The following is a 42,905-nucleotide window of genomic DNA, read 5'->3' as shown; positions in this document are numbered from 1 at the left end:
GGGCGGACAGTTTAGTTGACGGGATCCAAGTCCGACGCACCCGTACGTCCTACCCTGGCTACTGATATAATAGGTCCTATACAAAAAAGGGCAACCAGTAATAACTGGTTGACCTTATAATACGAACGCCCCCGTTAAGTTGGGTTAATAGACCAGAAAACTCATTAATGAATACATAATGAGTGTCAGAGTTACTATCACCCAAATTGTATTTCTTGCGGTATCTTCTTCTCCTTTCTTTATTTTTCTGGCTAAACTTACACAATTCAAAACAAAGCCAGCACAAAAGAAGGGGATAAGAATCAAAGCGAATTGCTGTATTACTATCAGTATCGTAGGCATTTTTTCTCCTCTTAAAATAAGTTGTCGTTCCGTAAAATATTACCAAATAACATATAATTTTATCACTAACCTACCCGTTAGTTCAAGAAGACGTATGATAAAAATTCCCTCGTGCTTTCCTTCGAACTGAAAGAACGCCCCAGGCTTTAAAGGTCCGAGGCGTTCTCAATACAACATAATAGCATTTATGTGGTATTCATTTATTTGTGATTTCTAATAAAAAGATCTTCGCCTTCATCCACCAAACTTAACACATAAGTAAAAACATACTTGAAAACCTTTTTGAAACTTGTCACATACCTTCAGAGACAGTTAGGTTAAATTTCTTTCTCATACACATACCTTAAAAATTATCTCAAAAACATTGGAATACAGGATGCAATTTAATCTCAAGAAATGTGTTATCTTTCTTAAACTTAATTTCTTAACAAGGAAATCTGATCGCAAAGCTACGCGAGAGTTGTCACATAGGTTAAGAATTCAACTAATTTTAAAAGGGTCTGGTCTATTATGTACATTAACTTTAAACTACATTGTAATAATTGGTTTCCTGTGTGACTTCACAATTTTGGATAATGAAATCTTCTTGTTCTTCGGTTAAGGATGTACACTGGTCGCCCTTACCATTAGCCAGCATAAAATTTCCCACAATTCTTTTAGAACAATTTTCCAATTTCAAACGATATACTGGTTGGTTTTTGCCATGATTAGACGTTATAGCAAAGATTCCTTTACCTAGGTAAGTAGATTTTGTATGCTGCTTTGATTCGCGTTCGATTATTGAATAATCTACTGTACGCTCCGTAACTTCTACAAATCTCAACATAGCATTCTTTACTATTACTACTGTATTCATGAATACTCCTTCCAGAAATATAATTTATGTAAATTCAGATTATATTATATAATAATCTGTCGAAAAAATAATGCCAATTTTGGTAAATATGTCTATTTAACTATTTATTTTAGTATAAAAATGTTCTAAACTTAAAAATCCGAGATGAAGGTCATTGTTTTTAATCTAGAAGCCTTTTTTTATTAATCAATCACAACAGACTGAAACGTGAATTTCATGATGCAATTTTAATTTTTTCAATGTTAACAATACTTTATCCTTATAATCTTCTAAGAAATCAAAAACACCTGTTTGTTTTGTCTACTGAGGAAGATATGTCATCAAGACGTATCTTCCCAGAAGATCACACAACACTTAAAAGGTTATCATATAGGATGGATAAAATATTTATAGAAGTATTGAATGATGTATTAAAATATACTCAATCGAAGAAATTTACTGTAGAGTTATATAATAAGTATGAGAGACATAGAAGTCTTATTAAAACTCATAATCTGCACGAGTACCGAATGAGGTAAATGATTTTATAATGAAATATGCAAAAAAAGCTATATTCCCGCTAAACACTTATTGTCGGCAATGATTCAAGACTATGTGAAAAGTGTAAAATAATAAAAAAGGCAAGCTCGTCTATTTTTATTAAATAAAGGAGTGGATTTAGAATGCCGATAAACTATAAAAATCCTGTCTTGAATTTGATTGTTGCCATTGTGATGGTTACGCTGTTTTTCATTAATCCCTCATATTTTTTGACGGGGATTCTTATGATTTTTATCCTGGGTGTTATATGGAAATCGAATTTTTTGAGATCATGGACTATTACAATCGGTATATTTCTATTAATTCTAGCTGCACTTCTAATTCCCAATCTCTAACGATTAGATATAAAATATTTATTACTCAACAAACAATCTTCTAAGCAGTTAAAACAGAAGGTTGTTTTATTTTTTTTCCTTCTCTGGTAGCTCTGCAATTCTAAATAACTCACTATCGAAGAACTCGGCCAAACTAATCCCGCAGCCATTACAATATTGTTGAATTGTATTTATCTTAGGATGCTGTGATCTTCCTTGCATGATTTCAGACACTGTTGATTGTCTTAAACCCCCAGCCTTACCGATCTCCGTTACAGTTTTATTTCTTTCATCTGCAAGTTCCTTCATTCTTTCTGCTAAAGCATTGTGAATCCGCATATTATTACCATCCTTTATCCTTTTGTATATCATGTACAATTCTCTCTATTTCTCTCTATTATAAATTATAAAGCTGCACAACCATAATTTATTTTTATTTCAAGATAAATTCATTATTTAATATCTTAATAAAATTATTAAAAAATCCTATCTCTACAATATCATTAAATTTTAATGTAATAATTTCACAATCTCATGAAAGGTTGATATAAAGCCTTTTACAGAATAATTTAACAGAACTTTGTTGACTTTTAACAGAGTTTTGTTTAATATTAGGATAACCAATAAATATTAGAAATTTTAATATCATTCAAAATATTCCTTCAACTTACTGAAAGGGGGGTTATATTTGGAGCTAGGGAATTGGATTAAACAAGAACGTGAGAAACGAGACCTGACACAAGCATCTGTTTCAGACGGAATAGGCTTATCACAAGGTACAATAAGTCTTTGGGAAAACAACAAGTCGATTCCCTCAATCGTTGATCTATACAAAATAGCCGCCTGTTTCGGTATGAAATCTCTGCAAGAAATTCCTTTCGATAAATTAGAAATTAAGAAAGGTGATGGTCTTATAATGGAAAGTCTAAGTTTATATGAGTTACCGACTTGCGATTCCGTCAAGACGTTCGAAGGTAAGACATATAAATTGAAAGGTTTTATGGGGATAGAACAATCATCGGGTGAAGTTGAGCATGTTTCTGAATTGTACTATCGTACTCGTACCGTTGTAACTAACAACTGTGTGGTAGCCAAGAGGAAAAATGTAAATGATGAATTGCAAAAGATCAAAGGTAAAAAATTGAAAGCAAAGTAATGAACACTTTTAACAAAACTTTGTTAAATCGTGCTGCAACATACTCAATAAAGACAGTTTAAAAACTCTATGACAATTGAATATCGTTGTGTCTAGTGCTTAATAGCCGAGTAGCTGGATATACAAAACGATATGGTTCGACAAGATTCTCCTAAAACTTGTTGCTAGAAAAAAGGCTATAAAATAGTTCTTGGTTATCTTAAAACCTTGTGCATTGAAGCTATATTGCTTCATAGAGTTTGCGAATGAACAGCTAAAAATTCGCCATTTAAACTGTCTTTATTGAGTGTGTTGCATGACGCACTTTTCATTAAGCGAAGGATTTTCAAACAGAAAGTAGGTGAACACTTGGCTACTAAAGAACAGAAAAACCGAAAACAATTTGCTGAAAAATTATTGCGTGTTAAGGGTTTGAATTATGATGAATGGCTAGATTCAAAACACCAAGAAGTTATACAAGATAATCAAGATGTAGTCATGCAAGCGTTGGAAATGGCATTGGGTACAAACGTTGATAATCCAAGCAATACTTCTGTTGATGAAGATAATTCTTCTGATAATACGGACTCTGAGGAAACAGAGATTGAAGTTTCTTCTAATAATAAAGGCTCTGATTCATTTGCAAAAGTAAATAACTAAGTGGGGGTGTTCATAAATGGAAAGTTTAATCGCTTCGGCTACTGCCATACTTGAATGGTTACAAATGCCTGCTATCGTTGGTGCTGCAATTGCATTTTGTATCGGTGGTTACTACCTAATGTTTGGAGGGGACCAGGGGCGGGGCAAGGCTATTAAGTGGTTTGTTGGCGGGGCAGTCGGTCTCGTAATTATTCTTGGTGCTTTAAGTCTTGCGAATAGCGTAAGTACCAATATTACGTTCTAATCAATCAAATAAACTTTAAAAAGCCACTTATTCATTAGGTGGCTTTTTTCTATGAAAAGGAAGGAGACTTTTATATGCAAGTGATTTTTTATAATGTATCAAGTTCTCTCATTAATAATTTCGAAAAAATGCCATTTGCAGATGCTGTGAAGGTAAGCCAAGAAGTAGAGCAGATTTGCAGGGATGAAAAAAAGACTTTGACCGGTGATTTCCAAGTAATTGGCGAAGATAAAAAAGTCTTTTATAGAGGGGTATTCAATTTTGGTTCTTATGATTATCCCAACATCTATCACAAAATAAAAGATATGGTTAAACACATTAAGGTCGATAAGAAAGATCAAGCCGATAAAATTTATTTACTTGAACAGATTGAATTGCTAACACCAGATGAATACAAACAGGCTGAAATGGTCGATAAAACACTGATTAATCTAGATAAATCGAGAGTATCTAAATTGAAATCTTGGCAGCGTAAAACGGCTTATGCAGTTGGTGGTGTATCACTTGCCGGTTTTTTAATGACAGGCTTTTTGTTTTTTACTCAACAAACAAGCTATGAAAGAGCCTTAGATGATGGGCGCAATCAGTTAAAGGAAACCGCTGCTTTAGCAGAAACGTATGGGGAAGCTATTCTGGGTGACGATTCAAAAATGGTTCATGCTCTTGAAGATTCAAGTGAACTAACGGAACAACAACAGCAAATATTAGTTGATAAATATGTATCCAAAAATGAATTTGAAAAAGCAGTTAAATTGTTAGACGGAGATCCAGTTAAAGCAGAATCACTTATTTTAACATCGAAATTGCCAAGCAAAGAAAAAACAGAAAAAATAAAAGCCTTTCACGAAATGTACCCAACGAATGAAGCTCGGTTTGATCTAGCCTATTTACAAGGTGATTATGAATTAATGCTAAACCTCAAAAACATTAATATGTCGGTGAAACGCTCTGAAATGAAAACACACGCATTGCTTAAGCTTGGTCGGGTGGATGAAGCTAAGGTAGAGCTAAACAATAATTCAAATGAAGAATTAAGTGAAAAAATTATTCAGTATGAAATTATCACAGCTGAGATCAAAACACTAAAAGATCGTCATGATCTGTTAGTACGTGAAGAAAATAAGAGTGAAGCCCAGAAATTAAGAAAAGAAATTGAAGATAAGCGAAACCAAATAAAGAAATTGTAAGGGGATGTGATGATGGAAAATGAAAAAGCATGGAAAAGACATTCGAAAAAATTAGCTTTGCCGGTGACAGTTTTTCTAATAACGTTTGTCTTTACCTTATTAGCTCTAAATACAGTCGTGAACCTATTCTATGGGTTTTATGACAGCTACTTTGTATCTGGAACCTTCTTTAAGCCGAAAGAGTTGAGCTTCGATAGTGGAATGATAACAGGCTTTAGTATATTGATCGGCAATTTAATAATACTTGGCCTGGTCGGTTTATTCAGTGCAGCTGCAAGCTCATTTGTAACGTATAAGTTCATTACAAACTTCGGTAAGATCGGCAAAGATCAAAAAGGAAGCAGTCGATTTACTACTTTAAAAGAGATAAAAGAACAATATAAAGCAATTCCGGAAATTGCTGAACGTTATTCTGGTGGTGGTGGCGTACCGGTTTCAAGGAATAAAGATAAAATTTTTATTGATGATTCGGCTGTAAACAATCTAATCATTGGTACAACTCGCTCTGGTAAAGGTGAGACATTTATCTTCCCGACAATTGATATTTATACTCGTGCCGAAAAGCAACCGTCCATGATCTTTAATGACCCAAAAGGTGAACTGTATGCTGCTTCTAAAAAAACGCTTGAAGATTTCGGTTACCATGTGGAAGTTCTAAATTTAATGAATCCATTGCAATCTATGAGTTATAACCTTTTGCAGTTAACAAAAGAAGAATTTTTTGCTGAGAACTATTCTTTGGCTCAACAATACGCTCGTTCAGTCGCTTTCATGCTGTATAACGATGCAACGGCAAAGGATAAATTTTGGCAAAACTCTAGCATTGATTTGTGTACGGCTTTAATTCTTGGGCTGTGTGAGCATTGCAGAAATGCACCCGAAAAAATTAATATGTACAATGTCGCTTTGATGATGTCGGATTTAGCAACAAAAAATGTTAAAGATGAAGATGGAAATGAGATCAGCGCCTTAGACAACTTTTTTAACCAGTTTCCAGAGAATCATCCTGCAAAAATGCAATACGCTACGATTAACTTTTCTGGTGGTCAAACAAGAGCAAGTATCCTGGCTAATACAAATGCAAAACTTGGTGTATTTACCCTTGATGGGACAGCAAAACTGACTTCTGATAATACCTTAGATATGACGAAATTCGGCTTTAATCATTGGTTAAGAGGAAAATCACAACCACTCACTAGATTAACAATTGAATTTGAGAACGGAAAGAAAGAAACAATCATGACCGATTCAAACGGTGGATTTAACTTATATCATAATCATCATGTAGATATAGGTGAGAAAATCAAAATTTCATTCGAAAATACTGTCACTGACTTTACAGTTAGCGATTGGGATAAGGAAAGTGGAAGACTACATGTAGTCGCTGATAATGAGAAAACAAAATTAAATTCGGTTATGCAGTTTGAAAAACCGATAGCGCTATTCATGATCGTACCTGACTATGATGCAACTTTTAACGTGATTGCTTCATTGTATGTCAAACAAGTCTATACGACTTTGGCAAGAACAGCTTCTAATGTTAATTCTGGAAAATGCTTTAGAGAAGTAATTTTCTTGTTAGACGAATTTGGTAACATGCCTGCAATTGACGATTTAGCAAGTATCTTAACAGTCTGTCTAGGTCGTAACATCCGGTTTAATTTAGTCGTTCAAGCGTACTCTCAAATAGAAAAACTGTATGGTGACGATTGGAAAACAATTGATGGGAATACGAACAATACATTTTATATTTTGACGGACGATCACTCGACTGCAGAAATGATCTCTAAAAAAATCGGTGATAAAACCATCGTTACAAAATCACGATCTGGTGAGGCCATTTCTTTGAAAAAATCGAAAACAGAAAATGTGGATGCAAGACCACTCAAAAATGCTGACGAGCTTATGAGGCTGCGCGAAGGAGAAATGGTGGTTATTCGGACGATTAAGCGACAAGACACAAGCAGAAATAGAATACAGCAATTCCCTATTTTCAACACTGGCCAAACAGCCATGAAATACAGATGGGAATATCTATCGGATTATTACGATACGGCAAAATCAATTAATGATATTGATATTCCATGTACACATGTTGCTTTGGATTTGGACGAAATAAGAGTTTCATTTGATGAACAGCCCGTAAATGCAGAGAATCATGAAGAAGACCATGGAGTAATAAACGAGGTTGTTGAGAAAGAAGTTATTGAAAATAAAGTAATTGAAACAGAAAAAGCTAAACCGAAAGTAAGAGAATTAGTCTTTTCAAATGGAGAGGTTGAATCGTCATTCGATAGCAAGCCGCCAAAACCAAAAACGGTTCTTGATCGAGAGGAACCAAGTGAGGATTTCCCAATGTTCAAAGAATCGAAAGAAGATTTGCTGGTAGAAAAAGAATCAAATGAGTATTTTCCAATGTTTGAAGAATCAAATGAAGATGTTCCGGTAGAGGATGAACCAAGTGAGATAAAAGCTCAAAACACATTAAATGAAGTGATGTTCCGTAATCTGATCGGTGACAAACAGTTTGACGAAATGTTTGGTCAAAACTTTATATCCTTAGATTTATGGGCTGTAAAGGACTTGCTACTTGCACATCAAAACGACTTATCGGAAAAGAATTTCTTGAAGCTCCAACAATTCGTAGACACTGAATTAAGAAAGGGTGGCAACTAATGACGAATCCATTACATCAATTTATAAATGATAATAAAGACTTGCTAGAAAAAGGAGAGGTCTTGACCATTCTTCTATTAGATGGTTATGTTACCATTTACAATGAGGTCGATCAAAAGACCAATATGCAGAAAACAATAACCCTCGTCGATCCTTGCGACACACAATTTGATTGCGAAATTGCTCACTTAATTCCGACCGGAGGTTAAAAAATGAAAAAAATGATCTTTGCTCTTTTTCTAATAATAGCTTTAGCAGCTTGTGGAAGTAACGAAACAGGGCTTAAACAAGTCGATAATGAAACAGTTCAAAAACTTGTTGAAGGTGAAGAAAACGGCTTTTTCTTAGCTGTTTCCAATAAAGATGAAGATTTCATACCATATTTGGAAGATGCCCTAGAAGAAAAAAAAGTAAAGGTTAATTATTACGTTACTTTCCAGCCAGACGGAGAAGAAGGCGAGATTGTAGACACGCCAGTATACGATTTCGATGATTTAGATAAAAAAAATCATCTGTATTATATTGAAGATGGAAAGGTTTCAGACCCTTTAAGATTAACCTCTTATGACGAAGGAACGGAACTATCCTTACGAATACAGGAATTTATTGAAGTTCATCAAAAGTAATTGAGGTGTGAAGCAAATGAACGATGAACAGGTTATTGAAATACTGCATAAATTCAGCGAATACCTGCATACTGCGGGTATTTTTTATGACCCTTTTCGGATAATTGCATGGATATTTGTTTCCGGTATCGCTTGGTTTCTTGATGCCTTAGAGAATGTAGCGAATGAAATGCTGCTCGTAAAAGAATTTTTTCAAAATGAATCAGTGGTCGAATTTGTAAATAGTTTTAGACCGTTGTTCTATGTCTTACTGGCATTTAGCCTTTTATATACGGGATACTTGCTGATCTTCCAACGAAAATTACAGGCTGAGACAGTAGCGATAAATTTTGTCATAGCATTAGCGATAGTCACACTTCTATCTAGTGGGATGGATAGGGTGAATGGTTTTACTGATGAAGCTGTACAGACCGTTAATAGTGGTGCTTTATTTGGTTCAGAAGAAGGTACGGTTTCCGAAAATATTTTAGCTGAGAATATAAGTGATTTATACCAGTTTGACCAAACAGACTGGGCAGATGTTGAACAGGAAAATTCTATTCCAGTGGATATGGTTAGCAAACTCAAAATTACTGAAAGATTTGATGCTGAGGAATTAGAACTTAAAAATGAAGATGTTGCAAAAAAGTATTTATCATGGAATGGTGAGGAAGCAGAACCAAAAGATTTTGACCAGGGCGGATTAGCTGATTGGAACAACGAGTATTATTACCGTTATTCACTTGATTGGTTTACTATTATAATGACCATGTTAGTTATGGCATTTACCCTATTCTCTATCGCTTATAAATTATCTCGTTTGGCTTTTGAGTTGGTGTTTAATCACATTTTAGTCATGATTGTTGCACCGGCTGATTTACATGATGGTCAGAAAACGAAAAAAATAATACAGTCTATCCTTAACACATTTCTAGTAATTGTTTTAATCTTTATGTCGATGAAGCTATATATTATCGGCACAGCTTACTTGGCCGACAGCTTCGATGGGCTGGTTTACCTTATTGCTCTGATTGGCTTTAGTGTAGCTTTACTGGATGGTCCGAATATCGTTGAAAGACTATTTGGCATAGATGCTGGTCTTAAAGGTGGATGGAGCTTACTTGCTGGTACATATGCAGCTGGAAAGATGGCTACCAACTTTGCCAATGGGGTTGGTAAGTTGACGAGTAAAGATAATGGAAATGACAAGGGCAATGGTAAGGGCGATTCGGAAGGTTCAAGTTCTGATAATGGTGATGTGAAAAATCAAAATCAGTCTCCTTTACAAAATGCAGAAGCAAAATCGCCATTCGATGAAAAAGGTAAAGGAAAAGGAAAAGAAAGTCCTTTAAAACCAAGCCTAGATGGATCTGATAAAGGAGAATCGGAACAGATAGATAAGAGTGATATTGAAGCAAATGGTGATGAAAAAGGAAAAGCTTCTGTTTCAAAATCGGGTGAAACAAAAGGCGATAGTGCAAATTCCGATTTAGAAGGCGCAATCGGTGGAAATGGTGGAAGTCAATCACTCGAAACTACATCTGAACGAGAGCAGGAAGTGAAGCAGAACCAAGATATTCAACAAAAATCAACTGGTGGTCAAGCTACCCTAAAAGGAACAGGCGCATTGGATGGAGCAACACCGGATTTAGAACAGCAAATGAACGGTGACAACGCAAATCAAGGCAATGGAATCAGTATAAGCCGACAAGGGCTGACAGAACAGCCAGTCAATATAACGGATATGCAAAATGGCACTCAAACAGCGACTACAAGTAGTCAAGGTGGCAGCATACAACAAGCAACAGCACCAGACCAATCTTTAGAGCAACAGGCTCAACCAAATAAAACAGAAGGCTCAACTGTTCAAATTGGTCAAAATGATGTGCAGAGACAAAGCAATATAGAACAGCCGGTCAATATAACCGATGTTCAAAATGGTACTCAAACAGTGACCACAAGTGGTCAATCAACTACAAGTGGTCAAGGTGGTTCAGAATCAACTGGCAGTATGCCAAGCAGCACTGGCACACCAAAAGTCTTTAATCAAGAACGAGTGGTATCAGAATCGTCTACGAGTGCTTCCACAAGCCAAACAACGGTTCAACAAGAGAATGTGAATCAAGTCAATGAAGAAGTGAAAGTTGAAGAAAATAACCGTACTGTAACGGGAAGTCAAAGTGTACATCGGGTAGAAAATGCTGAATCGGGTGGCGGTGCAGCCGTAGCCGTAGCTCCTGCCGGTTTTCCAAAAATCTCTAGTGAAGAAAAGGTTGTTGAAAGTGAAGGACAGGACAGACAGCATGTGATTAATCGAAAGAGCAAGAAAGATCGGTTCAACCGAATGAAAAATCAAACTAAAAAGTAATTTGAGAAAGTAGCGTTGGTAACATTTCAACGCTGCTTTTTCTTTTTAAAAGGAGTGGGAAAATGCGAACGTACCGTATACCGAATGAAGTAGCAAGCGAGCTTAAAATTTCAAGAAGCATTTACCTTTTCGACTTATTTCTAATAATGTCTTTGATCTTGATTCGCTACATCACGATTCCTTTAGTGCATAGCGATTTTCACATGCTGTACACGTTGTTTTTGATTGCTTTTGGTGTGTTTATGATTATCAGACCGAAAACGAACCCTAAAAAGAGAATGTATCAAGCTATGTATTTTTCTATCGTCCGAAAAAAAGACACGTACAGTTCAATAGATTACAGTGAAAGCGAGTGATGAACGTGATATTAATTGATGAAATTAAGCTAAAGAAGAATAAGCACATCATGCCTGGGGCTGCTGTATTGGATGAATCAAACCTCATTCTTGAAAAAGAACGAAAAGAGAAAAAGGCTGCTGTAAAGTCATCTTTTGCGCAAATTAGCCCAATCGTAGATGTAACCAATAATGATTTCTTTGAAATGCGTTCCGGTGAGTATATGGAGATTATCCAAATTGAAAGTAAAGATATTTACTCATTAAATGACGCAGATTTAAGCAACGATATTCAAAATTTATCAACATTTTTAACCACCTATATGGAAGACATTAAGATTGTTCCTTTAAATATCCCTTTGAATTTAGAAAAACAGAAACGCTTCATTCATAAGCGTTTAAGACAAAACAAAAATATCGCTTATCGGTCATTCTTAGAGAGCCGATTAAGAGAATTTGATAACTTGGAAAAGCACCGGACTAATCGGGAATATTTTATCTTCATGTATTCAGAAGAAGAAAAGAAGTTACTAGAAAAACTGCACCACATCAAAAACTTACTGGTTCGTAGTAATCCGGTGACGGAGCTTTCAATTGAAAAGAAAATCAATATCCTGTTCCAGATGTTTAACCCAAATACCAAGCCATTGAGTGAGACTGAATAAAACTAGAAGGGAAGATAGCAGATGAACATGATCGAAAAGTTAAAAGATATGTTTGGTAAAGGGCTAACCGATGAAGAAGTAAAAAGGGAAAAAGGCTATAATCCAATGGTTGTTTCATCCATTCAACCTAATGGCGGAGTTAAGTTTGCACCTAACTTTATAAGATTAGGTGATGGTTATATGACTTCACTGCACGTTTATAAATACCAGAATATCGTAAATGATTACTGGCTGGAACCGATCATCAACATGCCGAATGTTTTGTGTACGGTTGATATTTCAAATGCGAATAAGCGTGAAGTGGTGGACCAGATCAACAAGGCTTTGGCCGAGCAAAATATTCGTTTTGAAAATGCAAAAGACAACATCGAAAGAATTGACGCTCGTAAACAGTATTCAGAGCTGAGTGAGCTGTATGAAAACCTAACTGTTGGTGAAATTTTAAAATATGTACACCTACGTTTATACGTGAAGGGAAAAACGCTTGAAGAACTTGAAGTGAACACACAAAAGGTTATCGAAGAACTTGAAGCAATGAACTTTCGGGCTGCTGTGCTGCTAAATGAACAGGAGTGGGAATGGGACGGAATGTTCCAAAGTTATAAGGCACAAACCAAGTACACAAATAAGCGAAAAGGCAAGGAAATACAGGCTTCAACATTAGCCGGTGGTTATCCTTTTCACTATACTTCTTTGAATGATGCAACGGGTACTTTTCTAGGAACAACTTATACGGGTGGAACCATTGTACTTGATCTTTTTCATAAAGATAAACAGAGAAAACACTACAATGCTTTGATGGTTGGACAGATGGGTTCTGGTAAATCGACACTCTTGAAAAAGACGGTACTTGAACAAGCAATCAAAGGAAACAAGGTGCGTATTTTAGACGTTACCGGTGAGTTTTCCGGATTGGTTGAAGCGCTTGGTGGAAAGCAGATCGCCTTAGATGGCAGTGAGGGAATCATTAACCCTTTGCACGTTTATAAAACAGCCGTAAAGGAAGATGGCTCAACAAACGAAGAATTATCGTTTATGCAGCACTTGTCTAAACTGAAAGTTTTTTATAACTTTTTAAAGCCGACTGCCGGTGATGATGAAAAGTCTCTTTATTCATCATTGTTAAGACAGCTTTATATTGAAAAAGGTTTGTGGTCAGAAGACAAGGAAAAAGAGATTGCCGTTACTTCCTTTGAGCCAAACGAGTACCCTACCTTCTCGAATTTTTTAGAATTGATTCGTAAAGAGCTTTATAGTGATATTTCCAATGAAAAGATTAATGAAAACCTGGCTAGTAATACAGTATTACTTCTAAGCAGTATTGAACTGGCTGTGCAAAGTATCGTTGATATTTATGGACAAATTTTCAATGGTCATTCATCCATTCAGTCATTCGATGAAGAACAAGTTGTATCCTTTCCGATACGCTCACTTCTATCCATGCAGGGTGAAGTATTCCAAGCTCAATTATTTAACATCATGAATATGCTTTGGGATGGAATGATCGTGAACGGTTCTTATCAATTTAGAAAGTTTAATCGTGGAGAGTTAGAAGCCACTGAAGCTATTAAGTATTTGATCGTCATAGATGAAGCGCACAACATTATTAATACGAAAGATATTTCAAAACCTGCTGTACAGTACATTGAACGGTTTATGCGTGAAGCACGTAAATATTTTGGCGGCATTTTCTTTGTATCACATTCTATCAGTGACTTTGTTCCGAACTATGGTAGTGGTCAAAATAATGAAAATGCAGAGAATATAAAGAAGCTATTCCAGTTAACGCAATACAAATTTATTGCTCAACAAGACAGCATTACGATTCCAATTTTAAAGATGATTTTCGAAGGACAGATTACAGACAGTGAGCTGGCGGCGATTCCAAGATTTGAAACCGGTCATTTAGTTTTATCCATTTCGGGTGTGAAAAACATTACCTTTAAAGTAGAAATTCCAAGCAATGAGATGAAAATGTTTGGTGGTGGCGCTTAATGATAAATAAAAGTGCTGCACCCAAAAATGCAGCCAATGAGCTTGCCAAACAAGCGGTCAAAAAAGCGATCAAAGCTAAGTTAGATTTACTTAGCTTGAAAGCTAAGTTGTATATAGGAGCAGGTTTGTTGGCTGCTTTTCTATTAATCGTCATGATTGCCGGTACTGTTTCTGTGATAACAAACATCATTGCAAATGACTCTGAAAATACATCGTCTGGTTCTGGTGGCGCACTAGTTGGATACGGGACGGCTCAAGTATCTGCAACTGTTTTACAACACCAAGATGCAATTCAGAGTGAACTAAATAAGTATGGCAAAGGCGAGTATACAAATTTGTTACTCGCCTTAATGATGCAAGAAAGTGGTGGTCGGGGCAATGATCCGATGCAAGCGAGTGAATCTAAATGCGGTTATATCGGCTGTATAACAAATCCATCAGAAAGTATCCAATATGGTGTTAAACACTTTTTAGGTGTCCTCGCAAGCGCAAATAACGATATTAAATTGACGCTTCAAAGTTATAACTTTGGTGGGGGATTTATTGGATATGTGAATCAAAGAGGTGGAGCTTACACGTATGAATTAGCTATCTCGTTCTCTCAAATGATGTACCAGAAGTTAGCTCATACTGGCATTTATAAATGTCATAGACCGGAAGCAATTCAGCACAACGCCTGTTACGGAGATATAAAATACGTAGACGCTGTGTTGAGGTATTTACCGGCAATAGCAGTAGGTGGCGGTGGTGGAACAGTAGTAAATGCTTCGGGTGCTGCAAAAACAGCGATTGAGACTGGACAGACAGCGTTAGGTCGTCCGTACTTTTGGGGTGGTGGCAGAAGCGAATCGTCGATAGCCAGAAAAGAATTTGATTGTTCTTCATTTGTTTGGTGGGCTTACAGGGAAGCTGGTGTGAATTTGGGACCGATGGGAGCAACTACGGAAACATTAAAACATCTAGGAAAAAGAGTGCCTGCAAGCGATATACAAGTAGGAGATTTAATCTTTTGGGACACCTATAAAGTAGATGGTCATGTTGCCATTTATATTGGAAACGATCAATTTATTGGGGCTCAAAGTTCGAATGGAGTTTCCATTTCTAATTTTTTATCCAATTCGTACTGGGGTGGATCAAAACAATGGAAAGGGCATGTGAGAAGGGTTGTTCAATAATGGATCTTCCTATCTTACATTATAAAAGGAGATGGAAAAATGAAGAAAGGTTTATCCGTTACATTGATTATGGTATTAGTCATTTCATTTGCTGCCAATTTCTTTTCTTTCAACAAATTGACCTCGGCCAAAGAAGAAATGAACAAACAAACGAACCTGTTACTAGAAGAAAAAGAGCAGGAGATTGTGAAGCTAAACGATCAAATTTCTTCTTTAGAAACGGAAAACAAGAGTGCAGCGAGTAACAAAAATACTGAAACAACCGAAGGAGAAGTGAAAGGAACAGCAACGGAAAAAGAAGTTGAAAAATCTGGTGAACAGAAAGATTTATTAAATTCAGCAAAGCATTTTATTGATTATATCTACAATGTAACTCCCGATAATTTTGCAACGGCAAAGCAAAATACAGATCATTACATGACCGATGAACTGGCTAAAACGTTGTTCCCTTCTGATGGAATAGATGAAAAAGGAAGTGATTTAAAAACGAGTGCAGATAACATTAAAGTGTTCGTGGAAAGTGAAGGAGACAGACAAGCGATTGTGTCTTATGAATATGAATTAGAGATTCTAAGTAGTGGATACAAGGAACAAGATTCAGCTTATATTTTGCTCAATTTTATTGATGATGGTGGGACATATAAAGTATCAAGTATCAAACCAATTAATAGCATAAAAGGAGAATTATCAAGTATTGATGCAGTTAGTTACATCAAAGGAGGAGGCATTTTACCATGAAAAAAAACAAACGAAAAAAGTTGGCCACCCAATGGTCAAATGTTTACGTAGCAGTCACATTGATTTTTATGTTAGGATTCGTTTTTTTCTTATCTAGTAAAGTGTTCCTAGCTGATAAAGTCGATGTTTTAAGTACAGAAATCAATAAAGAATTTAACTTGAATGGCAGAGGTAAATTCACGATTAAAGAATGGATATATGATGAAAAGGATAATGAAATGCAAGTTACGCTTATTACTGCTGGCATGACGAATTATCTGTCTGATCTGGATTTTAAAGCAGTGCCGAGAGTGAATGTGAAAGACGAGCTGCCGACTAAAATTGTTTATTCATCGAATGATATTTATATTGTAAAGATCAGTAAAGTACCGAAGGATTTTGGTCAGGTGGCATTACGATTAGTGAAGGACAAAATGAATTTTGAAGAAGAAGTATTTGATGAAGCTGAATTAAAAAAGAGAGAAAAAGATGCGATCATTACAAGTATTTATGCTGACCAAACTGTGGTAGATCGTAATGAGATTTCTGAAAAAGATGTTGAAGAATATGCGGTTAAAGTCACCGATGAAATGATTCAAAATACGGAAAAAGAGATCAAAGATCGGCAAGAAGAAATCGAGGAAAATAATTTAATTGCGAAGAAAATCAATGAAGAAATTAATGAACAGAAAGGAGAATTAATTTATCAGACTGTCGATGAACAGACCGTAACCAATAATCAAATTTACTCGATGGAAAAAGAAATTGAATCCTATAATACAGAAAATGAAACGATAAAAATAGATATAAAATCTTTGAAAACTAAAATCGAACGACTAAATCAGCGCAAAAGTGATTTGCAATTTTAAAAAAGAAGTTTACTGAATAGGTGTTTTTTAAGGTGTCACACTGTGTGACAAACAGGCTTTTTTTAGTGTCACACCGTGTGACAAAATTAAAATTTCGTGATATCACGAAAACACTAGGCTCTGCCTAGTCTAACACTGAAAGTGATAGCACGTTTTCCTTATGCTCTTCTCTCTCTTTCCCCCTAAGTATTCGTTTTTAACAAAACTTTGTTGTATAATGAAGATGTATTATTTAACAAAACTTTGTTAGGTGGAAAGGGGGGAAAGGAATGGATTTACTTTTGAGAAATGTTGAGCCAGCGGCAATAAAAAAAATCGACGAGCTTGCTAGAAAAAAGGGGCTTTCCAGAAACGAGTACCTTAAAAACGTGTTAGAGGATTTTTCAATTTTAGAAATGAAAGACAATCATGTTGATCGTATGGAAAAGCAGCTTATCGCTAATTCGCTGTTAATGGAAAAAACCTCAAACACTTTAGACGAATTAGTATCAATTTTGAAAGAGCTGATTGACGATGAGTAATCCTGTGAGACCTGCCGTAGTGATTAAATCCAAGTTTATTTTATCGTCCGGTTCGAAAAGTAATTTCAATAATTATTTGAATTACATGGACAGAAAAAAAACTCACTCGAACGAAAATGATTTTCAAAATTATCAAGATTATATGAGCAACGAAGAAAAATCCACTGGCTTGTTTACTTCAAGCAATGACGAATTAAATGCAGAAGAAAAAGAAGATTTAAAATCCCTTTTTGAACAATCACAACAAAAAGGAAGTATTCTTTGGCAGGATGTAATTTCTTTTGATAATGAATGGTTGAAAGAAAATGGAGTGTTAAAAGATGGCTTCATGGATGAACAAAAAATGAAGCAAGCGACACGAAAAGCAGTGAATGAAATGATTAAAAAAGAAGGGTTGTCGGACAGTGCGATTTGGTCTGCTGCCATTCATTACAATACGGATAACATTCATGTTCATGTGGCTACTGTTCAAACGAAAAACTTTCGAGAGCGTGGAAAACGCAAGCAGAAATCTATTGATAGTATGAAATCAAAAGTAGCGAGTACGATTCTTGATCGTAGCAAAGAAAATAAAAAATTGAATGAATTTATTCGAGAAAAAGTTGTAAAAACAAAACGTGATGATGATTTGTTGTCTTTAAAAAATCGTGTAGTCAATCGGGATATGGTGAAGCAGTTTAAAAAAATTCATAGCATGTTGCCCGAAGATAAAAGGCTCTGGGCGTATAGCATGAATGGCATTAAAAATGTAAGACCGGAAATTGATAAGTTGACGGATATGTACATTCAAAAGCATTTTAAAAACGAGTTTAAAGAATTTGAAAAACAATTGAATAAAGAAGTTGAGTTATATAAAAGAACGTATGGTGATACTGCAAAAGCGGATCAGTATAAAGAAACTAAAATGAATGATCTTCATAAAAGAATGGGAAACACCATTTTAAAAGAAGTGAAAAAATACGACTACGAATTAAAGAGTGCTGCCAGAGCTGAACCAAAGAATAAATTCGAGAAAATTAAACGTGAAAGGGCGATTAATAATTTTATTTACACCATTGATCGTGGCATGAATGATAATTTACAGCACTTGAAAAATCAGCGTGAATTTGAAAGGTTGCAGCAAGAAAAAGAGTACGAAAGGGAGTGAGCAATTTGGCTTTAAATGCTAGTCAGAACGAGACAATTGTTAAGAGGTATCGTTTAGAGGAAGAATGGATTAGTTACATTGAAGAATATAAAGATATTAATAGTAGTCACAATTTAAGCAGCGCTCTTAAAAGTATTTTAATTGAACACAAAGAGTTGTCGAATAGATTGTTTGATCTCCGTTTTATTACTAATCAAATTAAACGTGAATTGTTGCAAGAAATTGATAACGGCATCAAGAAAAATGTTGAAACAGAAATGAAGCGTATTCGATTAGGGACGAATAATACTGATCGTAATACACAAGTTCTAATCGAATTATTGCAGGGATTCATGGTGGCTTCCAATAAAGATACAATCGCTACAACTGATATTTATAAGCCGGATTTTTTAGTTGAAGCTGAAAATGTAGTGCAAGAAAGAATCGCAAATTTGAAGCAAAAAAAACACTCTAAAGGAGAGAAAAACGAATGAGTACATTTAAAAATTTAAGCTACGGTTTGATTAAAGAAGTGGGTGAGGATGATGTATTAATTAATCTAAACGGTGAAGATTTTGAGGTTAAACTTACACCAGAAAATCGCCAACCGATTTTTGATTCTGTTGAAGCAGGAAACTATCTTGTGCCTGTTGATTCTGAAACAAAAGAGCTGCTTATGACCGTAGACACACAAACCTTTTATGAAGTTTTCCCTGAGAGTGAGCTTGCGGAATTAGAAGGCGCGGCAGACTATGAACCGAATGAATCAGAAGAAAAGTAATCGGTATTCCCTTTTCTAAAAATTAGTTATTAAAAAATAATGGTGGTGTTTAAAAGTGGGTGATAGAGTGTCGAAAGCCGAAATTGACCAAGCAAGCGAGATACATGTTTTGGATTATTTACAGACAAAAGGCGAACCACTCCTTCAACAGGGAGACAACTATTATCGTCACGCTGAACATGATTCATTGGTTTTTAACACGAATGGAAAATGGTACTGGAACAGTCGAAACACTGGCGGCATGGGTGCAATTAGTTTAGCAAGAGAATTGTATGGAATGAAATTTCAAGAAGCTGTTCGGGATGTAAACGGGTTGAAAATTACTAAGACAATGGACTTCTCAAAAGATACAAATAAAGAATTTATTTATCCGAATCATTATGAGGTTTCTTCTATTGAAAACGCCAAAAATTATTTAGTTAATGAACGCTGCATTGATGAAAAAGTAGTTCTGGCATTGCGAAAGCATGATTTGATTGCAGAAGACAAATTGAAGAATATTGTTTTCAAATGGAAAGATAAAGTTGGAAAGATAGTCGGTGCTGATCGTCAAGGCACAACCAAAATGGAGAATAAACGGGGCTCATTCAAACAAATTATGGCTGGCAGTAAATCAGATGGCGGATTCACGTTAGATATAGGTCGGCCAAATAAAATTGCATTTTTTGAAAGTCCGATAGATCTCGTTTCTTATTATGACATGATCCGTCCCGATCATATCCGACTTCTATCTATGTCGGGTTTAAAAGACCACACGTTCACGACAGGCATTAAAGAAACGATTGTAGAGTGCAATGAGCGTAATGATACTTTCGAAAAAGTCATTATTGCAGTAGATAACGATGCAGCCGGTGAAAAGTTTTCGCAAAAGTGGGAGCAGATACTTGGTGATGAAATGTTGCAAATAGACGTCCCGAAGAATAAGGATTGGAACGATGACTTAAAGCAGCAACGAGCTTTGGAACGTCAAAAACAAAATCAGATCGTTCCTCCTTTTTCTAAAAATAAAGAAGCGGAATATGAAAGGTGATCGATAGGCAGTAACTTAAAAGAAAAATAAAGGTGGTATAGAAGATGGCGTACAAAAGAAAAACACAAGAAGAAAAACAAAAAGAAATTGAGGAACTAACAGCTTCAATGGATTCCCAACTACAAGGGTATTTTGAAAGTGAAGAAAAGATAAAAGAACATTTAGCTTTCATGGCAAATTTTCATAGATATTCGGCTCGCAACATGGCGTTAATAGATCAACAATTTATGGGGGCAAGGGCAGTCGGTTCATTTAATTTCTGGAAATCAAAAGGGGCTAGTGTTAATAAAGGCGAAAAAGGCATTAAAATATTAGTCCCGTCTCCGGTAGAATATTTTAAACGGGGTGTTGATTCAGAAGGTAAGGATGTATGGGCGAAAGTAACAAGTGCTAACCCAAAGGAAAAACAGTTACTAGAAAAAGGGGCATTGCAAAAGCGCAAGATCATGTTCTTTAAAATCGGTTATGTATTTGAATATACTCAAACAAATGCGCGTGAAAAGGGTATTAAAGTCTCTGATATTTTTGGACGCTATCATCGTGAGGGAACAGTTGAAAATGATAAAGAATTTATGAAGGCTTTTGAAAAACTGGCTGATAAAGTAGGTGTGCAGCTGCTAGATAAACCTCCTGCCGGTGTTGAACTTGGTACAGCTAAAGGCGCTTTTTTTCCAGACTTAAATGTAATCGCTTTGAATCCACGTAATACAATGGCTGACAATGTTCCTGTCATGATTCATGAATTGGCACATGCTGAATTGCATAATCGTGAGCGTCAAAAGGAACGTGGGCGTGATTTAACTACCAACGAAAAAGAATTTCAAGCTGAAATGGTCGCTTATGTTGTGGCTACCCATTATGGCATCAAAATGTATAACTTTTCTTTACCTTATCTAGCAAACTGGACAAGGGACGCTGAATTGAGGGATAAAGAGCAGTTATTAAATGAAGTCCGTCAAACTTCGAGTGAATTTATCGGGGTGATCGACAGCCATTTAGAATATTCAAAAGAGCTTTCAAATATTATGTTGGTCGAGTACGGTTCTTTATCACAAGCAAGTATCAATGAGGTATCTTTGGATGAATTAAAACAAGCTGTCACAAATCGAATTGAATCGTATCCAGAAGATCGGCATGAGGAATTAAAACAGAAATTAGAACCTTTATACTCGGCTGAAGTGCTAACCGATAAAGAAGTTGGGCTGTTAGAAAAAGAAATGGGCAACGCTTTTAAGGTCTTTGATAAGTCTGAAATTGAGCAACCAACCGTTTTAATTCAATGGTCCGAAAGCGAAAAGCTGAAAAATAATGAGTTACTGCGATTTAGTGAAGCAAATGAAAAATTTACGGAGATCGGAAAAGAACAGGGTGAAGAATCCGGTTATTATAAAACCCGTTACCATGTGATTTTTCCGAATACTGATAAGCTCGAAATGATTAGTCCAGATCGTCACGACATAGGGGATGGCTATTATAATAGCGCATATCAGCAAATGGTTTCTGAATTGAACTTAAAACCAGAACACCACAACACTCTTTTAAATGACATAGCTTTATATGCTCATGAAAAGGCTCATGGCGGTGCGGTAAATATTGTAGAGCCTTCCATGATGATACATGGCTCTATGACCGATTTTAAAGAGTTTGGCTTAGTAAATAACGCTGATTTCAGAGAATTAAAAGCCAATGAAATAAAGTATACGGTGGTTATTCCAGATGGTGATAATTTGAATGTTTTTAGTGACAGTTATAAGAAGGATGACTATTTGCATCCACTTCATCAGATGGAGAAGAAAGGTATTGATAAAAGTATTTACGATAAACTTCAAACAGCTTGGGACAATGAATTACTGAGGGAAGAAGAAGCCTACATTGATTCGATTGCACCACGTATTAGAAAAGAATTAAGTGTCGAAGCAGTAAGACCAGCTCCCGCAATAGAACACTCAAACCGGAAAAGTAAGCAACTGGCAGGAGAATTGGAACGTTAAAATTTTTTAGCTTTCTTTAACAAAACTTTGTTAAAAAGACGAACGATCTGAAAAGATGAAGAAGGGCAGGGGTTATGATTGAAAACAATTATCTTGGCTGAAAAGCCTTCACAAGCTAAAGCATATATTGAAAATTTACTACATGTAGTCAAAACAAATGTTGATTTATTAAGGTTTTTATAATTTTTATCTTCTGAATTCTTCTTCTATGCTGACCTTTTTCTAGTAATGGTTTTGTGTCTTTTCTTTCATGTCGTGATAAAATAAAAACAGGTAAGAAGGCGGCTACCTCCTTACCTGTTGCAGATGCTATCTGCTACTATACTGCTTACGGCGCTTCGAGGATTTCTTTTTCCTCGGAGCTTTTTTCTTGTTGTTTTGATATGTCTTGAATGCGAAGAATGTTGTGAAAACCATCGACAAGATCGTAACAACTTCCTTTGTCATTAGCACGATTTCTTTTACTATCTCCATGTGAACACCTCCCTTCTTCGTAGAAGACGCAGCAAGAAGGGCAGGCAAAAATCAAGGAGGAGTCCGAAGACTTTCAAAAAATTTTTTGGTGCTGTTCCAATAAAATTTTTGAAATCGAAGGAAGCTCCTTGATTTTTCGTCTGACCGGATTGCTACAATGGAGAGAAGAAGGGAAAACCCATGACGGGTGAGCACCAGTTTTTTAGAGTTGGCTCGATGCCTACTCTAAAAAAAGGATGGAGTAAGGCGAAGCGAGCGACACGGTTGATTCACCTCCAGGTTTTCAGCCTGTTGACATTTCGTTTGAGTCCCATTTTTTCAAGATCTGTTTCTAAGAATGTATCGGATAAACCGCTTAATGTGATGTTCTTTCAAAGGTGTGCGGGGAGTTTCATAAGGTTTCCACGTATGTTTTTCACCTGGGTGTTACGTTCGGTGAATAAAAGCGAATGCCCCTGCACTGCATGGCCGTTTGGTTGTGCGTTTCAGAACGAAAAAGCAAGAAACAAGAAGAAACGCCTGCCGTTTTGAAATGTAGGCGTTTTTACATAGTTAAAAATTGGATGCAGGCATTTGCTCCGGCACATACATATTGTGTGTAGCAAGCTTCAGCCAGCAGCTGGGCAGACATATGGACGTAAACAAAGAGAATTCGAATGAATGTCTTACACCGTTAAGCGAATTCTCTGATCTGGATTGCGTGCACTCATTCAGCAAACCTGTGTGCAAAGCTTACTTTAAACACAAAGCTTTTGGGCTACTTTACAGCTTGTCGTTTCCAAACCAGTTGAAAAACCGTTTCTTTTTGACTTCCGCTTTCTTCGCTTCCTGTGAAGCTTTCAGCGACTCCAGCAGCAGCTGATCCCGCTTATTAAGCGATTCCTTAATATAGTGCTGCTGCTCTTCTAACTTCATCACCAACGCCTGGTTAAACTGATCCTGCCGTTCCAGCCGCTCCATAATAGCCGATAAATTTTTTTGAATTTCATCAGATGCTTCATCCTTCATCGGTTCTGGTTTAACCGGTATTTCTCCCGTTGCGAAGTAATAGTCAATCTGCTTGATCGAATAGTTCTAGTCCCGGTTCAGTTGGCGGATCAGCATGAGCCTTTCCAACGCCCGCTGATCAAAATAGTGGTAGCCGTTGTCTCCCTGCATGGTGGGGATGTAGGATTTTAACTCTCTCAGCCAGTTGCGCACAACACCCGGGCTTTCATTCACATATTTCGCCGCTTCCTTCACCGTTAAGCGCAGATCCTCCAGGTTTTCAGGTATGTTTTCAAATAAGTTTCCAGCACCTTGACCTTTCGTTTGAGTCATGATTTTCCTCATCCTTTCAAGGTATGTTTCAACGTATGTGTCTGATAAGCAGCCTAATGCGGCCTGCTTTCAAAGGTGTGCAGCCGGTTTTAATAAGGTTTCCACATATGTTTTTCAGTTATGTGTTAAGTTCGGTGGATGCAGGGGAATGTCCTTTGACTAAATTTGTTGTCTATTTATGACTTTTAACTGGCGCAAGAGTTAGTATAGAAAGAACAGCCACTGTATTAAGCAGCTTTCTTCTACCAATATTGTGTATTGGTACACTTTTACGAACAGTTTTGGCATAATAAAAGAATAATAAAAGAAACTAACCTTTGCTCAACGAGAGCAAAGGTTTTTTTAAGAAGTACTATATACTTTGCTGTTTTTTGTTTTTCTACATCTATTATGTAAAGATAATTTGATACTCTTCAATATGGCCTAGAATATAAGGAGAGGCTTTTTTATTAAATTCATAATATCTTTGTGCTTTGGGAGAGAAAAATCGTTTTGTTGAGTTTGAGATAAGAAATACATATTCTCTTGCTCGTGTAAGAGCTATGTAATGAAGATTTGCATCTTCTTGCTCTTTTACAGGATTACCTATAGAACGGAAATCAGGGAATGTATCTTCGTACAAATCTAAGTGTAGTACCACATCAAATTCTAATCCCTTGGAACTGTGAATGGTTAATAATTGTATCTCCTCATCTTTAAATGGTTTAAAATTTTCAAGTAATACTGGATTATCAATCAATTGCTTACAGGCTTCTTTCGTAAAGTTATTTAATTCGTAATCAGGATAAATGTTTTTAATAATCTTATTAAGTATACTAATGAGACGTTCTCCTCTTTTATAATCTGTTACAGTTTCTTGACATTCACATTTAAATTCTTTTATCAAATTTTTAATAGTATCTATATTTTTTCCTATTCCGCGTGTACGTTTATCAAAATAACTCTCGATGAAATCATTAGTAGTATACTCCCTAGGATTAAACGAGAGTGTCAATAATAAGCGTAGCATATTACCACCAATACTTCGGTCATCATCTATTAGTGATTTGTGATGTAGTCGATGTGGAACCGTCAATACTTCAGATATCATTTCCAACGTTTCGTGTGTCCTCCCCAACATTGCAATATTAGAGTTCTTTTTGACACCGGACATTTCAATAATTTTGTCTAAAGTTTCATTTACCCATGTTCCGATTCGATACTGTGTGCCTGTCAATGAAACTCTTGCAATTCTTCTGTCGCCTTCTGGAACAGAAGAAATATGTTCTCCTTTTTGAAGACGTAAAAATAACTCTGCATATGCTTGAATAAAGGGATGACAGCGATGATTAATATCCATATCAAACCTCTTAAAGGACTCCATAGCTGTTAACTGCTCCATATATTCAGGACTTCCTGATTTAAAGGAGTAGATAGATTGATTAAAATCACCTACTGCCCAACTGATTATTCCTAACTCTGAAAATCTTTTAAATAAGCTATATTGCTCAAAATCTGAATCCTGAAATTCGTCAATAAATGCATATCGATATTTTGCTTTTAAATAGTTGGCACAATTTTTTGAACTCATAAGTATTAAATTTGCCATGCCACTGATTAAATGCAAATCAAAATATCCGCCCAAGAAACGTTCTTGCAAATATGTTCTATATGAAGAATCTAACTCTTCATAAACACAAATGCCTTGGTCATATATTTGTTGAATGGAGTATTGTGAGTATTTCTGTATAATTGCTTTTATTGCTTTTTTGATCCTTTTTATAAGTTGTAACTGTTCTTCTTCTTGAACTTTTTCTACTAAAACTTGCACAGATGGTATACCCATCAACCTCTTTCCGAATGACAATACGATTTCTGAGCTGCAAAAACTATCGATTGTACTAAAAAAGGAATGTTTTGTTTCAGGACACAGGAATTTCGCCCTTTTTTCTAACTCTTTACTTGATTTATTAGTATAAGAAATTGCTATAACTCCTTGATAGCTCCTACACTCTTTCATAACATGTTGGATCTTTTTAGATAATGTCCATGTTTTTCCACTTCCTGGTCCAGCAACAATTACTGCATTCCCATTCCATGCAAGAATATCATCTTGTTGATTAGTAGTTTCAAACTCCATTCTGATTACCCACCCTCATCTGTTGAACAACAATTTGACAGGCATATAGAGGTGCAGCTAATGGATCATCTTTTAAAGAATTTAAGCACTCCTTATTACTTTCTAAAAAATGATACATAAATGTGGATTTTTTACTTTTCATTTCTTCTACCTTATCTTCGATGATTAAAATTTCATCATTATCTTGATTAGGAACAAAATACTGATTTATAGCTTGTTTAACATTCGCATTTGAATGATAAATATCTTCTTCTAATCCTTGTTTCGCTAAAAACAAACCGTAATTGCTGAGTGGTTGATAAAATATAGTGTACATCTCTTGTCTGCGAGTACCACATGCTGTTGGATTTTCTGTAAGTTTTTGTTCATTTTCTGAAATCAAATCCGTAAGATTTACGAGCTGTTCACCAACTGGCACCTTGTCTGAACATTTTGTTGAATAGATTTTATTTAACCTTCTAATTCCCGTTAAATAGTACGCTTCTTTTAACTCTTGCTTTGGTCGATTGTATTTTTGATAATCATTATCTGTTCTCATTACCCATGGAATGCCTAAAGCGTTTAATAAATCAATATATCTTGTAAATCCAACTCCTTCTACGGATAACACACTGATGTTTAGCTTGTCCAAATCCACACCTAACTGATGAGCTAGGTTTTTATAAAATACAATCTCGGACGTTCCTTCTACTAGAAGAACACAATCACTAAAATATACTTCTGCAATAAGCGGATCTAATCGATATTCCATGTCTCTAATTTGCTTACCCAATTCTTCCGATACACCATTTTGATTACAAACTGTAGCAGGGCATCCTTGTTTGGTATGTAACCTCATAATCGAATTAGGATGAAATTCACTCGCGATATATGGAGAATGTGAAGTTAGTATGACCTGAGTTGGTAATATGTTAATTAAATATTCAGCTAATTTTCTTTGTTGATGTGGATGAAGATGCGACTCAGGTTCTTCGATACAGAAAATAGAAACTTCATTTGGTTGTCCATCTTGAACAGAAATTTGATTTAAAGCAGACCATAGGGCAATAAAAGCCTGATTCTTTCTGCCTTCGCCACCTAATTGAATAGTGTTTTCTCCAATACTAGATAAGAGGTTGACCTTGCGAAACAAATCATCGTTGGATGGTAAATCCACTCCTAACTTTAATGTCTGTTCTTGATGATGCTCAGATAAATTTCTTAACTGTGTATTAAGAGTTCCACCAGCCTTTCCAATAAAGGATAGTTTATTTAATTCATCTTCAATAACTTTTATTTGCCCGCTTAATTCTTCGAACCTTTGATTATCCGAGAGCTCCTCTTCTTCTGTTCTTGCATCTTGTAAATATTCAATAAGCTTATTTTTTTGGTTTTTTAAATACTGATCAATTTGACGAGTAGCACTCACGTACCTCATGTTTAATGCTCTTAAATAAAAGCGACTCGACACTAATTGCATTTCTTCTAGAGAAGCTCCTACATATAGCTTATAGTCCTTCGTTCCGCCTATTTTGCTCCTTGTAGCAACATACCGAACGTAAACATCGTTGTTATCACTAATAAGTTCTTTAAAACTTGATAGAATACACTCTTCAACAGCTTCTACAAAGTGCATGGTTATGGAAAATTCATTTACTCCTGCTCCTGAATAAATACAAAAATCCTCATCTTGCGGCTGTAAGTCATTTTCAGATAAAGATTTATCTAATAGAAGTCGTAAAGCACATAATATATTTGTTTTACCTATATCATTTGCTCCGATAACAAGTGTCTTTTCATCAAAGTGCAATTTAGTATTGATAAAATTCCGGTAGTTTTTTAACTCTATATAATTTAACTTCATATAAGTCCTCCGCCCTTGAATTAACACTATGCATTTTCTTATTTATCATTTTACCAAATTACGAAAATTTTAGGATAACTATTGCTAAGTGTATAAAATTTACCCAAAAACACTCGTTATTGTTTATGAAAAGAAATCGCTAATTTTATTCCTTACCTGTTCTCATATTATCAAGATGAATATCACTCCATACACAGCATGGGCAACTACTCATTACTAAATATACTCAGTTCCAACATCAATGTGTTTCGTAAATTAAGACAAATATATAATGTGGCATGCTGTGGAACATAAAAGATGCATTAGTCTCGGCGCCGGAAATTATATATTCAGTGTCATAAAAAAGATATGATGGAATTCAATAGGTTTATCATCATCAAGTATAGTTGACATCTCAAAAAAGGCAGCTGGTCTCTAACCGGATACGGAGCTTAAAGCGTGCCATGTTGCGATAGCCGTAAGCCCGTAGTTTAAGGAGCATGATTTTGTTGTTAGTTCCCTCCACTTTTCCATTAGATTCGTTGTAAATGGCAGCTGCAAAGAAAGCGTCTTTTCGAGCAAGCATTATCTTCGCTATTTTTTTAATCACACCTGATTCATAAAAGGTCTAGCCATCAAACTAGCCCTCCACCCTCAGATAAGCTGTTTTTTCGTAGCACATAATGAAGATGCTGGAATTTGCTTGATACAGCGCGCTGATCCGCACCAGCCTGATACTTCCTGTCGTTCTGATTCTGAAAGCTTTTCAGGTATTTGGCAAAGCAGGCGGACGGCTCGCCGGACAAAACTATGTTTTTGGTTGCTAAGCGACATGTATTTTCTTCACCAGTTCAGCTCATCTGCAAAAAATTAGAACATTCTCCAGCACATGTCCGGAATCGAGATCCAGGAACGCAACACCGCAGGAATGATCCTTGCGCATCGCAAAGTCATCTACTTCACCAGTACGGGAGATCGATCCGGTAACTGTGCGGGGGCCTCTTCATAGAACAAACAGCCACTACCGAAGGAATGATGTTGTGACCAAGAAAAGCGCGGTCGGACAGCGGAATCGGCGTGAAAGGCGTTATAACGTCTGTAAATAAAAATGGGGAAATTGAAGTGCGTAGTTTCGATTACAGTAAAGGGCGAATAACTCGATCTTGGATGATTTGATTCTATGGAAGAAAATACAGCTATATCATGGGCCATAATTGAAAAGAGTAGGTGGGAGATAAGCATTTTCGATAGTGCTTGTAATAGAGTATTTTTTGACTTGTTTGAACGTGATTTTCGGGTCTGTAAAAATAAAAAAGCTTCCCGTTATCTTGCTGATAGCGGGGAGATTTTTTATTTTATAGTATTAGGATTCTTGAATATTAAACTAAATGTATTTGTAATATTATTTTTTACATGTAAATATTATAGCTTTTAAAACTTTACAAAACTTAAATTTAGTACTATATTTAACAAATATAATAAAATAGAGGTGGGTTAATATGGACTCTAAATTAGAAAAATTTGAACGTTTAGCCGAAAAAAGAACAGTAGAGGCTATAAAAAAAATAAGACTTTTAAGCAATTTATCTAATAAAAACAACTATAATTACACAAATAAACATGTAGAAAAAATGATTGGTGCACTCGAAAAAGAAATTAGAGATCTAAAAAGAAAGTTTCAGGATGACAGTGAAAGCAAAAGCAATGTTATTTTTAAGTTTGATAAAAATTGAATTGTAGAGAGGAGAAAGGCCAATGTATAACTGGGACTTTCCATTAAATGCAGGCCGCGGCATGTCTGAGGGATTAAATAATGCTGGTATAGAAGAATTTAAAAAAGCTCCGTGGAAATATCTCACTCGTGAAGCGATTCAAAACTCACTGGATGCTTCAGATAAAAGCGGCAAGCCGGTTCTCGTAGAATTTGAAAAACTGACGGTCTCAAAAGATGATCTAAATCAGATAGAACTGGATCACTTAAGAAAAATATTTGAAGCCTGTAGCAAGTATAAAAACCCACCTGAAAAAGCTGAGAAGTTCTTTAATAGAGGTGTAGATATTTTAGGCCAAGACGAAATTTCGATATTTAGAATCAGTGATTATAATACAACAGGACTGACAGGCATCAATCTTCCGGAGGGCGGAAACTGGAATGGGTTAATTAATGAGGACGGCAACAGTAAAAAGGGAAACGGCGCAGGGGGATCATTTGGTGTTGGAAAGAACGCACCATTTGCTGCTTCGAGATTAAGAACAGTCTTTTACGGCACGAGTACAACTGATGAAGGAGAGGCATTCCAAGGGGTGTCCAGGATTGCATCGCATGATTTGGGAGAAGGAGAGACCAGAGGAATCGGATTCTTTCGTCAATTAAAAACATACGAACCGATCATTGATAAGAAAGACGTACCTGCTATTTTCCACCGAAAAAAAGAGGTTCCAGGAACAGATGTATTCATTTTAGGAGTTATTGATGATAATGGATGGAAGACTAAATTAATTCAGGCTGTTGTTGAAAATTTCTTTGTTGCTATCAGCCAAGGAAAATTAGAAGTAAAAATCGCTGACGAACCGGTTATTTCTCAAGAAAATCTTCCATCAGTCATTGAGGACCATATAAGAGGAGAGAAGCGTTTATTTTCAGACCAGTATTATGAAGCGCTTGTTTCAGAAGACTCGATGCATATCGTGATTGAAGACTATATTGATAAGGATCTCGGAAGCATGGGGTCAGTAGATATCTATATAAAAGAAGGCAATAAATACTGTAAAAAACTTGCGATGGTTCGAAGTACTGGAATGAAAATTATGCCTTATGAAAACTTTCAGGGAGGGTTTAATTTTGCGGGTACAGTCGTAATCGGACCTGGAAAATTAGATGATTTTTTGCGGAAAATCGAGCCGGCTGCTCATGACACTTGGAATCCGCAACTTCATGAAGATGATCCTGAGCTAGCTAAAAAAGTGTATAACCGCTTTAAAAATACAATACGTGCAAAAATCAGAGAGTTAAATGAGCAGGATACATCAGATGTAAGCGACTTAAGCGGGCTCGGCTCGTTTCTTCCAGACCCGGATAAAGAGGGATCACCTTTTGAAACGGCTGATGAATTAAATGATGAAGAAAACGATTCAGCCGTACCGAAAGCAGCTAATATCAAGGATAGTCTGTCTAAACGCAAGAAAGGCCCTAGTGTTAAAGTAATTGATTCGTCTCCAGGAAAGCCAAAAGATAAAAAGAAAGAAAAAAGCAAGAAGAAAAAGACGGCGAAAACAGACACAACAAATCCAGTGGACAAAAAAGCTAGACTTGCAGGAATAGAAAGAGTACGTGCTTACTGTACAGATGCAGAAAAAGGCTTATACACATTAAAAGTAGTACCAAATTCTACAGGCGAAGGGACTGTGCAAATTTATGTAGTGGGAGAAGATTCGGGGCTGCATGTAGAGCCGCTGGAAAAAATCTCAATATCAGGAGAGCCCGATACACATGTACCGCTTATTGATAATGGAACATTCGGTCCGGTTCAATTTAAAAAAGGCATTACAAAAACGTTTCTGATTAATTTTAAGGATTCATTCAGATGGTCTCTAGAGGTGAAAATTAATGAAAATTAACTTCCGTCATTTTCCGCATCCTGTTTTGATGGACCAGTCTGACGACTATGTAAATTCATACTTTGCTGTTAAGCAGTTTGAGTGCACACCTGGTACCGATACATTTGACTTTAATGTGGATTTTGATTTGAATGACTGCGGCTTGCAAGAGTTGATTCAAAGCCATAAAGCCGAGTATGCGGTACATTTGGAATGTGTCCCTACAAATTATCGGGTTATCGAACGATCTTTTAAGCCAAATATGACTTTTTCTATTTCTGCTGATCTGGTAGAAAGAGAGATCATAGTCAGCACACTTATTATTGCAACAGACAAAATCAACGATTATTCTAACCCGAACTTCCATGAGGATTTTGCTGGGGAGGCTTTTGAAATTCAGAAAAAAGATATTCTTGCAGCGGGTCCAAGGAAAACGATTGAGCTGGAAAAAGAGCCGCCGCAAAGAGTGGGTTCAATTTTTCAGCTGAAGCGGAATAATTCCCCTGATGCCCCTGCATTAGCCGCTATATTTGAACATAATAAAATCATCGTTGAGCTTTCAAATGAGAACTATAAGAATTATAACTTTATGAAAAAAGATAAAAGTCTTGAACCGATGTTTCATTCATTAATAGCGCTTCCTGTACTGGTGTCAGCTATTGAATATCTCAAGAAAGATGGAAATACAGAACAAGCTGAAAACTATCCTTGGTTTAGAACGGTGAAAAAAAAGCTTGAGATTCTTGGCGAGGACATTTACGATCCTGGAAGTTTCGATTCTTTGCTGACGGCACAAAGATTGCTTGATGAACCTTTAACAAAGGTATTAAAAAATCTGACGGAAGAAGCTGATGAAGGAGATGGAGGGGAAGACGAATGATTAAGTTAAAAGATGAGATTCTTGGAAGTTTAAAAGCCGATATTAGCCAAAATCTTTTTCGCTATAGACAAGACCAAATTTGGCTTCCGGAATATCTAGGACATGAACTTCCAGGTGGGGTAGAAAAAATCGAACTGCTTATTCAGGATGAAAATAATGAAAAATTAGATTACGAGAATACAGTACTGCTTTTCAATACTCTTGACAGACTAACACCTGCCGAAGCAAGCAAGGAAAATTTGTGGGCGTTTTTAACTCATATTTCATGCTGGGAGTATATGAGAAAGCGATGGCCTTTAGATGAGGGGGAGAATGTGGGAAAATCCAATAATTTTGTGAAAACCCGCTATTTCTTTGGTCAAAAGCCATACAGCCGGAATGGTCTAGCGAGGCTATGGTGGTTCGGGTATATAACGCATGATCCAGATCTTGAAGATCCTTATGAATTAACGAAGATTATGCTCCATAACCAAGATCAGGATGTATCCAGAATGATCGCGGAATCACCTAATATTTTGAGAAACAAAAATGCTGTAAGGATTGTTTTGAGAACACTTCAGAAAATGCAGGAAACAGAAGAGAATTTTTCAAAGAGGAATTTTATACGATATGCAGCAGTCTACTTAAATTATCGCGGTGGTGTCACGGTTTTAACTGCACTAAATGATGAAGAAATGAAGCAGGTTGTAGATGAATTAATCAAAAATTGGCCATCTTATCTAGAAAAGGAACGAAGAGCAAAAGAAGAAAAGACGGCTCTTGAAAAGAAAACTATAAACCCCTAAAACATTATATAACATGGCCCATATGAAAACTATAATTCAAATGCAATTAAATTTTTTGGTGAAAATTAAAAAGCCTGGGAATACTTCCAGGCTTTTTTAATTTTTAAACCATCTAAATGCAGTAGTTTCAGAAGTATTTATTAAAATAACTCTATTTCCATTTCTGTGGGACTGGTAAATAAAATTCTGACCTGGTCGCCAATTTGTGCATTTACATGTCTGAACCACTGTCCAAGAAGCTGCAGGTTTCCATTCCCTTGAAATTGTTTAGCGTAAATATCGCCTGCTGTGCTACAACCGGAGGCTTTCAAAGATACATTTTGCAAAAATCCGTCCACCGAATTGCATGTATAAGTAATATTGGCGCCTGGACAGTTGCTGTTGTAGATATCTAATGCTGTTGCTACTTGTCTTGGAATATGCAAATAGCCTTCTCCATACACAGTTCCCCTTGTATTCGTGTGTCTGTGCGATCCCCATTCTAAATGAGCTTGTTTTAATGTAGTAGTGAAAGTATCTCCGGTTCTTGGCATGAAAAATCCTCCCTTTTTAGAATAAGTCTATTCTTAAGCTGATTTTTTGCAGTCCGATTATTTCCTGTTTAAAAATGCTGCGAGATCACTGAATCCTTTGTTTTGAATCCTCGTTAAAAACAGCTCAACCCGCTCTTTTTTCGGAAGTTCATTCTCTACACAGTAATCCAGGAAGCCGATCAGCACCTCGCGCGTCATCATAATGCCCTCGATTTCTTTCTGAACCAGTTTGCTGCTTAAAGCAGTGATCGACTTGAGTTTTTTGTCACCTGACAGTTTGCCGGATGTTACGTATCCATAAAAAGAAAGCTCTCTGCCCTCATACTGCAGGTAGTTTGGAATATATTCCGACGCCATGTAATTGGCCAGGTTCTGCGACAGCGCAAACCCGTTTGGATAATGTTTCGTATCGATGATGCCGCATTTATCTTCGTATTTAAGCAGAATTTCAATTTCCGTCTGTTTTCCATTTACTTTTGGCTGGTAAACAGCTTCAAAACCGATCGCTTCAAAGATCTTCAGTGTTTCTTTTTCAAACTCTGCCGGCGTCAGCTCACCCAGGTACTTTTCGACAAATGCTTCCGGTATGCTCGCCATTTCGCGCGCTTCAAAACGGAGTGCATCTACGGCTTTCTGGGCATCCCGCGGTCCGAATGACGGAAGAAAATACGGAAGAAGCTCTTCGCGTGTCATTTCAGACGCGTTTGGAATACTGTTTAAAACGGCTTCGATTTTCCCCTGCATCTTTCCCTGATTGCTGGCGGGTTTTACCTCACCGAAATCACTTGCTTTGTAGCTGTCTACATCAAGCCCGCTGTTTTGAGCCATGCGCTCTACTGAGATCAAGTAGCGTGCATTAAACGGATAGCGGCTGTCGTAATAGCTGAGCACGTTCTGAGCTTCTTCCACTAAAGCCGGATCGGTCTTTAACACCGCTGCGCCGCGCTGATATTCAACAAGTGCTGTGTACTCGCACAGAAGCATAAACGTATGGGCTACATCCGAATGAGCCTGGTAATAATCACGCGCTGCTTTGTCATTCCGGGCGCGGTGGTCATATTCGACTGCAATTTCCTGCTTCATCAGATCCTGCTCGTCCTGCTGGGCATTGCGGTAGGCAATAATCTGTGCAGCCACCTCATCCAGCTGGCTGTCCTGCTGGGCCGTCAGAACAAAGTAGGTGATTTCTTCTTTTGTCAGCCGGTATTCTAAATCCGCACGCTGCACCAGCTTGATCAGGAATCGGGCCGGACGGATGCGGAATCCTGCTTCGAATTTTGGACGGAATCCAGATTCCATGAAGTAGGCATTCGGGATCTGGAGCGTTAAAATTTGCTTTTTAACGTTCTCGTATTCTTTTACGCCGTTGATCAGCGCCTGTCCCGACTTCGTCGGTTTAACCAGTCCTTCGCTGTCTATGTAGCAGTAGGCAAATGTCTTCAGCATGGCGCACCAGGTGCGTCCGCCTGATCCGTCATTGCTTATGTTATTCCGCTTTAATCCTTTTGAAGCTAAAACTGCTTCATACTGTTTATGCGCTTCCCGATTTCCTTGCCACTTTACGGTGAAATTCTCTGTTGCTTCTGACAGCGCTTTTATCGCATCTGCATGAAAGCGTGGATCCCGCTCTGGTCTCGTAATAAACCATACTTTCCGTTCAGTCAATTTTAGTCATCCTTCCCATTCTTTCCAGGATCAGAGCGTCTTGAATATCCTTTCTTGCTTTTAATATTTCTAACATTTCGCGCTTTGCTGTTTTATCAGCCGGCAGTGGGTTTTTTTCATAGAATATGATGATCTCAACAATGAGCGGAAAATAGCTGTTTATCGCGCCTTCCAAATCTTTAGCATCTTCAACCGATGAAATGGCCTCAATGCTGTTTTTATATTTTTCGATTAGATCTTCAATACTTGGAATGCTGCTTTTATTCAGTCCGTTTTCCTCAATGATTTCAAGCAGCGCTTTCCAATATCGAAGGAACATCACTGCGTTGAAAGCTACTCCAGTGTTTTTGTCACGGTATATAGAGTTGAGCCCTTTGCCTGTCTTTTCCGAAAGAAGCTTGTTTATTTCGCTTTCTTTCATTGTCTTTTTTAATGGACCGAATATTTCCTCAAAAAGAAGCTTTGAACTCAAATGCATTTCAAATAAGCCTTTTAAGTTCTTCAAATGGTCATTTGTTCTTTCTAAGTCCATACAATTTTTTCACCGCCTGTAAAGCACTGTTCTTTCTAAAACTAACTTTACAGAATAAATCAACGGAAAAATAATTCGGATCCGAATTATTTTTCCATTGATTTAAATTATATAATTTTCTGTAAATACATAATATAGCAGTAGGGATAAATATTGGATTTTATAACAAATGAAACCATTCGCTATTGTTATGACTTTGCGGTGTATGCCTGGGAAAACAGCAGTCAAAGCAAAAAACAATATGGCACTGAAGAAATTCGGGCCAGAAATGAATTTGTTGCTGACCAGCTTACAGACAAACTCGCCGAATGCTTGTTTAAAGCGATTATAGAAGAGCATTATTCAAACATTCAAGTACAGCTGGACTTCAGCCATTATACGGATCCGCTTCATACAGACAATGGCGACGTGAATATGTACATTGACAGAAACCTTCTGCCTGTCCGTATTGATATTAAAGGATCATCCCACCGGGCTCAGTGGCTTCTGGTTGAAGAGCATAAGTTCAAAGATCTAAAAACCGGGGCTCCCATGGCAGACTGCTACATTATGGTTCGCTTTTCAGAAAACATGCCTGTCAGCCGTATCTTAAGAAATAATCCGGAACGGATTTTAAGCATTCCGGCAATTTCAGGGGAAATCACAGGATGGGCTTATCATCATGACTTCTTTTCATCAAAAGATAACCAGGAATGGTTCGTATATAACAAGGGAGACCGTCCGTTAAAGAGAAAAGTGTTGCCTTATGCCAGTAACCGTGTCAACGATTTAAATCATTTGCACAATTATATCAATAAACGCATTAGGACACAGGGCTTTACTGAAGCAGATATTTATTTAAGTGTACCGCTCGATGCGAAAAAGAATATGGGTCTGCCTATAAACTGGCTGAAGACAGACTTGAACGTATTGTTTCATCAGGCACCGAGCAGAGTGTAAAGAATACAAAATCACATAATGATGAAGAGACTGGCTCCTTGCTGCGGGAGCCGGCTTATTGGATAGAGCCGGCTGCTCTGAATATATTTTTCATGTGATAGTCCATATATGCACCAATCGTGCTGTCCATTTCGATGCGGATTTCATCATTAACCGCAAATTTATCCAGATGAGCTGCGGATAACAAAGGTGAGATTTTAATTCTCCCGGAAGCATCGAACGAGATTAAACCCTGATCGAACAGGTAATCATGATTGGGACACAGAAGCAGGCCGTTATAGACATCGAGCCGTTCATAGTCACTGCTGGCAGACCAGGGCTTTATATGGCTTGCTTTTGTATAGGTAGCGGATATTCCGCATACAGCGCAGGAATCATATTTTAATAGAAGCAGATGGCGAAACTTCTGCTGTCCTCTGCGGCGTTTTATTTCCTGCAGAACCTCTGTGAAAAGCTCTATATTATTCTCAATTTCATTTGTTTCAAAAACGAGAGCAGCTTCCTGCTCTTCAGAAGGCGGCAAATCTTTTTTCAAAGTGTATGGTTTTACAATAAAAACGCCCTGCTCATTTTCTTCAACAATTTTCCCCAATCCTAAAACGGCATTAACGCCTTTTTCAACTTTATGAAGAATTCCAATAGGTATCCCATTCTGTAAATTATAGCGTGCAGCCGCTATATCTCCGGCTTTCCTATTATCTTTCAGACCGGATGGAGGGCGCATTTCAATCATCTCAAATTCCGCTTTGCTTTGATCTTTCCATATAATCTGCCGGCCATAATTTTCATTTGATTCAGTTGCTTGATATGAAAGCAGATAAGGCATGTCCTTCGGCTTGTAAAAACCTCGGATTAAATCATGCAGAATATGCTTTTCTGGGACAAATTGATCTGCAGGAACCCGGTTTTCTTTGTTGAGACCTTTAATTGGCCCTTTTCCAACCAGCGTTTCTCCCTTTAAAGCTTCAAACTTTTTCAAAATACCTGTATGTACACTTTCGCTCAGCATTCAAATAACTCCTTAGCACTAAAGATGATTACTAGGTTGATTAATAAATACATGTTAGAATACATCATACTACTTACTTGGAAAAGATTCTCCAAAATATATGTCATATTGGCAAAATGAAAGGCGACAATGATGATTCAAGCATATATGCTGTATTTTGATACAGACACAACCAAATTGAAGGCTGAAGTTATTAAGATGCGCAATGAAACCAGTGATGAGCTGGACCGGGAACTGAAACATCATTTAGTTTCAGACGGCTATGAATTTCTCGACTACAGTAGCGAAATAGCCGTCATTGTCGATGACAGGGGCTTTGAAAAAACGCTGAATCCTGTATTTGAACTAACATGTGAATACGGAGACACTCACCGTCTGGCAGGAAGGCTGATCTTTGTGCGGAACATCGAAAATGAGGACAGCGTGGACGTTGGCAGCATCACTTACGAGGATATTTTTCATTTCCGCACGGGCATGGTCATTAAACTGCTGGGTGTAACAAAAGAAAAATAGTCATTTTGCATCAAAAATTGATAATTTTAAAAAAAAGCAGCCATTAAAGCAGCTTTTTTTTTTGAAAACATGTAAAATGAATAGCGTACGAGTATGCAAGAACGTATTTTCGTTAAAATAGAGGTAATAAGGAGAGGTTTATATATGATCTTTAAAAAAGGAGAGCTGTTTAACGGTCCTGGGGGGCTGAGTCTTGGTGCTAAAATGGCTGGCTTTGTGCATCCTGAAACAGGAAAAGAATGGCGGATAGAGCATGCCTGGGCAAATGACTATGATCCGAATGCATGCAGTACGTTCCGCTATAATATCTGCGGTGATATAGAAGATCCGTCCGTTCACTGCGGACCAGTTGAACAGCTGCCGATAGGCGACAAAACAGTGCTTGAAGAAATTGACTGCTTTGCGTTTGGCTTCCCATGCAATGACTACAGCAATGTCGGTGAAAAGCACGGTTTGAATGGTACATACGGTCCTCTTTATTCATACGGGGTAAAAGTACTAAAGGAATACCAGCCAAAGTTTTTTGTAGCGGAGAATGTCGGCGGCCTGCAGAGCGCCAATGAAGGAAAAGCGTTCATTCAAATCTTAACAGAGCTGGAAGAGTGCGGATACAAGTTAACGCCTCACTTGTATAAATTTGAACAGTATGGAATTCCGCAGGCGCGGCACCGCATTATCATTGTTGGAATCAGAAATGACTGGGCAGCAAAAGGTATAGAGTTCAGAGTACCGGCGCCGACAACCCTGTCATCCACTGACTATGTAACATCTGCCCAGGCGATTACCGAGCCGCCTATCCCAGAAGATGCACCAAACCATGAAATGCCTAAACATACACAGAAAGTGAAGGAAATGCTGAGCTATATTCCGCCCGGTGAAAATGCCTGGTATGCAGGAATTCCTGAAGAACTCCAGCTGAATGTAAAGGGAGCGCGTCTAAGCTCGATCTACAAGCGTCTTGATCCTGAGCGCCCAGCATATACTGTAACCGGCAGCGGCGGCGGCGGGACTCACATGTATCACTGGGAAGAGCTCCGTGCACTGACAAACCGCGAGAGAGCCCGCCTGCAGACATTCCCGGATGATTTTGTTTTCCAGGGAAGCAAAGAAGCCGTCAGAAAGCAGATCGGCATGGCAGTGCCTGTTAAAGGGGCGCAGATCGTATTTGAAGCCATCTTGAAGTCTTTTGCGGGCATAGAGTACGAATGGGTAGAGCCAGCGAAAAAGCTTCAGCTTGAGAATCTCCGCGGGCAGAGAAAAGTAACTATCGATGAAGTAGAAAACGTTAAAGAAGAGCAGCCCGATGAAGCTGAAAAGCAGACTGTACTGAATCTATAAGAACAAAAAAGACGGCGCCGGTGTTAAGGTGCCGTTTTTTTTGCCTGGTTGATAAACGATTCAATTTCATCAACTGCTTTATCAAAATCTGCTTTAAATTCATGCTCCCAGATCCGTTTATAGTTCCAGCCGTGCTCTTCATAAAAAGCCTTTACTTCCTCATCGCGGTTCCTATTCCGCTCAAGCTTTTTGTCCCAGTATTCCTGGTTGCTTTTCGGACGGTTGCCGTGCACTTCGCATCCATGCCAGAAACAGGAATCAATAAAAATGACCGTCTTGTACTTTTTTATAGAAATATCTGGTTTTCCGAACAGGGAACGATCATTTTTGCGGAAACGGAAGCCCCTGCGCCAGAGCTCTTTCGTCACTCTGTTTTCCAGTTTTGACTGTGAGCGTATGGCCTGCATATTTTTCCGGCGCTGTTCCGGTGTCATGTTGTCGGCCATTATATACACCTCTTTAGTACAAAAATACCCTAGCTTCCTAATTTGTAACCGCCGTCTTGTCGGAGAAATGAATAAATCTGCTGAATCGTGGTTCCTAGAATGTTCAAATAAATTCATGCCGTCCTCTAAAGACTTGGGACGAATAAAACTTTTAAGATATTAAATTATGAGTTTTCTTCAACTAATAGGGGTTTTAGTTCAAGAACAAGTAGGAGTAGACACCGTATTGTTCACGAATAATAAAGTCGTTTAAAAAATAAAATAGTTATTTAAAAATTTGAACGTATGTTTTTATTTAGGGTGGAGAAATAGCTAATGTTAAAAGAAGGTTAAAAAAAGCAATTGGCATATTGAAAGAACTGGATTTGAGTCAATAATTTGGACACAAAAAAGTTAAGTCTTAAGCTGTCCTTGTAGCCTGGTCTTCAACAGCTTGTGATGTTTGATAGCCGATGCTGCTATGGATTCTGTTTCGGTTATACCAGCCTTCTATAAACTGGAACATGGCCAGCTTTGCTGCCCGGTAGTCTGTGTACTGCGTATGATAAACCCTCTCAAAAATAATTGTAAGGACTTAATTAAACTGTGTCCATGAAACTATACTAACTCCAAATTTCCACGAATATATCATCCTTTGTAAGTATATTGCTTTTATTTAATTTTGCTAGAGTCTAGTACAGGTTATTGCTTGTTCAAACGATTAAACATAGATTTGGCCTTTGGCTCTAAAACACTGACAAAGAAAAGAAGCATTTGATTGTATGGCAAGACGGGGCACAATACATCCTGATCAATAAGAAAAATATTAAATTAACACAAAAACCAGGTGCATTTCATAATAACCTGTATCTTTCGGCATTAAATTATAACCACAATTACTGGAGCGAAAGTAAAACTCATGTCAAACCGAAAAACAGTTTCAAAGTATAGGAAACACAAGTTTTAATTACAAAAACCATATCTTATTGTAGCTTGTAGAAAATTCAGCGAGCTACCTTTTTTGAGGAAAAAACGTTATATAGACGTCTTTAAATAATACAGTTAATGTGAATTTAACACATAGATCAAAATTCAATATTATCAATTTAAAAACAGTTAATAAGGAATTTCTTCTAGCTCAAATGCTAACGTGCGTTCCTCTTTTGCTATTAAATGTTCTATTTCCTGCTGCCAACTCTTTTTTTCAAAACGTAAGGAATATTCATTTTTCGGATCTTCCAGCCAGTTAAAAAAAGTTGGATGGTTATCAAAGGTTTCTTCTCGCTTTTTGTAGGTGAACATCTTCATAAGTGTACCGTAAAAATAGCCGGTAAAGTCTTTTCGGATCTTTCTATGCTTATGGGCAAATATAGACTGTCTGAAGGCTTCAATGACCGTTTCACTATAGTCTTCTAATACGTTGGATAAGTTGAATTTTTGATAAGCAAGCACAGCCTTTCCCCATAATGTGTAAATATCCTTGGCTTCACTAAAAAACGGTTTTACGGTTTTGACAAATGTTTCAGGAACATTTTTAGGAGTATATGTATAATCAAGACGGTTTTCTTTACGTAAGATCTTTAAAAGATCTTTAGAAAAAGATAAATACTTGGTAGAAACTTTTTTAGGGTGATCGTCCTTACTCTCGCAAGGGATTTCCTCATTTTCAGCTTGGCAACCAGCTTGGAATGTAGGGAGATGAAACTTCTTTTCCCAGACTCCGAAGTAAGGATGGTCCAGGAAAAAATGAATCGCTGCTCCGAGGCCGTTTTGTGTTGTGGAATGACGGTAAATCGTGCAGACCAAACCCGCTTCTCGAAGCTTCTTAAAAATATTACGGACTGTTTTGGCAGAGACCCCAAAACGATTCGCAAAGTAGTCTTCTTTTGCAAAGCAATATCCTTTTTCAGCAGAGAACCAGCAAATCATCTCCACGACCTGGCGTGTTTTTTCTTTTAGGTTGTAATAGGTATCTCCATAGGCAGAGATGACTTTGCTCAAGATTTTAAGTTTCTGCTCTTGTTGCTGCTTTCGATTTTCAGTGTAAGATTGATAGCTGTATAGAAATTGAAATTCTTTAGTTGATAGCTTCACATGTTTGCTCATTCTCCTGTATCTCCTCTCAGAAAACATAAAAAGACGTGTTTATCGCTATACGATAAACACGTCTTAAATTCCCTTTTGAGATCCAATAGAGGAATTTTTCACCATTGAAGAACCATATAGTTTCCCGTATAATGAAAACATAAAGTTTTCAAGGTGAAAGCAGGTGTTTATCGTGGCTGTATCACGATAGACGGTTAAGAGGGTGCGGTCAACACTCCTTAACACGCTTTTGCCTTTTTATTTTGCTTAAATTTGAACTTAAACGTTGTTTTATAACGCTTTTTCTTTATTTTTATCTACCATACACCACAATTTTTTCCTTGTAAATCCCACTAGAATTCGCTTTCAAATTTATTCAATTAACTCAGGTAGAAATTTCTACTTATGCGAGGAAGCCAGTCATTCTCGCACAGGTGGAAAAGTAGAAATTTCTACTTATGCGAGGAAGCCAGTCATTTTCGCACAGGTGGAAAAGTAGAAATTTCTACTTATGCGAGGAAGCCAGTCATTTTCGCACAGGTGGAAAAGTGGAAATTTCTACTTATGCGAGGAAGCCAGTCATTCTCGCACAGGTGGAAAAGTAGAAATTTCTACTTATGTGAGAATGATTTGATTTTAAGCTGAAAATGATCATTGATCTAATAAGCTTTCTAAGAGAAAGCAGAAGATCACAAGTAGAAATTTCTACTTATGCGAGGAAGCCAGTCATTCTCGCA

40 protein-coding genes are annotated in these 42,905 nt (G+C 37.1%); 27 read left to right on the top strand and 13 right to left on the bottom strand.

Annotated elements, in window-relative coordinates:
- Positions 1-865: 865 nt before the first annotated feature.
- Both BA724_RS17695 and BA724_RS17685 read right to left on the bottom strand, forming a co-directional pair.
- On the bottom strand, positions 866-1,198 hold the full coding sequence (locus BA724_RS17695; protein WP_069939992.1) for a hypothetical protein: 333 nt from the start codon (positions 1,196-1,198) through the stop codon (positions 866-868).
- A gap of 941 nt (positions 1,199-2,139) precedes the next feature.
- A complete protein-coding gene (locus BA724_RS17685) occupies positions 2,140-2,391 on the bottom strand; it encodes a helix-turn-helix domain-containing protein (RefSeq protein ID WP_069939996.1) in 252 nt (83 codons plus the stop codon).
- A 349-nt stretch (positions 2,392-2,740) separates the two neighbouring features.
- Here BA724_RS17685 and BA724_RS18185 point away from each other — a divergent pair, with 349 nt between their 5' ends.
- The 20 genes from BA724_RS18185 (at position 2,741) to BA724_RS17585 (ending at position 22,132) form a co-directional block, all read left to right on the top strand.
- Positions 2,741-3,208 (top strand): helix-turn-helix transcriptional regulator, encoded by a 468-nt coding sequence (locus BA724_RS18185; RefSeq protein ID WP_141719980.1) that lies wholly within the window; start codon positions 2,741-2,743, stop codon positions 3,206-3,208.
- Positions 3,209-3,556: 348 nt separating this feature from the next.
- Entirely contained in the window at positions 3,557-3,847 is a 291-nt protein-coding gene (locus BA724_RS17675) for a hypothetical protein (RefSeq protein ID WP_069939990.1), read from the top strand.
- A gap of 16 nt (positions 3,848-3,863) precedes the next feature.
- Entirely contained in the window at positions 3,864-4,091 is a 228-nt protein-coding gene (locus BA724_RS17670; protein ID WP_069939989.1) for a hypothetical protein, read from the top strand.
- A gap of 74 nt (positions 4,092-4,165) precedes the next feature.
- A complete protein-coding gene (locus BA724_RS17665) occupies positions 4,166-5,278 on the top strand; it encodes a hypothetical protein (RefSeq protein ID WP_069939988.1) in 1,113 nt (370 codons plus the stop codon).
- Positions 5,279-5,290: 12 nt separating this feature from the next.
- Positions 5,291-7,954, top strand: a complete 2,664-nt coding sequence (locus tag BA724_RS17660) for a VirD4-like conjugal transfer protein, CD1115 family (RefSeq protein ID WP_069939987.1) — start codon at positions 5,291-5,293, stop codon at positions 7,952-7,954.
- Complete coding sequence (locus BA724_RS17655) at positions 7,954-8,163, top strand: hypothetical protein (RefSeq protein ID WP_069939986.1); 210 nt, start codon at positions 7,954-7,956, stop codon at positions 8,161-8,163. The genes BA724_RS17660 and BA724_RS17655 overlap by 1 nt, the downstream gene beginning before the upstream one ends.
- Before the next feature lie 3 nt (positions 8,164-8,166).
- Positions 8,167-8,580, top strand: coding sequence for a membrane lipoprotein lipid attachment site-containing protein (locus BA724_RS17650; RefSeq protein WP_069939985.1), 414 nt, complete (start codon positions 8,167-8,169; stop codon positions 8,578-8,580).
- A 16-nt stretch (positions 8,581-8,596) separates the two neighbouring features.
- Positions 8,597-10,927: a pLS20_p028 family conjugation system transmembrane protein gene (locus BA724_RS17645; RefSeq protein WP_069939984.1), complete on the top strand. Its 2,331-nt coding sequence runs from the start codon at positions 8,597-8,599 to the stop codon at positions 10,925-10,927.
- A 62-nt stretch (positions 10,928-10,989) separates the two neighbouring features.
- Entirely contained in the window at positions 10,990-11,283 is a 294-nt protein-coding gene (locus BA724_RS19275; RefSeq protein WP_069939983.1) for a DUF5592 family protein, read from the top strand.
- A gap of 5 nt (positions 11,284-11,288) precedes the next feature.
- Positions 11,289-11,927: a hypothetical protein gene (locus tag BA724_RS17635; protein ID WP_141719979.1), complete on the top strand. Its 639-nt coding sequence runs from the start codon at positions 11,289-11,291 to the stop codon at positions 11,925-11,927.
- Between the two features lie 21 nt (positions 11,928-11,948).
- On the top strand, positions 11,949-13,922 hold the full coding sequence (locus BA724_RS17630; RefSeq protein WP_245676262.1) for a VirB4 family type IV secretion system protein: 1,974 nt from the start codon (positions 11,949-11,951) through the stop codon (positions 13,920-13,922).
- The gene (locus BA724_RS17625) at positions 13,922-15,097 is read left to right on the top strand and encodes a bifunctional lytic transglycosylase/C40 family peptidase (protein ID WP_069939981.1); all 1,176 of its coding nucleotides are present in this window, start codon (positions 13,922-13,924) and stop codon (positions 15,095-15,097) included. The genes BA724_RS17630 and BA724_RS17625 overlap by 1 nt, the downstream gene beginning before the upstream one ends.
- A gap of 39 nt (positions 15,098-15,136) precedes the next feature.
- Positions 15,137-15,835 (top strand): hypothetical protein, encoded by a 699-nt coding sequence (locus tag BA724_RS17620; RefSeq protein ID WP_069939980.1) that lies wholly within the window; start codon positions 15,137-15,139, stop codon positions 15,833-15,835.
- A complete protein-coding gene (locus BA724_RS17615) occupies positions 15,832-16,683 on the top strand; it encodes a hypothetical protein (RefSeq protein ID WP_069939979.1) in 852 nt (283 codons plus the stop codon). Before BA724_RS17620 ends, BA724_RS17615 begins: the two co-directional genes overlap by 4 nt.
- Positions 16,684-16,952: 269 nt before the next feature.
- Positions 16,953-17,204 carry a hypothetical protein gene (locus BA724_RS17610; protein WP_069939978.1) on the top strand — a complete coding sequence of 84 codons (252 nt, stop codon included), beginning with the start codon at positions 16,953-16,955 and terminating at the stop codon, positions 17,202-17,204.
- Positions 17,197-18,351: a MobP2 family relaxase gene (mobP2, locus tag BA724_RS17605; protein WP_069939977.1), complete on the top strand. Its 1,155-nt coding sequence runs from the start codon at positions 17,197-17,199 to the stop codon at positions 18,349-18,351. Before BA724_RS17610 ends, mobP2 begins: the two co-directional genes overlap by 8 nt.
- A 5-nt stretch (positions 18,352-18,356) precedes the next feature.
- The gene (locus tag BA724_RS18730; RefSeq protein ID WP_069939976.1) at positions 18,357-18,824 is read left to right on the top strand and encodes a hypothetical protein; all 468 of its coding nucleotides are present in this window, start codon (positions 18,357-18,359) and stop codon (positions 18,822-18,824) included.
- A complete protein-coding gene (locus BA724_RS17595) occupies positions 18,821-19,111 on the top strand; it encodes a hypothetical protein (protein WP_069939975.1) in 291 nt (96 codons plus the stop codon). The genes BA724_RS18730 and BA724_RS17595 overlap by 4 nt, the downstream gene beginning before the upstream one ends.
- Positions 19,112-19,166: 55 nt before the next feature.
- The gene (locus BA724_RS17590) at positions 19,167-20,141 is read left to right on the top strand and encodes a DUF3991 and TOPRIM domain-containing protein (RefSeq protein ID WP_069939974.1); all 975 of its coding nucleotides are present in this window, start codon (positions 19,167-19,169) and stop codon (positions 20,139-20,141) included.
- Between the two features lie 44 nt (positions 20,142-20,185).
- Positions 20,186-22,132, top strand: coding sequence for an LPD25 domain-containing protein (locus tag BA724_RS17585; RefSeq protein WP_069939973.1), 1,947 nt, complete (start codon positions 20,186-20,188; stop codon positions 22,130-22,132).
- Between the two features lie 1,236 nt (positions 22,133-23,368).
- On the opposite strand, the gene BA724_RS18180 is transcribed toward BA724_RS17585, so the two are convergent.
- From BA724_RS18180 to BA724_RS18725, 5 genes are all read right to left on the bottom strand, one after another.
- A complete protein-coding gene (locus BA724_RS18180; RefSeq protein WP_083256294.1) occupies positions 23,369-23,614 on the bottom strand; it encodes a hypothetical protein in 246 nt (81 codons plus the stop codon).
- Between the two features lie 66 nt (positions 23,615-23,680).
- Positions 23,681-23,926, bottom strand: coding sequence for a MerR family transcriptional regulator (locus tag BA724_RS18175; protein WP_169818575.1), 246 nt, complete (start codon positions 23,924-23,926; stop codon positions 23,681-23,683).
- Positions 23,927-24,314: 388 nt separating this feature from the next.
- Positions 24,315-26,045, bottom strand: a complete 1,731-nt coding sequence (locus BA724_RS17570; RefSeq protein ID WP_069939971.1) for a UvrD-helicase domain-containing protein — start codon at positions 26,043-26,045, stop codon at positions 24,315-24,317.
- Positions 26,035-27,888 carry an ATP-dependent nuclease gene (locus BA724_RS17565; protein ID WP_069939970.1) on the bottom strand — a complete coding sequence of 618 codons (1,854 nt, stop codon included), beginning with the start codon at positions 27,886-27,888 and terminating at the stop codon, positions 26,035-26,037. Before BA724_RS17565 ends, BA724_RS17570 begins: the two co-directional genes overlap by 11 nt.
- 394 nt (positions 27,889-28,282) lie before the next feature.
- Complete coding sequence (locus tag BA724_RS18725; protein WP_141719978.1) at positions 28,283-28,477, bottom strand: transposase; 195 nt, start codon at positions 28,475-28,477, stop codon at positions 28,283-28,285.
- Positions 28,478-29,366: 889 nt separating this feature from the next.
- Here BA724_RS18725 and BA724_RS17550 point away from each other — a divergent pair.
- The 4 genes from BA724_RS17550 to BA724_RS17535 all read left to right on the top strand — a co-directional run bounded on the left by BA724_RS17550 (position 29,367) and on the right by BA724_RS17535 (position 33,129).
- A complete protein-coding gene (locus BA724_RS17550) occupies positions 29,367-29,600 on the top strand; it encodes a hypothetical protein (RefSeq protein WP_069939967.1) in 234 nt (77 codons plus the stop codon).
- A gap of 61 nt (positions 29,601-29,661) precedes the next feature.
- Positions 29,662-31,485: a hypothetical protein gene (locus BA724_RS17545; protein ID WP_141719977.1), complete on the top strand. Its 1,824-nt coding sequence runs from the start codon at positions 29,662-29,664 to the stop codon at positions 31,483-31,485.
- Entirely contained in the window at positions 31,475-32,344 is an 870-nt protein-coding gene (locus BA724_RS17540) for a hypothetical protein (RefSeq protein WP_069939965.1), read from the top strand. Before BA724_RS17545 ends, BA724_RS17540 begins: the two co-directional genes overlap by 11 nt.
- Positions 32,341-33,129, top strand: a complete 789-nt coding sequence (locus BA724_RS17535; RefSeq protein WP_069939964.1) for a DUF6339 family protein — start codon at positions 32,341-32,343, stop codon at positions 33,127-33,129. The genes BA724_RS17540 and BA724_RS17535 overlap by 4 nt, the downstream gene beginning before the upstream one ends.
- Positions 33,130-33,269: 140 nt before the next feature.
- On the opposite strand, the gene BA724_RS17530 is transcribed toward BA724_RS17535, so the two are convergent.
- Genes BA724_RS17530 through BA724_RS17520 form a run of 3 tightly spaced genes read right to left on the bottom strand, consistent with a single transcriptional unit; the run spans position 33,270 to position 35,859 of the window.
- Positions 33,270-33,662, bottom strand: coding sequence for a hypothetical protein (locus BA724_RS17530; protein ID WP_069939963.1), 393 nt, complete (start codon positions 33,660-33,662; stop codon positions 33,270-33,272).
- A gap of 57 nt (positions 33,663-33,719) precedes the next feature.
- The gene (locus tag BA724_RS17525; protein ID WP_069939962.1) at positions 33,720-35,327 is read right to left on the bottom strand and encodes an AlwI family type II restriction endonuclease; all 1,608 of its coding nucleotides are present in this window, start codon (positions 35,325-35,327) and stop codon (positions 33,720-33,722) included.
- A complete protein-coding gene (locus BA724_RS17520; protein ID WP_069939961.1) occupies positions 35,320-35,859 on the bottom strand; it encodes a hypothetical protein in 540 nt (179 codons plus the stop codon). The genes BA724_RS17525 and BA724_RS17520 overlap by 8 nt, the downstream gene beginning before the upstream one ends.
- Before the next feature lie 153 nt (positions 35,860-36,012).
- Here BA724_RS17520 and BA724_RS17515 point away from each other — a divergent pair, with 153 nt between their 5' ends.
- Positions 36,013-36,798, top strand: a complete 786-nt coding sequence (locus BA724_RS17515) for a hypothetical protein (protein WP_069939960.1) — start codon at positions 36,013-36,015, stop codon at positions 36,796-36,798.
- A gap of 55 nt (positions 36,799-36,853) precedes the next feature.
- Here the strand turns inward: BA724_RS17515 and BA724_RS17510 are convergent, their stop codons facing one another.
- On the bottom strand, positions 36,854-37,807 hold the full coding sequence (locus BA724_RS17510) for an HNH endonuclease (RefSeq protein ID WP_069939959.1): 954 nt from the start codon (positions 37,805-37,807) through the stop codon (positions 36,854-36,856).
- A 129-nt stretch (positions 37,808-37,936) separates the two neighbouring features.
- On the opposite strand from BA724_RS17510, the gene BA724_RS17505 reads away from it, so the two are divergent.
- Together BA724_RS17505 and BA724_RS17500 are read left to right on the top strand one after the other, a co-directional pair.
- The gene (locus BA724_RS17505; protein ID WP_141719975.1) at positions 37,937-38,320 is read left to right on the top strand and encodes a hypothetical protein; all 384 of its coding nucleotides are present in this window, start codon (positions 37,937-37,939) and stop codon (positions 38,318-38,320) included.
- Between the two features lie 144 nt (positions 38,321-38,464).
- Positions 38,465-39,658 carry a DNA cytosine methyltransferase gene (locus BA724_RS17500; RefSeq protein WP_069939957.1) on the top strand — a complete coding sequence of 398 codons (1,194 nt, stop codon included), beginning with the start codon at positions 38,465-38,467 and terminating at the stop codon, positions 39,656-39,658.
- 23 nt (positions 39,659-39,681) lie between these two features.
- Here the strand turns inward: BA724_RS17500 and BA724_RS17495 are convergent, their stop codons facing one another.
- Both BA724_RS17495 and BA724_RS17490 read right to left on the bottom strand, forming a co-directional pair.
- Positions 39,682-40,104: a very short patch repair endonuclease gene (locus BA724_RS17495; protein WP_069939956.1), complete on the bottom strand. Its 423-nt coding sequence runs from the start codon at positions 40,102-40,104 to the stop codon at positions 39,682-39,684.
- Positions 40,105-41,199: 1,095 nt separating this feature from the next.
- Positions 41,200-42,189 carry a helix-turn-helix domain-containing protein gene (locus BA724_RS17490; protein WP_069939955.1) on the bottom strand — a complete coding sequence of 330 codons (990 nt, stop codon included), beginning with the start codon at positions 42,187-42,189 and terminating at the stop codon, positions 41,200-41,202.
- Positions 42,190-42,905: the final 716 nt, after the last annotated feature.

This window comes from Domibacillus iocasae (assembly GCF_001750285.1).
Lineage (GTDB): Bacteria > Bacillota > Bacilli > Bacillales > Domibacillaceae > Domibacillus > Domibacillus iocasae.
Note: the sequence above shows the minus strand (reverse complement) of the source record. Positions and strands in the feature narration are given on the sequence as shown.

Coding starts and splice junctions, on each gene's coding strand:
- BA724_RS18175 (WP_169818575.1), bottom strand. CDS start 23,926: ATGACTCAAACGAAAGGTCAAGGTGCTGGAAACTTATTTGAAAACATA.
- BA724_RS17585 (WP_069939973.1), top strand. CDS start 20,186: ATGGCGTACAAAAGAAAAACACAAGAAGAAAAACAAAAAGAAATTGAG.
- BA724_RS17685 (WP_069939996.1), bottom strand. CDS start 2,391: ATGCGGATTCACAATGCTTTAGCAGAAAGAATGAAGGAACTTGCAGAT.
- BA724_RS17500 (WP_069939957.1), top strand. CDS start 38,465: ATGATCTTTAAAAAAGGAGAGCTGTTTAACGGTCCTGGGGGGCTGAGT.
- BA724_RS17570 (WP_069939971.1), bottom strand. CDS start 26,045: ATGGAGTTTGAAACTACTAATCAACAAGATGATATTCTTGCATGGAAT.
- BA724_RS17535 (WP_069939964.1), top strand. CDS start 32,341: ATGATTAAGTTAAAAGATGAGATTCTTGGAAGTTTAAAAGCCGATATT.
- BA724_RS17490 (WP_069939955.1), bottom strand. CDS start 42,189: ATGAGCAAACATGTGAAGCTATCAACTAAAGAATTTCAATTTCTATAC.
- BA724_RS17650 (WP_069939985.1), top strand. CDS start 8,167: ATGAAAAAAATGATCTTTGCTCTTTTTCTAATAATAGCTTTAGCAGCT.
- BA724_RS17505 (WP_141719975.1), top strand. CDS start 37,937: ATGATGATTCAAGCATATATGCTGTATTTTGATACAGACACAACCAAA.
- BA724_RS17550 (WP_069939967.1), top strand. CDS start 29,367: ATGGACTCTAAATTAGAAAAATTTGAACGTTTAGCCGAAAAAAGAACA.
- BA724_RS17670 (WP_069939989.1), top strand. CDS start 3,864: ATGGAAAGTTTAATCGCTTCGGCTACTGCCATACTTGAATGGTTACAA.
- BA724_RS17540 (WP_069939965.1), top strand. CDS start 31,475: ATGAAAATTAACTTCCGTCATTTTCCGCATCCTGTTTTGATGGACCAG.
- BA724_RS17655 (WP_069939986.1), top strand. CDS start 7,954: ATGACGAATCCATTACATCAATTTATAAATGATAATAAAGACTTGCTA.
- BA724_RS17610 (WP_069939978.1), top strand. CDS start 16,953: ATGGATTTACTTTTGAGAAATGTTGAGCCAGCGGCAATAAAAAAAATC.
- BA724_RS19275 (WP_069939983.1), top strand. CDS start 10,990: ATGCGAACGTACCGTATACCGAATGAAGTAGCAAGCGAGCTTAAAATT.
- BA724_RS17660 (WP_069939987.1), top strand. CDS start 5,291: ATGGAAAATGAAAAAGCATGGAAAAGACATTCGAAAAAATTAGCTTTG.
- BA724_RS18180 (WP_083256294.1), bottom strand. CDS start 23,614: ATGAAGGATGAAGCATCTGATGAAATTCAAAAAAATTTATCGGCTATT.
- BA724_RS17615 (WP_069939979.1), top strand. CDS start 15,832: ATGAAAAAAAACAAACGAAAAAAGTTGGCCACCCAATGGTCAAATGTT.
- BA724_RS17645 (WP_069939984.1), top strand. CDS start 8,597: ATGAACGATGAACAGGTTATTGAAATACTGCATAAATTCAGCGAATAC.
- BA724_RS17495 (WP_069939956.1), bottom strand. CDS start 40,104: ATGGCCGACAACATGACACCGGAACAGCGCCGGAAAAATATGCAGGCC.
- BA724_RS17595 (WP_069939975.1), top strand. CDS start 18,821: ATGAGTACATTTAAAAATTTAAGCTACGGTTTGATTAAAGAAGTGGGT.
- BA724_RS17520 (WP_069939961.1), bottom strand. CDS start 35,859: ATGGACTTAGAAAGAACAAATGACCATTTGAAGAACTTAAAAGGCTTA.
- BA724_RS17530 (WP_069939963.1), bottom strand. CDS start 33,662: ATGCCAAGAACCGGAGATACTTTCACTACTACATTAAAACAAGCTCAT.
- BA724_RS17630 (WP_245676262.1), top strand. CDS start 11,949: ATGAACATGATCGAAAAGTTAAAAGATATGTTTGGTAAAGGGCTAACC.
- BA724_RS17565 (WP_069939970.1), bottom strand. CDS start 27,888: ATGAAGTTAAATTATATAGAGTTAAAAAACTACCGGAATTTTATCAAT.
- mobP2 (WP_069939977.1), top strand. CDS start 17,197: ATGAGTAATCCTGTGAGACCTGCCGTAGTGATTAAATCCAAGTTTATT.
- BA724_RS17545 (WP_141719977.1), top strand. CDS start 29,662: ATGTCTGAGGGATTAAATAATGCTGGTATAGAAGAATTTAAAAAAGCT.
- BA724_RS17695 (WP_069939992.1), bottom strand. CDS start 1,198: ATGAATACAGTAGTAATAGTAAAGAATGCTATGTTGAGATTTGTAGAA.
- BA724_RS17620 (WP_069939980.1), top strand. CDS start 15,137: ATGAAGAAAGGTTTATCCGTTACATTGATTATGGTATTAGTCATTTCA.
- BA724_RS17625 (WP_069939981.1), top strand. CDS start 13,922: ATGATAAATAAAAGTGCTGCACCCAAAAATGCAGCCAATGAGCTTGCC.
- BA724_RS17665 (WP_069939988.1), top strand. CDS start 4,166: ATGCAAGTGATTTTTTATAATGTATCAAGTTCTCTCATTAATAATTTC.
- BA724_RS17510 (WP_069939959.1), bottom strand. CDS start 37,807: ATGCTGAGCGAAAGTGTACATACAGGTATTTTGAAAAAGTTTGAAGCT.